At 67.9% G+C, this 54,376-nt stretch carries 60 protein-coding genes (1 of these 60 cut by a window edge); 22 read left to right on the top strand and 38 right to left on the bottom strand.

Annotated features, from left to right (window positions below):
• Positions 1-571: the 5' portion of an Hsp33 family molecular chaperone HslO gene (locus tag KEG38_RS42805; protein ID WP_272426523.1), read on the bottom strand. Its footprint begins 317 nt before the window's first position; only the first 571 of its 888 coding nucleotides appear in the window; the start codon lies at positions 569-571; its stop codon lies off the left edge, out of view.
• Complete coding sequence (locus tag KEG38_RS42800; RefSeq protein ID WP_272426521.1) at positions 571-2,637, bottom strand: M3 family metallopeptidase; 2,067 nt, start codon at positions 2,635-2,637, stop codon at positions 571-573. Before KEG38_RS42800 ends, KEG38_RS42805 begins: the two co-directional genes overlap by 1 nt.
• 265 nt (positions 2,638-2,902) lie before the next feature.
• Between KEG38_RS42800 and KEG38_RS55825 the strand changes: the two genes are divergently transcribed.
• Positions 2,903-3,448, top strand: coding sequence for a DUF350 domain-containing protein (locus tag KEG38_RS55825; RefSeq protein WP_272426520.1), 546 nt, complete (start codon positions 2,903-2,905; stop codon positions 3,446-3,448).
• Complete coding sequence (locus tag KEG38_RS42790; protein WP_272426518.1) at positions 3,445-4,365, top strand: transglutaminase-like domain-containing protein; 921 nt, start codon at positions 3,445-3,447, stop codon at positions 4,363-4,365. Before KEG38_RS55825 ends, KEG38_RS42790 begins: the two co-directional genes overlap by 4 nt.
• 6 nt (positions 4,366-4,371) lie before the next feature.
• Here the strand turns inward: KEG38_RS42790 and KEG38_RS42785 are convergent, their stop codons facing one another.
• Positions 4,372-5,625, bottom strand: coding sequence for a hypothetical protein (locus tag KEG38_RS42785; protein WP_272426516.1), 1,254 nt, complete (start codon positions 5,623-5,625; stop codon positions 4,372-4,374).
• Between the two features lie 396 nt (positions 5,626-6,021).
• Between KEG38_RS42785 and KEG38_RS42780 the strand changes: the two genes are divergently transcribed.
• The 4 genes from KEG38_RS42780 to KEG38_RS42765 all read left to right on the top strand — a co-directional run bounded on the left by KEG38_RS42780 (position 6,022) and on the right by KEG38_RS42765 (position 11,001).
• Positions 6,022-7,899 (top strand): MATE family efflux transporter, encoded by a 1,878-nt coding sequence (locus KEG38_RS42780; RefSeq protein WP_272426514.1) that lies wholly within the window; start codon positions 6,022-6,024, stop codon positions 7,897-7,899.
• A 120-nt stretch (positions 7,900-8,019) separates the two neighbouring features.
• Positions 8,020-9,330, top strand: a complete 1,311-nt coding sequence (locus tag KEG38_RS42775) for a serpin family protein (protein ID WP_272426512.1) — start codon at positions 8,020-8,022, stop codon at positions 9,328-9,330.
• A gap of 61 nt (positions 9,331-9,391) precedes the next feature.
• On the top strand, positions 9,392-10,051 hold the full coding sequence (gene msrA, locus KEG38_RS42770) for a peptide-methionine (S)-S-oxide reductase MsrA (protein ID WP_272426510.1): 660 nt from the start codon (positions 9,392-9,394) through the stop codon (positions 10,049-10,051).
• Between the two features lie 62 nt (positions 10,052-10,113).
• Positions 10,114-11,001, top strand: a complete 888-nt coding sequence (locus KEG38_RS42765; RefSeq protein ID WP_272426509.1) for a fibro-slime domain-containing protein — start codon at positions 10,114-10,116, stop codon at positions 10,999-11,001.
• Here the strand turns inward: KEG38_RS42765 and thiD are convergent, their stop codons facing one another.
• From thiD to KEG38_RS42705, 12 genes are all read right to left on the bottom strand, one after another.
• Positions 11,002-11,802, bottom strand: a complete 801-nt coding sequence (gene thiD, locus KEG38_RS42760) for a bifunctional hydroxymethylpyrimidine kinase/phosphomethylpyrimidine kinase (RefSeq protein WP_272426508.1) — start codon at positions 11,800-11,802, stop codon at positions 11,002-11,004.
• A gap of 48 nt (positions 11,803-11,850) precedes the next feature.
• Positions 11,851-12,888, bottom strand: coding sequence for a lipase secretion chaperone (locus KEG38_RS42755; RefSeq protein WP_272426507.1), 1,038 nt, complete (start codon positions 12,886-12,888; stop codon positions 11,851-11,853).
• Positions 12,889-12,913: 25 nt separating this feature from the next.
• The gene (locus tag KEG38_RS42750; RefSeq protein WP_272426506.1) at positions 12,914-13,927 is read right to left on the bottom strand and encodes an esterase/lipase family protein; all 1,014 of its coding nucleotides are present in this window, start codon (positions 13,925-13,927) and stop codon (positions 12,914-12,916) included.
• Between the two features lie 176 nt (positions 13,928-14,103).
• Entirely contained in the window at positions 14,104-14,871 is a 768-nt protein-coding gene (locus KEG38_RS55820) for an energy transducer TonB (RefSeq protein ID WP_272426504.1), read from the bottom strand.
• Between the two features lie 60 nt (positions 14,872-14,931).
• Entirely contained in the window at positions 14,932-15,945 is a 1,014-nt protein-coding gene (locus KEG38_RS42740; protein ID WP_272426561.1) for an energy transducer TonB, read from the bottom strand.
• Positions 15,946-15,950: 5 nt separating this feature from the next.
• Entirely contained in the window at positions 15,951-16,586 is a 636-nt protein-coding gene (locus tag KEG38_RS42735; RefSeq protein WP_272426502.1) for an RNA polymerase sigma factor, read from the bottom strand.
• A gap of 222 nt (positions 16,587-16,808) precedes the next feature.
• Positions 16,809-17,756, bottom strand: coding sequence for a hypothetical protein (locus tag KEG38_RS42730; RefSeq protein ID WP_272426500.1), 948 nt, complete (start codon positions 17,754-17,756; stop codon positions 16,809-16,811).
• A complete protein-coding gene (locus KEG38_RS42725) occupies positions 17,753-18,700 on the bottom strand; it encodes a hypothetical protein (RefSeq protein WP_272426498.1) in 948 nt (315 codons plus the stop codon). The genes KEG38_RS42730 and KEG38_RS42725 overlap by 4 nt, the downstream gene beginning before the upstream one ends.
• A gap of 39 nt (positions 18,701-18,739) precedes the next feature.
• On the bottom strand, positions 18,740-19,492 hold the full coding sequence (locus tag KEG38_RS42720; protein WP_272426496.1) for a 2OG-Fe(II) oxygenase family protein: 753 nt from the start codon (positions 19,490-19,492) through the stop codon (positions 18,740-18,742).
• Positions 19,493-19,532: 40 nt separating this feature from the next.
• Positions 19,533-19,886 carry a hypothetical protein gene (locus KEG38_RS42715; RefSeq protein ID WP_272426495.1) on the bottom strand — a complete coding sequence of 118 codons (354 nt, stop codon included), beginning with the start codon at positions 19,884-19,886 and terminating at the stop codon, positions 19,533-19,535.
• A 161-nt stretch (positions 19,887-20,047) separates the two neighbouring features.
• Positions 20,048-20,395 (bottom strand): helix-turn-helix domain-containing protein, encoded by a 348-nt coding sequence (locus tag KEG38_RS42710; protein WP_272426494.1) that lies wholly within the window; start codon positions 20,393-20,395, stop codon positions 20,048-20,050.
• Positions 20,396-20,612: 217 nt separating this feature from the next.
• Complete coding sequence (locus KEG38_RS42705; protein ID WP_272426492.1) at positions 20,613-20,837, bottom strand: hypothetical protein; 225 nt, start codon at positions 20,835-20,837, stop codon at positions 20,613-20,615.
• Positions 20,838-20,876: 39 nt separating this feature from the next.
• Here KEG38_RS42705 and KEG38_RS42700 point away from each other — a divergent pair, with 39 nt between their 5' ends.
• On the top strand, positions 20,877-22,127 hold the full coding sequence (locus KEG38_RS42700; protein WP_272426491.1) for a hypothetical protein: 1,251 nt from the start codon (positions 20,877-20,879) through the stop codon (positions 22,125-22,127).
• Between the two features lie 62 nt (positions 22,128-22,189).
• Complete coding sequence (locus KEG38_RS42695) at positions 22,190-23,731, top strand: aldehyde dehydrogenase family protein (protein WP_272426490.1); 1,542 nt, start codon at positions 22,190-22,192, stop codon at positions 23,729-23,731.
• A gap of 12 nt (positions 23,732-23,743) precedes the next feature.
• Here the strand turns inward: KEG38_RS42695 and KEG38_RS42690 are convergent, their stop codons facing one another.
• The gene (locus tag KEG38_RS42690; protein ID WP_272426489.1) at positions 23,744-24,052 is read right to left on the bottom strand and encodes a hypothetical protein; all 309 of its coding nucleotides are present in this window, start codon (positions 24,050-24,052) and stop codon (positions 23,744-23,746) included.
• A gap of 222 nt (positions 24,053-24,274) precedes the next feature.
• Positions 24,275-24,667 (bottom strand): DNA-binding transcriptional response regulator, encoded by a 393-nt coding sequence (locus tag KEG38_RS42685; RefSeq protein WP_272426487.1) that lies wholly within the window; start codon positions 24,665-24,667, stop codon positions 24,275-24,277.
• Here KEG38_RS42685 and KEG38_RS42680 point away from each other — a divergent pair.
• On the top strand, positions 24,666-25,391 hold the full coding sequence (locus tag KEG38_RS42680) for a M10 family metallopeptidase domain-containing protein (RefSeq protein ID WP_272426486.1): 726 nt from the start codon (positions 24,666-24,668) through the stop codon (positions 25,389-25,391). The genes KEG38_RS42685 and KEG38_RS42680 overlap by 2 nt on opposite strands.
• A gap of 56 nt (positions 25,392-25,447) precedes the next feature.
• Here KEG38_RS42680 and KEG38_RS42675 read toward each other — a convergent pair whose 3' ends face one another.
• Complete coding sequence (locus tag KEG38_RS42675; RefSeq protein WP_272426485.1) at positions 25,448-25,645, bottom strand: hypothetical protein; 198 nt, start codon at positions 25,643-25,645, stop codon at positions 25,448-25,450.
• A gap of 151 nt (positions 25,646-25,796) precedes the next feature.
• Here KEG38_RS42675 and KEG38_RS42670 point away from each other — a divergent pair, with 151 nt between their 5' ends.
• The 4 genes from KEG38_RS42670 to galE all read left to right on the top strand — a co-directional run bounded on the left by KEG38_RS42670 (position 25,797) and on the right by galE (position 30,097).
• Entirely contained in the window at positions 25,797-26,342 is a 546-nt protein-coding gene (locus KEG38_RS42670) for a hypothetical protein (RefSeq protein ID WP_272426484.1), read from the top strand.
• A gap of 61 nt (positions 26,343-26,403) precedes the next feature.
• Positions 26,404-27,867, top strand: coding sequence for a hypothetical protein (locus KEG38_RS42665; RefSeq protein WP_272426483.1), 1,464 nt, complete (start codon positions 26,404-26,406; stop codon positions 27,865-27,867).
• A gap of 18 nt (positions 27,868-27,885) precedes the next feature.
• Entirely contained in the window at positions 27,886-29,082 is a 1,197-nt protein-coding gene (locus KEG38_RS42660; RefSeq protein ID WP_272426482.1) for a sodium/glutamate symporter, read from the top strand.
• A gap of 16 nt (positions 29,083-29,098) precedes the next feature.
• Positions 29,099-30,097, top strand: coding sequence for a UDP-glucose 4-epimerase GalE (gene galE / locus KEG38_RS42655; RefSeq protein ID WP_272426481.1), 999 nt, complete (start codon positions 29,099-29,101; stop codon positions 30,095-30,097).
• Between the two features lie 14 nt (positions 30,098-30,111).
• On the opposite strand, the gene KEG38_RS42650 is transcribed toward galE, so the two are convergent.
• The 5 genes from KEG38_RS42650 to KEG38_RS42630 form a co-directional block, all read right to left on the bottom strand.
• A complete protein-coding gene (locus KEG38_RS42650) occupies positions 30,112-31,521 on the bottom strand; it encodes a glycoside hydrolase family 1 protein (RefSeq protein WP_272426479.1) in 1,410 nt (469 codons plus the stop codon).
• 66 nt (positions 31,522-31,587) lie between these two features.
• Positions 31,588-31,752: a hypothetical protein gene (locus tag KEG38_RS42645; protein ID WP_272426478.1), complete on the bottom strand. Its 165-nt coding sequence runs from the start codon at positions 31,750-31,752 to the stop codon at positions 31,588-31,590.
• A 77-nt stretch (positions 31,753-31,829) separates the two neighbouring features.
• Positions 31,830-32,999 carry a galactokinase gene (gene galK, locus KEG38_RS42640; RefSeq protein ID WP_272426476.1) on the bottom strand — a complete coding sequence of 390 codons (1,170 nt, stop codon included), beginning with the start codon at positions 32,997-32,999 and terminating at the stop codon, positions 31,830-31,832.
• Positions 33,000-33,024: 25 nt separating this feature from the next.
• On the bottom strand, positions 33,025-34,101 hold the full coding sequence (locus KEG38_RS42635; RefSeq protein ID WP_272426475.1) for a hypothetical protein: 1,077 nt from the start codon (positions 34,099-34,101) through the stop codon (positions 33,025-33,027).
• A gap of 118 nt (positions 34,102-34,219) precedes the next feature.
• A complete protein-coding gene (locus tag KEG38_RS42630; RefSeq protein ID WP_272426474.1) occupies positions 34,220-34,555 on the bottom strand; it encodes a hypothetical protein in 336 nt (111 codons plus the stop codon).
• Between the two features lie 272 nt (positions 34,556-34,827).
• Here KEG38_RS42630 and KEG38_RS55815 point away from each other — a divergent pair, with 272 nt between their 5' ends.
• Positions 34,828-36,651, top strand: coding sequence for a c-type cytochrome (locus KEG38_RS55815; RefSeq protein ID WP_272426473.1), 1,824 nt, complete (start codon positions 34,828-34,830; stop codon positions 36,649-36,651).
• Between the two features lie 11 nt (positions 36,652-36,662).
• Entirely contained in the window at positions 36,663-37,697 is a 1,035-nt protein-coding gene (locus KEG38_RS42620) for a hypothetical protein (RefSeq protein ID WP_272426472.1), read from the top strand.
• A 2-nt stretch (positions 37,698-37,699) separates the two neighbouring features.
• On the opposite strand, the gene KEG38_RS42615 is transcribed toward KEG38_RS42620, so the two are convergent.
• Positions 37,700-38,188, bottom strand: a complete 489-nt coding sequence (locus tag KEG38_RS42615; protein WP_272426471.1) for an SRPBCC family protein — start codon at positions 38,186-38,188, stop codon at positions 37,700-37,702.
• Positions 38,188-38,523: an ArsR/SmtB family transcription factor gene (locus KEG38_RS42610; RefSeq protein WP_272426469.1), complete on the bottom strand. Its 336-nt coding sequence runs from the start codon at positions 38,521-38,523 to the stop codon at positions 38,188-38,190. The genes KEG38_RS42615 and KEG38_RS42610 overlap by 1 nt, the downstream gene beginning before the upstream one ends.
• 278 nt (positions 38,524-38,801) lie before the next feature.
• Between KEG38_RS42610 and KEG38_RS42605 the strand changes: the two genes are divergently transcribed.
• Positions 38,802-41,315, top strand: a complete 2,514-nt coding sequence (locus KEG38_RS42605; RefSeq protein WP_272426467.1) for a M1 family metallopeptidase — start codon at positions 38,802-38,804, stop codon at positions 41,313-41,315.
• A gap of 27 nt (positions 41,316-41,342) precedes the next feature.
• Here the strand turns inward: KEG38_RS42605 and KEG38_RS42600 are convergent, their stop codons facing one another.
• The 3 genes from KEG38_RS42600 to KEG38_RS42590 all read right to left on the bottom strand — a co-directional run bounded on the left by KEG38_RS42600 (position 41,343) and on the right by KEG38_RS42590 (position 43,563).
• A complete protein-coding gene (locus tag KEG38_RS42600) occupies positions 41,343-42,449 on the bottom strand; it encodes a M35 family metalloendopeptidase (RefSeq protein ID WP_272426466.1) in 1,107 nt (368 codons plus the stop codon).
• Positions 42,450-42,643: 194 nt separating this feature from the next.
• Positions 42,644-43,048: a SpoIIAA family protein gene (locus KEG38_RS42595; protein WP_272426464.1), complete on the bottom strand. Its 405-nt coding sequence runs from the start codon at positions 43,046-43,048 to the stop codon at positions 42,644-42,646.
• Positions 43,049-43,272: 224 nt separating this feature from the next.
• The gene (locus tag KEG38_RS42590; RefSeq protein WP_272426463.1) at positions 43,273-43,563 is read right to left on the bottom strand and encodes a hypothetical protein; all 291 of its coding nucleotides are present in this window, start codon (positions 43,561-43,563) and stop codon (positions 43,273-43,275) included.
• 58 nt (positions 43,564-43,621) lie between these two features.
• Here KEG38_RS42590 and KEG38_RS42585 point away from each other — a divergent pair, with 58 nt between their 5' ends.
• Positions 43,622-45,325: a DNA polymerase/3'-5' exonuclease PolX gene (locus tag KEG38_RS42585; RefSeq protein WP_272426461.1), complete on the top strand. Its 1,704-nt coding sequence runs from the start codon at positions 43,622-43,624 to the stop codon at positions 45,323-45,325.
• 57 nt (positions 45,326-45,382) lie between these two features.
• The gene (locus KEG38_RS42580) at positions 45,383-45,745 is read left to right on the top strand and encodes a hypothetical protein (protein ID WP_272426459.1); all 363 of its coding nucleotides are present in this window, start codon (positions 45,383-45,385) and stop codon (positions 45,743-45,745) included.
• A gap of 3 nt (positions 45,746-45,748) precedes the next feature.
• Here KEG38_RS42580 and KEG38_RS42575 read toward each other — a convergent pair whose 3' ends face one another.
• Both KEG38_RS42575 and KEG38_RS42570 read right to left on the bottom strand, forming a co-directional pair.
• Positions 45,749-46,264 (bottom strand): hypothetical protein, encoded by a 516-nt coding sequence (locus KEG38_RS42575; protein WP_272426457.1) that lies wholly within the window; start codon positions 46,262-46,264, stop codon positions 45,749-45,751.
• Positions 46,265-46,317: 53 nt separating this feature from the next.
• Positions 46,318-46,935 (bottom strand): rhomboid family intramembrane serine protease, encoded by a 618-nt coding sequence (locus KEG38_RS42570; protein WP_272426456.1) that lies wholly within the window; start codon positions 46,933-46,935, stop codon positions 46,318-46,320.
• A 145-nt stretch (positions 46,936-47,080) separates the two neighbouring features.
• Between KEG38_RS42570 and KEG38_RS42565 the strand changes: the two genes are divergently transcribed.
• Positions 47,081-47,422, top strand: coding sequence for a hypothetical protein (locus tag KEG38_RS42565; protein ID WP_272426454.1), 342 nt, complete (start codon positions 47,081-47,083; stop codon positions 47,420-47,422).
• On the top strand, positions 47,422-48,636 hold the full coding sequence (locus tag KEG38_RS42560) for a DUF3570 domain-containing protein (RefSeq protein WP_272426452.1): 1,215 nt from the start codon (positions 47,422-47,424) through the stop codon (positions 48,634-48,636). Before KEG38_RS42565 ends, KEG38_RS42560 begins: the two co-directional genes overlap by 1 nt.
• 11 nt (positions 48,637-48,647) lie before the next feature.
• On the opposite strand, the gene KEG38_RS42555 is transcribed toward KEG38_RS42560, so the two are convergent.
• Genes KEG38_RS42555 through KEG38_RS42545 form a run of 3 tightly spaced genes read right to left on the bottom strand, consistent with a single transcriptional unit; the run spans position 48,648 to position 50,260 of the window.
• Positions 48,648-49,370: a hypothetical protein gene (locus KEG38_RS42555; protein WP_272426451.1), complete on the bottom strand. Its 723-nt coding sequence runs from the start codon at positions 49,368-49,370 to the stop codon at positions 48,648-48,650.
• A 31-nt stretch (positions 49,371-49,401) separates the two neighbouring features.
• Positions 49,402-49,617: a DUF4266 domain-containing protein gene (locus KEG38_RS42550; protein WP_272426450.1), complete on the bottom strand. Its 216-nt coding sequence runs from the start codon at positions 49,615-49,617 to the stop codon at positions 49,402-49,404.
• Between the two features lie 46 nt (positions 49,618-49,663).
• A complete protein-coding gene (locus tag KEG38_RS42545) occupies positions 49,664-50,260 on the bottom strand; it encodes a DUF2271 domain-containing protein (RefSeq protein ID WP_272426447.1) in 597 nt (198 codons plus the stop codon).
• A 288-nt stretch (positions 50,261-50,548) separates the two neighbouring features.
• Between KEG38_RS42545 and KEG38_RS42540 the strand changes: the two genes are divergently transcribed.
• Positions 50,549-50,971, top strand: a complete 423-nt coding sequence (locus tag KEG38_RS42540) for a hypothetical protein (protein WP_272426445.1) — start codon at positions 50,549-50,551, stop codon at positions 50,969-50,971.
• Positions 50,968-51,474: a hypothetical protein gene (locus KEG38_RS42535; protein ID WP_272426443.1), complete on the top strand. Its 507-nt coding sequence runs from the start codon at positions 50,968-50,970 to the stop codon at positions 51,472-51,474. Before KEG38_RS42540 ends, KEG38_RS42535 begins: the two co-directional genes overlap by 4 nt.
• Here the strand turns inward: KEG38_RS42535 and KEG38_RS42530 are convergent.
• From KEG38_RS42530 to KEG38_RS42510, 5 genes are all read right to left on the bottom strand, one after another.
• Complete coding sequence (locus KEG38_RS42530) at positions 51,459-51,887, bottom strand: hypothetical protein (protein ID WP_272426442.1); 429 nt, start codon at positions 51,885-51,887, stop codon at positions 51,459-51,461. The two genes, KEG38_RS42535 and KEG38_RS42530, sit on opposite strands and share 16 nt — an antisense overlap.
• A 63-nt stretch (positions 51,888-51,950) precedes the next feature.
• Positions 51,951-52,541 (bottom strand): hypothetical protein, encoded by a 591-nt coding sequence (locus KEG38_RS42525; protein WP_272426440.1) that lies wholly within the window; start codon positions 52,539-52,541, stop codon positions 51,951-51,953.
• Between the two features lie 7 nt (positions 52,542-52,548).
• The gene (locus tag KEG38_RS42520; protein ID WP_272426439.1) at positions 52,549-52,929 is read right to left on the bottom strand and encodes an MmcQ/YjbR family DNA-binding protein; all 381 of its coding nucleotides are present in this window, start codon (positions 52,927-52,929) and stop codon (positions 52,549-52,551) included.
• Between the two features lie 53 nt (positions 52,930-52,982).
• Entirely contained in the window at positions 52,983-53,807 is an 825-nt protein-coding gene (locus KEG38_RS42515; RefSeq protein ID WP_272426437.1) for a class I SAM-dependent methyltransferase, read from the bottom strand.
• A 104-nt stretch (positions 53,808-53,911) separates the two neighbouring features.
• Entirely contained in the window at positions 53,912-54,235 is a 324-nt protein-coding gene (locus KEG38_RS42510) for a hypothetical protein (protein ID WP_272426435.1), read from the bottom strand.
• Positions 54,236-54,376: the final 141 nt, after the last annotated feature.

Here is a 54,376-nt window from a genome sequence, read left to right as displayed (position 1 = left end):
GCCCGCGCTCGACCTCCGGCAAGAGCTCGACGATGTAGCCGCCCGCCGCGACGACCTCGTCCCCTTGGAGCAGCGTGGTCACCGCGATCGTGGAGACGATCTGCTCGGAGTGCTGCATGTACGCCATGAGCGCCCCCGAGATCCCGCCGTCCTGCCCCTCGAACGAGACCTCCACGATGCCCTGATGCAGCGCGCCGTTCGGCAACGTCCGCATCATCTTGAGCAGCGCGCCCTTGCCGCCCGTCATGTCCTCGCCCGTCTCCCCGCTGAAGCCGACGAGGCCGCGGCTCGTGCCGTCCGGGTGCGCGTCGGCCACGATGCTGCCCTTGCCGCCCGCGCCCTTCAGGATGCTCTGCACGCGCAGGTTCGGGCTCATCGCCTCGCGGATCAGGATCGCGCCCGTGACGAGCTCGCCGAAGCGGCTCGCCACCGCGCCCTTCGCTCCTTGCGAGGCGATCGCGCCGCGCACCGTCTCGGTCGTGAGCGCTGTGATGACCCGGAACGCGCCATCGTTCGTCATGGCGCGGATGACCTTGTCGCTTCGCTTGTTCGTGACGTTCTGTTCGCTCATCAAACGGCCACCGCCGTCCCGGACGCGATGAGGCCGTCGCGTTCGAGCAGCGCCTCCAGGGTTGGTTCGCGCCCCATGAAGCGCCGGTAAAGGACCATCGGATCCTCGCTGTCGCCTCGGGCGAGGATCTCGGATCGGAAGGCCTCGCCGACCTCCCGGCTGAACAGCCCCTCGCGCTTGAACCGCGAGAACGCGTCGGCGTCGAGCACCTCCGCCCACTTGTACGAGTAATACCCCGCGGCATACCCGACCGGGCTCGAGAAGAGGTGCGAGAACGAGGCGAGCATCGCGTGATCGGAGGGCAGCTTCGCGGGCGAGTGGCGGGAGATGATCTCGCGACCGTACGCGGTGGGATCACCGTCACGCGCTGGATCCCAGTCCACGTGCAGCGCGAGATCGACCTCGGCGAAGCCGAGCTGCCGCATCATCGCGTTCGCCGCGCGGAACGTGCGCGCCGACCGCATGCGCTCGAGCAGCGGCGCCGGGATCGGCTCGTTCGTCTCGTGGTGCCGCGCGAAGAGGTCGAGCGCCTCCTTCTCCCAGCACCAGTTCTCCATGATCTGCGAGGGCAGCTCGACGAAGTCCCACGCCACGTTCGTCCCGGCCAGCGTGCGCACCTCCACGCAGCTCGACGCGTGATGCATGAGGTGGCCGAACTCGTGGAAGAGCGTCTCGACCTCGCGGTGGTTGAGCAGCGCGGGACGATCGCCGATCGGCGGCGTCAGGTTGCCCGCGAGCACCTCCACGTGCGAGGCCGGCGCCTGGGCCTCGGCGACGCCCGTCACGAGGCCCTGCATCCATGCGCCGTCGCGCTTCGACTCGCGTGGCCAGAGGTCCACGTAGAACACCGCGCTCGTGTGCCCCTTCGGCTCCACGATGCGGTACGTCGAGACCGTCTCGTGCCACGCTTTCGTCTCGGGCGAAGGCTCGATGCGCACGCCGTAGAGCGCCGAGGCGATCGCGAAGACGCCTTCGAGCGCCCTCTCCGCGGAGAAATAGGGGCGGAGCGACTCCTCGTCGAAATCGTACCGCGCGCGGCGGAGCTTCTCGGCGTAATACGCGACGTCCCACGGCTCGATCGGCGGCGCGTCCGGGCCCTCGATCTCCTTGCGGAACGCTTCGAGCTCGGCGTTCTCGCGATCAAAGTGCGCCTGCGTCTTTTCACGCAACGTCTGCACGAACGTACGCGCGGCGTGCCCCGACTTCGCCATGCGATCTTCGAGCACGAGGTCGGCAAAACTGTCGAAGCCGAGCAGGCGCGCCTTCTCGCGCCGCAGCACGAGGATCCGCTGCAGGAGCAGCCGGTTGTCCCAGGGCGGCTCGGTGGCGCGCGTGGCGTAGGCGCGGTACATGCGCTCGCGGATCGAGCGATCGTCGAGGTACGTCATCACGGGCAGGTAGCTCGGCGCCTGCATCGTGAAGCGATGGCCCGAGAGGCCTTTCGCCTCCGCGCTCGCCTTCGCCGCGAGCACCGCGCCCTCGGGCAGACCCGCGAGCTTCTCGGGCTCGCCGATCACGAGCTCGAACGCGTTCGTCGAGTCGAGCACGTTCTGCCCGTAACGAAGCGTGAGCTGCGCGAGCTCCACGTCGATCTCCGCGAGCCGCTTCTTCCCCTCGGGATCGAGGTCCGCGCCGCTGCGCTTGAAATCGGCGATCGTCTTGTCGAGGAGGCGCTTGCGTGTCCCCGTGAGCGCCTTCGCCTCGTCCGTCGCGGCGTACGCCTTGAGCGCGTTCCACACGGGCTCCGAGAGCGCGATGCCGCTGAAGAACTCGCTCACCTCAGGTTGCACCGCGGAGTACGCAGCGCGGAGCTCCGGCGTCGTCGCGACGGACTCCAGGTGTCCGACCACGCCCATCACGAAATCGAGCGGCTCCGTCACCCGTTCGAGCGCGGTGATCGTGCTGTCGTACGTGCGGGGGGCCGGGTCCGCCGCGAGGGCGTCGAGTCGCGCCTTCGCGTCGGCGAGGAGCGCTTTCACGGCTGGCTGCACGTGCTCGCCGCGTATGCGATCGAAGGGAATTTCGTAGCCGAGGCCGAGCAGCGGATTTTCGTGAGATTCGGGCATGTTCGGTGCTCTCGCGACGCGCGCGCCTCCTCTTGGGACTTCTTCGTCCTTGCTACGTACGATCCCCGCTCGGCTCGCGCAACGCTTGGTGCGTCACATCCGCACGAGCTCGCCATGAAACACCTCGTGAGCCGGGGGACGCGAAAGAGCGAGCCCTCGGAGGACACAAGAAGCGAAACTCCAGCGTTTTCCGCGGTGTCCGGCCCAGGGGCCCCGCGCTCGTTCGCCGGTTTCGAGGGCCTTTTGATTCCGCTACGCTCGCGCCGTGAACGTCGCCCTCTTCCTGATCGGGATCGGCAAGGTCCTCTTTGGCATCCTCGTCGGCGCCCTGGGTGTGTGGCTCGGAGCGCGCGTGCTCGGGCGGCTCTTGCGCCTCGGCGAGATCGACGAGGAGCTCGCGAAGGGCAACGCGGCCGTCGCCGTCATCTCGGCCGCGGGCCTGCTCTCGCTCGGGCTCCTCGCGCAGCACGCGGTGTCGGCGACGTTCGCCGCGATGGACCTCATGTACCGCGGCCAGAAGCTCGCGCCGGTGATGCTGAGCAAGTTCGCGTTTTACGGCCTCGCGCACGTCGCGCTCTCGCTCGCCGTGGGCGCTTTGGCGCTCGCCGTGGGCACGTTCCTCTTCGTCCGGCTCACGCGCGGCGTGGACGAGCTCGCCGAGATCCGGAAGGGCAACCTCGCGCCCGCGCTCGTGCTCGGCGCGGTGATGGTGGTGATCGCGCTCGTGGCCGCGCCGGGCCTCGAGACCGCCCTCGACGGCCTCTTGCCGCTGCCCGAGCTCGCGCGTGACGAGGTGATGGCGCCGTCATGAACGGTCGAACCGTCCTCACGTTTGCCGCGGCCGCGTGCGTGTTCGTCGCGGGCTGCTGTTGCAACCTCGGAGACCTCGGCGAGCTGCTTTCGCAAAGCGGCGATGAAGAGCCGTCCGAGGACACGCCGGGCGTCGATCTCGGCGTCGCGGTGTATCCCGAAAAGACGCAGGCATCCGGCGCGACGAAGTATGCGTGGCGGGATCGTCGTCTCGAACCGCCCGTCTATCGCGCCGGCTACGCGCTCGGCGCGGACGAGCAGCGCGACGTCGACGCGGCGCACCGCGAGCTCGCGCAGCGCCTCAAATACCAGGACGCGGGCGACGGCGCGTTCCGATGGGTCCCGCCGCCGGGCTGCGACGCGAGCATGCAGTGCATCTTCGAGTCGCTCGTGGAGCGCAGCAAACCCGACGTCGATCCGCTCGCCGCGCGCTTCAAGGCGCGCATCCAGGAGGCGAAGCTCGGCCCGCTCGATGCCGTCGAGCTCTTGGCCTCGTTCGTCCAGACGATCCCTTACGAGATCCCCAAAGATCGTCCCTTCGGCCTCATGCCGCCGGCGCTCGTGGCCTCGGCGAAAAAAGGCGACTGCGATTCGAAGGCGCTCCTTTTGCACATGCTGCTCGACGCGATCGGCATCGACAGCGTGCTCCTGAACTCGAATGCGCACCGGCACGCGATGCTCGGCGTCGCCGTGCCGGCGCAGGGCGAGAAGATCCGCTACCAGGGCCGCGCGTACGCGTTCGTCGAGACGACCGCGAAGAACGCGCCCGTCGGATGGATCTCGAAGGAGCTCTTGAAACCGAACGACTGGGTCGTCGTGCCCGTGCGAATCCGTTCGCCGGAGAAGGCGCCGAAGAACGAAGCCGCCACGGGCAAAGCCGGGGACGGGCCGAAGCCGAAGTCCACGAAGAAGCGTTGAGCGGGCTTACGAGCCCGAGCCGAGCACGTCCGAGAGCGTGTGCACGGCCGCGATCATCCCTTCCGTCGGGTTTTCGCTGCGCGTGTGCGCATGCTGCACCACGAGGTCGACGAGCGTCACGAGATACGCCGAGGCGTTCGCCTCGTGGAGAGCTTGTTTCAACGCGCCGAACCTCTTGCGTGTCTCGTCCGTCGCGCCCTGCGCCGACAGCGCGGCGAGCATCGCGGCCGCGCGCGCCTCGTCCTTTTCTTTGATCGCGTCGCCCGCGACGTCGATGAGCACGTGGCCGAACGCCGCGAGCCGCGCTTCCGCGAGCTCCGGGGAATCCCCGGCGCCTTGCGCGACGAGCTCCTGCAGCTCCGGGAAAGCGCGCCGCTGGACGAGCGCCAGAAAGAGGCCGTGTCCGTTCGTCTCCCAGTCCGCTTTCGAGGCGAGCCGCTTTCCGATCCACGCGACCACGGGCGAGGTCACGGGCCCCTGATGCAGCGAGGCGAGCGCGGCGCTCATGAGCCGCTCGGCGGAGGCGCCCTGCGCGGCGAGCCAATCGAGCAGCATCGCGCGCTCGTCGCCGTTCGTCCCGGTTTTCACCTTCTCGAACGCGTCCTCGACGGTGAGCCCCGCGAACGGATCTGCGAAGAGCGGGTCGCCTTCGTCACCACCGAGATCAAGGCCGAGCTCATCGCCGAGCGAGTCGCCGCCGAAGAACGATCCGTCCCCTTCTTTCGAGCCCGAAGCATCCGGCGCGCTCGCGTCGTCGAGGTCGAACATCGACGCGAGATCGACGGGTTCGTCCGCGGGGGGTGTGGGGGGCAGAGGAAGGCCCACTTCGTGGGCCGACCGGAGCCCCTCACCGTGGGGAGAGGGCGCGAAGACCGCGGCGGGCGCAGGCGCTCGGGTTTCTCGGCGCTCGATACGCGCCTCGAGCGCGGGCGGGACCTTTCCGCGGACGAGGTTGGCGAGCGTCTCCCATTCCCGATCCTCGAAGGAGAGCCCGGGCGCGTTCAGCACCTCGTGCTCGAACTCGGCGGGTTTGTCCTCGCAGAGCTTCGCGAGCGCGACGAGGATGGGCGTGCGATCCGCGGACACCGTGCGCGCGCGCCAGCGAAGAAGATCTGCGGACGTGAGCTCGTGCGCGTGCTCGGCGAGGAAGCTGTGATCGTCCGGCGTGAGCGAAGCTTGCCGGAGGACGTGCAAGAAGGCCACGGCGCGGGCGCTTCCCCGATGAGCGAGCACGAGGGCATCGATTTCGGCCTTTTTCATGGGAGCCCCCACCTTACCAGGGACGGGCCTTCCCACGCGACGCTCGTATCGTGCTCCGTCGGGTAGGACCTGCGCTCCGGAATGACCACCCTCGGCGCCATGTCGACACGCAGCCGGCAAGAACTATTACATGCATACGAATGCATGCCGCGCTGCGCGAAGGACCAAGGGCGTCCGGGCGCGCTCCGCCCGGGGCGATAAACCGAACGCGCATGATGGGCCAAAAGAATTGCATTCGTCGAAATCGAGTTGACGGGACGCGCGGGGCGGGCTTCCATGAGGTCGATCGCGATTTTTCCCGCTCGGCGATCCGGCCCCGAGGCTCATGGGGAGCCCGGGGCTGTATGTTTTTCAGGGCCGATCATTTCCGCCTCTCGTGACGGCGGCGCGGCGCGCATGGTAGCGTGGTTCCGAGACACGGGGCCCGCATTGGTATCTCCCAAACCTCCGCCGACGAACCTTCTCACGGACCCGATCCCGAAAGCGCTCGTGCGCCTCGCCGTGCCGATGACCCTCAGCATCGTGCTCATGATGCTGGCCGGCATCGCCGATACTTTCTTCGTGGGCCGCCTCGGGCCACGCGAGCTCGCCGTGATGAGCTTCGCGTTCCCCGTGATCGCGCTCGTCATGAGCGTCGCTTTCGGGCTCAACGTCGGTTCCGCGGCGGCGATCTCGCGGGCCGTGGGCGGCGGCGACACGGGCGCCGCGCGCAGGCTTTGCACGCACGCGATGCTGCTCGCGCTGCTCGTCGTCGCCGTGCTCTCGGCGCTCGGGATGCTCTTCGGCGCCGATCTTTTTCGCGCGCTCGGCGCAGACGAGCCAGTCGTCGCGTTGCTCTCGTCGTACATGAACATCTGGTTCGGCGGCGTCGTTTTCCTCGTGGTGCCGATGGTCGGCAACGGCGCAATGCAAGCGACCGGGGATTCGAAGACGCCGGCGAAGATCATGGCCGTCTTCGCGGTCATGAACGTCGCGCTCGATCCGTTGCTCATCTTTGGCGCGGGCCCCATCCCCGCGCTTGGTCTCCGCGGCGCCGCGCTCGCCTCCGTGCTCGCGCGCGGGGTGACGATGTGCATCTCGTTATGGGTGCTCGGCGCGCGGCTCGAGCTCCTCGATCTGCACGTGCCAACCGCGCGTGAGCTCTTCGTTTCGTTCCGGCAGATCCTCTCGGTGGGCCTGCCGGCCGCCGTCTCCAATGCGCTCACGCCGATCTCGACGGCGCTCGTCACCGGATTCATCGCGCGGTACGGCAGCGACGCCGTGGCCGCGTACGGGCTCGGCAGCCGCCTCGACGGCCTGCTCGTGATCCCCTCGATGGCGCTCTCGATGGCGCTCACGCCGTTCATTGGCCAGAACTGGGGCGCGCATCGCGAGGACCGCGTGGCCCAGGCGCTCAGCCTCGCGCAACGTATCGTCGTCGCGTGGGGCGCCGTCGTATGGACCGCGATGCTGATCCTGCGCCGCCCGCTCGCGTCCGTGTTCTCGTCGGATGACGAGGTCCTCGGCATGGCCGACGATTACCTCCTGATCCTACCGCTCGCGTATGGCGCGACGGGGATCGTCGCCGTCACGAGCTCGACGTTCAACGCGATCGACAGGGCCGTGCGCTCCACCGTGATCTCCGCGATGCGCGGCCTCTTTCTCGCTTTGCCGCTCGCCGTGCTCGGAGCGCGGATCGCCGGCGTGCGTGGCCTCTTCGTCGGGCTCGCCACGGCCACCGTGACGTCCGCCGCCGTCGCGGTGCTCTGGGCGCGCGCGGCGCTCGGTCCCAAAGACAACCCCGCCGTCTCCCGCACGTCCGAGGGCATCGTCGGCCTAGAGGGCGCGCGCGAGGCTGCGATCGACGAGTTGCTCGCCGCGCTCGACGGCATCGACGGCGTGGTCGCGTGCGCTCGGCCCATCAATACGATCGGCTTCTACTTGAAGGGCCGCGAGCTCGGCCACGTACACCGCAATGGCCACATCGATCTGCACGTGCCCGGCCCGGTGCACGATCAGCTCCTCACCGAGGGCCGCGCCGTCCATCATCGTTCGCAGCACGGCACATCTTGGATCAGCCACGATCTTTTCGGCGCCGCCGACGCGCGCGAGGCGGTGTGGCTCCTCGAGCTCACCACGATCCTCGCGCGCATCGGCCAGCGCGGTGGCGAGGTCTCGGCCGCGGATCGCGAGGCGCTCGCCACCCTCTCGCCGTCTCCGTCCTTGATGCGGGCGGTCGAACAGAGTTTCGGCGCAGGCGGCGGGGACGTCCCGCGCGCCGCCATTGCAGCGTGAGCCATCGCCACTCCGTGCCAGCCTGAGCCGTTCTCCGACACGGCTGCCGCGCTTTCGGCGCGTGCGTCATGGAAGCGCGGAAAAAGCCCTGCGGCATGCCGATTGCTTTGGGCTCCCAACATGCGAACGCTCCCTCTTTTCTCCCTGCTTCTTTCCCTCTCCGCCCTCGCTTGCAGCTCGTCCGCGCCGCCCGAGCCGCCGGGGGCAAACAACACCGGTGATTGCCACGATCCGGGCACTCCCGGCTGCGTCGTGACCTCCGGCGCGCAGCGGATCACGAACCCGAACGTCCCCAGCGCCGATCTCGGCACGCTCGTCGACGGCAACACGGCGTTCGCGGTCGACATGTACAAGACCCTCCGCAGCGAGCCCGGAAACTTCTTCTATTCTCCGCACTCGATCTCCAGCGCCCTCGCGATGACCTGGGCCGGCGCGCGCGGACAAACCGAAACGGACATGGCGAAGGCGCTGCACTTCAACCTGCCGCAGGCGCAGCTCCATCCGGCGTACAACGCGCTCGACCTCGCGCTCGCGAGCCGCGGCAAGGACGCGAAGGGCTCGGACGGCCAGGGCTTCCGGCTCAACATCGCGAACGCGGTCTGGGGCCAGGTGAATTATCCCTTCGAGACGGCGTTCCTCGATGTGCTCGGCACGAACTACGGCGCCGGCATGAACATCGTCGATTTCGTCGAGGGTACGGATCAGGCCCTCGCGCTGATCAACGGCTGGGTCGAGAAGAAGACCGAGGGCAAGATCAAGGACATCCTCTCGCCCGATTCCATCGACTCGAGCACGCGGCTCGTGCTGACGAACGCCGTGTACTTCAATGCGGCCTGGCGAACGCCGTTCGAGGAGGAGAACACGCAGAACGCCTCGTTCACGACGAGCGACGGCGCGTCGGTCACCGTGCCCATGATGCAGGGCTACGTCGAGGCGCCGTACGTGAAGGGCGCGGGTTACGCGGCCGTCGAGCTGCCGTACGACGGCGACGAGCTCTCGATGGTGCTCGTCCTGCCGGACGATCTCGACGCGTTCGAGGGCGGCCTCGACGCGGCCAAGCTGAGCGAGGTCGTCGGCGGGCTCTCGGAGCACAGCGTCGACACGCGTTTGCCGAAGTTCAAGTTCGAGTCGAAGTTCAGCCTGGTCGACCCGCTGAAGGCGCTCGGCATGGGCATCGCATTCACGGACGGCGCTGATCTCTCGGGCATCAATGGGACGGGCGGGCTCTTCATCTCGGACGTGATTCACCAGTCGTTCGTCTCGGTGAACGAGGCGGGGACCGAGGCCGCGGCGGCGACCGCGGTCATCGTGGGCGAGACGAGCGCGCCCCAGCCTGCGGCGATCACGTTCGACAAGCCCTTCATGTTCTTCATCCGCGACATCGCGACGAAGTCCGTGCTCTTCGTCGGCCGCGTGGCCGATCCGAGCTGATCGAATCCCTGACGGACGGGCGTATCTTGCCGCGCGGAGCCTTCCGCACCAAGATACGCCCATGTTCTTCAAGGTCGACCCGAACAAGCTGCAGATGCCCACGAAGGAGCAGGCGCTCCCCGGGCGGAGCGATCGGATGCACGTGCCCGAGCGGCACTTCGTGAACGGCGCGCGGATCGTGCCCCCGTTCCCCGAGGGCACCGAGCAGGCGATGTTCGGGCTCGGCTGCTTCTGGGGCGCGGAGCGCAAGTTCTGGCAAACGAAGGGCGTGTACTCGACAGCCGTCGGATACGCCGCCGGGTTCACGCCGAACCCCACCTACGAAGAGGTTTGCACCGGCCGCACCGGCCACAACGAGGTCGTGCTCGTCGTCTTCGAGCCCGCGAAGGTTTCGTACGAGGAGCTGCTCGCGGTTTTCTGGGAGAACCACGACCCGACGCAGGGCATGCGCCAGGGCAACGACGTCGGCACGCAGTATCGCTCGGGCATTTATTGCTTCGGCCTCCTGCAAAAGATGGCCGCCGAGCGCTCGCGTGTCGCCTACCAGAAGGCGCTCAAGGCCGCGGGGCACGGGGACATCACGACGGAGATCCTCGAAGCGCCCACGTTCTATTACGCTGAAGATTATCACCAGCAGTACCTCGCGAAGAACCCGGGCGGTTACTGCGGCATCGGCGGCACCGGCGTGAGCTGCCCGGTGGGGCTCGTTTCGGCAGGTTGAGCACGGCGTCCGCGCGTCCTCCGGCGTGACACCGCCTGCGCAGCGCGGTTACCATCCCCTCCATGACGAAGACACGACACGCGGACCGGATCGGGCGCTTTGCGCTCGTTCTTTCGATCATGGGCCTCTTCGGCGCGACGACCGCGTGCGGGGAGAGCGGCACCGGCGCCACGGGCGGCCTCGGAGGGTCGGGCGCCGGCGGGAGCGGCAGCGGCGCTTCAGGTCCAGGCGGCGCGGGCGGCATGGGCCAGGGCGGGGAAGGCGGCGAGCTTTTTCCCTCGGGTGTCGGCGGCGCGGGCGGAGGCACGGGCGGCGGCGGGCCGACCTGCAATCCCATCCTCAAGGCCACCGTGCGCGATTTCCAGGTCGCGCACCCGGATTTCGAGGATTTCCTCGGCGACGATCCGGGCATCGTCACGGACGAGCTGGGGGCGGACGGAAAACCCGTCTACGCGGGCAACCCCACGACGCCGACGACGACGGGCAAGGAGAATTTCGACCAGTGGTTCAACGACGTCGCGGGCGTGAACATTGCGATCCCGGTCGAGATCCCGCTCACGGCCATGGGCGGCGGGACCTACACGTACAACAATTCGGCGTTTTTCCCCATTGACGGCCAGGGTTTCGGCGACGAGTTCAACACCCACAATTACCATTTCACGCTCGAGCTGCGGACGCAGTTCATCTACGAGGGCGGCGAGATCTTCACGTTCACGGGCGACGACGACCTCTTCACGTTCATCAACGGCAAGAAGGTCATCGACCTCGGCGGCGTGCACGGCGCGCAAACCTCGACGGTGAACCTCGACGAGCGCGCGGCCGAGCTCGGGATCCAGAAGGGCAAGACCTATCCGCTCGATTTCTTCTTCGCCGAGCGGCACACGAGCGAATCGAACTTCCGGATCGACACGACCATCGGCTGCTTCTCGGAGCCGCCGATCCCCGAATAGTCAGTCGAACGGACGGACGGTCACCGCGTGATTCAGGGGCCCGTGCCCGTGTCCGAGCCCCGGTGCCTGCGCGATCGCGAGCCGGATGTATCGCCGCGCCCGCGCGATGGCCGCTTCCACGCCGAGCCCCTGCGCGATCCCCGCGGCGATCGCCGACGCCAGCGTGCATCCTGTCCCGTGCGTCGAGGTGGTCTCGATGCGATCGTCCTCGAAGATCCGCTCCCCCGCGGCCGTGACGAGCACGTCCGTGACCTTCGGCCCTTCGAGGTGCCCGCCCTTCACGAGCACCGCCTTCGGCCCGAGCGCGAGCAGCGCCTCGGCCACGCGCCGCATCCCCGCGACGCCGTCGATCGTTTGACCTGAAAGAACCTCCGCCTCCGGCAGGTTCGGCGTGATCAGCGCCGCGCGCGGCAGGAGCCGGCCGATGAGCGCTTCGCGCGCCTCCGGGAGCAGAAGCGGCGCGCCGCCTTTCGCCACCATCACCGGATCGACGACGAGCGGCACGTCCTTCGCGAGGCGCTCGTGCACGTCGGCGACGACGTCGATCACCTCGGCCGAATGGAGCATGCCCGTCTTGATCGCGTCCGCGCCGATGTCCTCCAGCACGAGGCTCATCTGCTGCGCGAGGAACGCGGGCGGGACCGGAAAAACCCCGAAGACGCCGCGCGTGTTCTGCGCGGTGAGCGCCGTGATCGCGGTCGCCCCGAACGCGCCGAGCGCCGTCACGGCCTTCAGATCCGCCTGGATTCCCGCACCGCCGCCCGAGTCCGAGCCGGCCACGATGAGCACACGCCCTTGCATCGAAGGCCCCGCGTACCAGCACGGAACCCGACGCGCAAGGCGCGCCGTTCACTTGTTCGACATGGCGAGCGTCGCCCGCACCCGGCGCTGTTCGAGCGGCGCGAACGAACGATCGAGCAGCGCTTGCTCGGCCGCCTTGAATGCGGCCTCATCCTGCGTCTTCGCGGCGAGCGCGTCGCGCTCCTTCCGGAACGCCTCGATCCGCGCCTTCCACGCCGCGCGCTCGGCGTCGAGCTCGGCCAGCCTGTCGGCCGCCTCCACGCCGAGCGTCTCGACGCGCTTCGTGTACACGTCCTCGTCCGTCGCGCCTTCCGCGCGCATCGCGTCCACCTCGGCGCGCGCGCGGAGCGGCAACGTCGCGGCTTCCCGCGCCTCGCGTGCTCCCTTCGGCAAGCCCGCTTCGAGCGCGGCGATCTTTTGCTCCCGCTCCTCGGCCGTCAGCGTCTCGTCCTGACGAACCCGGCTCGCCTCTGCGGCGACCTCGCCCTCGCGCTCCTCGTCGCCGAAGAGCGCGTCCGCCGTTTCCTCGCCGAAATGCTTGCGCCGGAGCTTTTTCAGCGCTTCGAGCCGCGCCGTCGGATCGGCCTCCTCGGCCTTCGGCAGCTCGAGCCCGCCCTTGTCCTTTCGATACGCGAGGTATTGATCGAGCAGCGCCGCGGCCTGGAGGGCGGCCGGGCCGTCGACGCGCTCGCGAATGGCGGCGAGGATCCGCGCGCGGATCGTCTCGTCGCTCTCCTCGCCCTCGGTGGTGAAGTAGTAATCGAAGAGGCGCAGGATGTCCGGCCCGAGAAGGAGGGAGCCATCGGGCCCGACGCGCAAGGCGCCGTCCTCGTCCGTGCCACGCAGTGAGCGGGCCTTCTCCTGGAATGGGCTCTTCTCGCGGGTATCGACGTTTGCCGCGGCACGTCGATCCGGCGCCGCCGAGGTCTTTCGGTGGGCCGCGCTCTTCGGGCTGCCGCTGCGCGTTTCCGCCGTCGTCTCGACCGCGCGCGTGGGTTCGTCCCCGGCGCGTCTCCACAGGCCGATTCCGGCTGCAAGGGCGAGCGTGACGAGGGCGAACCCCGTGGTGATGCGGCGGCGGTTCACGCGCATCCTCGCTTTCGGATGTTCGTCAGAGGCCGAGGAGCTTCAGGCGGTTCGCGTGGGTGCGGAAGACCGACTTCGGGCTCGTCTGGAACGGCGCCGTGATGCCGAAGAGCTGGTTCACCTCGTCGAGGTGGTTCATCTTGTAATCGTCGCGGATGACGTCGCCGAGGTGCGAGCTGCAGCGGCCGACGAGCCCGTCGTTCGCGTCGTCGTAGATGATGCCCGTGAGGCCCATCGGGTAATCGGAGACGTCGAGCACGTTCGTCACCTTCGAGGTGCCAGACCACGAGAAATACCGGATCCCGTTCACCTCGTGCGCGCCCTCGCCGCACCACGCGGAAGGCAGGCCCGCGCCGTAGGTCGCGTTGTACGTCGCGGCGCCGTCGGACGAGAGCGACTCCAGCGCGGCCACCGAATCCTGCGGGCTCGTCTGGCCCGAGAGCAGGCCGAGGATCGTCCCGAGCGAGTTCGCGAAGAGCGAGAGCACGGCCTCGGAGAAGCCGCCTTCGGTCATGTTGTCGCGGAGGAAATCGGCAAGGTCGGCGCCGTGGTGCGGCGAGCCCACGCTCGTCACGCTCGCGACGAGGTCGGGCCGCACCGTGGCGACGTACCGGATGTCGAGGCCGCCGTGGCTATGGCCGATGAGGTTCACCTTCTTCGCGCCCGTGGCCGCGACGATCTCCTCGACCTGCTGCAGCAGCTCCTCGCCGCGCGCCTCGGTGGACGAGAACGCGGGCACCTGCGTCACGAAGACGCGCGCGCCGCCCGACGCGAGCGACGACTCGATGCCGTGGAAATAGTCCACGACGCCGAACAGCTCGTCGAAGCCCGCCATGCCGTGGCAAAGCACGATGGGGTATTTCGTCTGCGTGTACGTGTCGGTGTAGCCATTGGCCGACGACGTCGACGTCTCCTCGGCCGCCGCGAGCTGGTTCGGCGATTCGCCGCCACATCCGCTCATGAACGCCGACGCGAACATCGCCGCGCCGAACGCCGCCGCCCGACCGAACCGAACCCCCAAGCCATTGTTCCAGCGCATGTTGAGGCCCTCCATCCTATCCGAATGGCACCGTTCATGCCAGAGGATCGAATGACGCGCCGCGCCTGGAACAAGCCATTGAGGCTGCAACAACCCCGCGCGATGGTGATCTGGATTGGGTCACGTGCGATCCAGGGTGGATCCGCCGTGCATCAGTTTCATCGATCCAAGGTGCGTCACCGCAGCTTGAATTTGAACGTGAGGACGTAACGCACGCTGACGGGCCGGCCGCCGTACGTCACCGGGCTGTAGCGCTGCTGCGCGAGCGTCGCGTTCACCGCGGGATCGAGGAACGGGTGTCCTTTGAGGATGCGACAATCCCGCAGCCGGCCCTCCGTGGTGATGACGCATTGCGCAATGACGGTCCCTTCGATCCGCTGGCGCATCGCGTCGCTCGGGTAGGGCGGTTGGGCCGGGCCGGCGACGAGGACCGGGCGGCCCATCTCGGAGGTCCAGCTCAGCGTGGTGCTCGTCGGCGGCGGCTCCGGCGGGGGCGGCGCGATGCCCTTGCCGTTCGGATCCCCGCCGAGCACGCCGTCGGGCTTGCCATTCGGATCACCTCCATTGCCCGTGCCGTCGGGCGCCGTCGCCCCGTCCCCCGCTGCGGCGGCGGGCGGCTCGTTCGTCGGTTCGGGCTCGGTCGGCTCGGTCTTTGGCGGCTCGTTCGTCAGGATCGGCACCTGCGGGCGCTTCGGCCGGGGCGTCTTCGGCGGCGCCGCCTGCGGGGGTTTGGGCGCCGCGGGACCCGGCGAGCCCAGTAAGGCCGCGGGCTTCGGCGGGACCTGAAACACCACGACCGGCTCGTCCTCGTTCGAGGCGGCCTTTTTGGCGGGAATGGCGAACACGATGACCGCCGCCAGCGCGTGCGCGCCAATGGAGAGAATCGCTCCGGTGCCGAGGTGCGGACGAGCGCCCTCGTACCGGCCCATGGCCGATTCGAACACGAATGCCTCCTTTCCAGGACGAACGGGGTGCGTCCCGGAGAAACCTATTTCACGACCGATTCACTTCGGCAGAACGAGATTGACCTTCGAGACGTACCGCACGGAGACGGGCCGCCCGTCCTGCGTCGCCGGCGAGAATCGCCACGTGCGCGCAGCCGCGAGCAGCTCGCCGTCCATGTGCGGCAAAGACCTGAGGAGCCGACAATCCTTCGTCGCGCCCTCCGCCGTGATCTCGCATTGCAAGAGGGCCGTGCCCTCCACACGCGCTTCGAGCGCTTCGCGGGTGTACACGGGATCCCGCCCGCCGATCCGCTTCGGCTGGGACATGGTCCCTTGCTCGAAGGGTCGCACGAGTGCAGCCGTGGCCTCGGGTTTGGCCGGAGGTACCTCGGGCGAGCTCACGCTTTCCACCATGGCGACCGCGGGGGGCGCGGCCTCGGGCGCGCGGGGCTCCTCGGAGGCCGGCGGTTCGGCTTCCGCGGCTACCTTTGGCGGCGACGGCACGGCATTCGGCCCGGGACGCGGCGCGGCCACGGGCGTCGCGGCACGAACGGGCTCCTCGTCGTGGCCTTTCGCCTCCGCGCGAGGCGCGGGCGCGGCGATGCCTGCGCCGAGCTGGAGCTCGGGGTATTGCTGTGGCTCGTCCGCGGGCCCCTTCGATACCCTGGGCCGCTGCATGGGCTGCGCGAGCACGATTCCGAGCACGACCACCTGCGCCGCCGCCACGAGCGCGGCGCCGAGCCGGCCTTTTTGGAAAAACCCGACCGGTCGTCCTGTGGGCCCGAGGACGCTCTGGAAGAGCATATGCGGCGTCGCCTGCGCCGATCGTTTCGCGCCGCCCATTCCCGTCCGCGCCGGCCGAGGCTCGGACCTCTGGGGCCTGTGCGCCGTCGCCATTCGAGGCGCGACGATCTCCCGCGCCGAAATCTCCTGCGCCTTCGCCGTTCGCGACGGCTCGATTCCGAGCGCGGCGAGAGCCCGCGCCTTCGACGCCGCCGGCGCCCGATCGGCCCGCGCCGCGCGCAGGAGCGAAGTCGCCGCGTCGTCCCCATTCTCCTCGAGCAGCCTGCGCATCTCGCTCACGGCCGCCCCCTTCCTTGCGTACCGAGGGCCCGTGCCGAGATCCTCGCAAAGAGCTCCCGCGCGCGCCGGAGCCTCGACGCCACCGTACCCATCGGCAGATCGAGCGCCCCGCTGATCTCCTGCATCGTGAGCTCTTCGAGCTCGAACAAAACGAGAACGGTCCTGAGATCCTCCGGCATGGCCGCGAGCACCTCGTCGAGCAGGGCCCGCAGGCGCCTTTGCTCGACGATCTCGTCTGGCCGAGGCCCGGCGTCGGCGCGCGCCTCCGCCGCCTCGTCCCCCTCGGGGACCTCGCGCCGTCTCCGCTGCGAGCGCTTGGCGTGCGAGGCGACGTGCACGGCCGTACCCATCAAAAACGCCTTCTCGCGTCCCGGCTCAATCACCCCGAGCTTGCCCGAGGCCACGACGAACACCTGCTGCGCGCAATCATCGAGCTCCGCCGCGGGCACCCCGAGCCGCCGGAGCGCCACGTACACGGCGTCGAAATGCGCGTCGACCATCTCCCGGAGCCGCGCCTTCTCCGCGCCGGCCTCGCCGCCCCTGGCCCACGACGCCTCGACTGCGCGAGGCTCGTCCGCCTCGCAGACCTCGGCGCCCGCGAAGAGGATGTCCAGGTCGGAGACGAGGGTCACGGGCGCACCCTCCGCTTCGAACGGAGCCCTCGGGCCGCGCGAGACGCGGCGAACGCAGGCAGGACGTGGGCAAGAGCGGGGGCCACGTCTCTACCATGCCCGGTCCGGGGCAGGTTGATCACGAAAAATGAACGGGGCGGGTGGATGCCAGAAAATGTGCGGGAGACGACGGCTACCTCGAAGCGGACACCTGCTCCCGCAGCCAGGCGCGCCCGCTCACCGTTACTTCTTCGATTCCGGCTCCCCCGGCTTGGGCAAACTCGCGGGGTCGTAGATCCCATCACGTTCGATCTTCCCCCACCGCTCCTCGAGTGATTTCACCCAGCCCGGGTCGTGGATCTCTCCGAGCTTCTTCTTCCACGCGCCTTCGAGGAAGCTCGTGCTGAAGGGATCTCCTCGGTCCTCGGGAATGCCCACCTCCGTCTTGCAGACCTGCATCTCGTAGCCCCCGGGGGAGGGCTCCGCCTGCTTCAGGCAGAGGTCGTATTTGTTCTTCCAGTTGCTGACCTCCAGCCTCTGGACGAGCAAAGCCTCGGCCTGCTTGAGCAGCGGGTGGACGCGTTTGTATTCGGCGTCGACGAGCGCCTTCGCCTCGCCGGCCTCGGGACTCGCGGGGAAGTGCTTGGCGATTTTCTTGCCGAGATCGACACAGGAGCCCGTCCCGTCCGGCTTGCACGCAGCCTTCACCTCGGCGAGCAGGAGCGCCGGGCCATTCTTCGTCAGCCACTCCTTCGCCTTGTCCGCGACCGGCGAGCTTTGCCCGGCGAGCTCCTCCATCTTGGCCCGCGCTGCGGCCTGGTCCGTCGAGGCATTCGCCTCCTCGAACGCGGCGGCGCTGCTCATCGCCCGCGTCTTCGAAAGCGCCTCGAACGCGCGTTTCGCCGGCGCATCCGAGACCGTCGCGGAGAGCTCCTTGGCTTTCGCGGTTTGCCCCTCGGTGACCAGCGTGATCGCCTCCCGGACCGTGAGGGCCTCGATGCGTTGCTTCGCCACGGGGCAAAACGGCGAGCTCTCGGCGGCTTTGCAAACCTCCGCATACAGCGCCTTGGCCTCCGGGATCTTGCCGGCCGCCTCGGCCTCTCTCGCCTTCGACATCGGCTCCTTGGCCGCGTCGCAGCCCGCGAGCGCGAGGGCGAGCGCGGCGATGCGAAAAGCAATGGAGCGGCTCATTTTGCACCTCCCGCCGACTTCTTCGGATCCTCGCCCGTCGCGAGCGCCCCCTTCTGGCGCGCCTCGTACTTCGCAATGACGACGGGATCGCCGAGCGTCGCGAGCCGCCTGCGAAAGAGCGAGTCCTCGGTCTGCCGCGCGTCGAACCGCTCGTAGGCGGATTTCCCGTCGGCGTAGATGTCCTCCTCGCAGGCGCGGATGCGCTGGAACTCGGCCTCGATCTCGCTCGCCTTCTCCGCCAGACAAAGGTTGACGGCCAGCTCCTTCTTGCCCCGCTGCGCGAAGACCGCGATGAACCGGTCGAGCTCGGCGCGGGCTTTCTCCGTGCGCTTCTGCTCGGCGTCGTGGGCGGCTTTTGCCTCGTCGAAGCCGGCAGGCTGCTGGGGCAGCGCGGAGAGCTTCTCGAACGTCTCCGCGCACGACCCCTGATGCTCCGGGCCACACGCGGCTTTCACCTGCGCCACGAGCAGTCCCGGTCGCTCCTTCTCGATCCATGCCTTTGCCAGCGCCGCCACAGGCGTGCTTCCCGCGGCGAGCGCATTCATCGCCTCGAACGCGCGGGCCTTGTCCGTATCCGCGGCGGCCTGCTCGAAGCGAATGCCTTCCGTCAGGTCCTCCTTGCCGAGGCGCGCCTCGATGTCCTTGGCGGTGGGTTCGTCCGCGAGGGCGAGAGCGCGGACGAGCAGGCGCTCGGCCTTGCCGAATTCGTTCTTTTCGACGGCCTTCGTCGCGGCCGTCACGAGCGCGCCCGCGGCCCGGGCGCTGCTCTGCTGGCATTCCGGGCTCGTCGGCCCCTCGGCGCAGACGAGCTCGAACGTTTGCGCGGCGTCTTCGAAGTTCGCTTGGGCTTCGAGGTTTTCCGCCTCCTTGAAGGACGGCGGCGGGCCCGAGCATCCGCCGAGGGCGAGCAGCGGAACGACCAGGAGACATGTACGTACGAGCACGGTGCGAGTAGAGCCGCGCCCGCTTTGCCTGTCAATCTCTCAGGCCGCCTCGCACCGCGGGCACCACGTCGTGGGGCCTTCGTGGGGCGCGCGGTGAACGCGACGGTGTCTCACGCTGCGCGCCCAGACGATGAGATTCACGCGCCTGCCGGAGCGTAACGGATTCACGCCGTGCCGGTGCGCGCCCGCGTGCAGGATCGCCCGGCCAGCCGTGGGCTCCCATTGCCAGACCTCGGTGTCGTTCGCCGGGTCCTCTCGATGGGCGTCGCAACGAACGCCGCGGAAGTACACCTCGGCCCCTTCGAACGAGAGCCCCAGACACGCGTTGAGCGTCACCTCGCTATCGTCCACGTGAAACCCGAGGTCGGTATCGCCGTTCTCCGCGTACTCCACGACGAACGAATGCTGGTGATCCAGGCTCGAACCGCCATGCTCCGGAAACGCCCACTTCGTGAGCGGCGAAAGCCACGTGTAGAGCAGCTCGTCCATCGGCCCTTCGAGCCCGAGCTCCGCGAGCACGACGCCCTGGTTGTTCATGCTGTTCGGCCGAACCGGGCCCACGCGACGGTGGCGGCACCAGTGCTCGAATGCGTGGATTTCGCGGAGAAGGGCCTCTCTGTATTCGGCCGACAGAAGCGGGAATTCGATCACGCCGGGATGAGGCCGCGTGGCGAGCGCTTCGAAGGCCTCATGCGTCCCGGTCTGCACGGCGCGAACGAAGGCAGGATCGAGGCACCGCTCGGTCATGTCGGAAAGCCATGTCTGCCGTAGCGAATAGGAGGGGCGCGTCATCGGAAACGCGATCGTACCACGATGCGCTCCCGCGTGCGGCTCAGTCGCGCAGCAGCGAAGGCACGGCGGCGAGGAGGTAGGCCGCGGACGTGCCCGCCATGATGGATTGCGCGATCACCGCCGCAGGCCGCTCGATCGGCTCTCCGCGGAGCAGCGCCGGCAGCTTGCCGAGCCCGCGCGCCGAGCCGGCGAGGCCGAGGCCCGCCACGGCCGTCGCGCCCACGAGCGCGGCCTTCCGGGACGAACCACGACGGGCGAGCAGGCCGAGCCCCAGCGCCGCCGCGCCCACGCCCGCGGGGATCAGCGCCGTCTTGTGCTCCCTGCCTGTCGCGACGAACCCCCCGATGCCGAGCGCGGTCAAGAGACCGCCGTACCCGATCGTCCAGCCTGTCATGACGTCGAATCCTCCTTCGGCCGGGACGCGCGGCTGCCGCGCATCCCGCGCGAACCATTCATGACACGCCGCGCGGCGTCGCGCTCGATACGTCGGGGGCAGGGAGGGAGAAGGAAGGGGGAGACCCCGGTGAGCCGCTCGGTCCCGGGGGGGCTGAATCGTCAGGCGCGCTTCTTCGGCGCGGCGGGGGCGCGGCCCTCGATCTCCTTGCGCAGCTTCTTCCACTCGGCCTTCGGCAACTTGCGGACGGCGTCGGCGATGCGGGCCCGCTCGTCCTCCGTCGGGAAGGCGAGGATGTACAGGGGCGGGATATCGAGCGCGCGGGCGATGCGATCGACCGTCTCGATCGTGATTGCCGCGAAGCCGTGCTCGATGTTCGAGAGGTGGCCCTTCGAGATCGAGCTCGCCTCGCCAAGCGCGGGCAGGGACATGTTGCGCTCGAGGCGCAGCTCGCGGATGCGCGCGCCGACCTTGGAGGAGAAGGGGCTGGGTTCGGTTCGTCGGGGCATGGGATCACCTCTCGGCAGCGAGGATTCCCCCTTACCACAACATGCGCGGAAGACAAACCACCCAGTTCGTCCGACCCGTAGATTTTGGAGAGGACGTCCGAGAACCAGCCTACACCCAGGGTGACGCGGGAACGTTTGGCCCCCCCGCACATAGGTGTTGATTGTTCCCGGGAAAACTGGCAGAGTCCCGCCCGGGCAAGATCCGGACCACATGGGTTCAGAGCCCGACGTGCATCACGGGCAAGAACGGCAGCCCGTCCTGCTTCGAGAGGTTCGCGGCGCCGGTGACGTGGTTGACCGCGCCGAACTGGAGCCCGCCGACGAAATGCTCGACGTCGTTCCAGGCGCCGAGCTGCCCGAGGCCGTACGCGCCCGGGAGGGGCAGGACGTTCTCTGACCGACCCTCCGTGCCTCGCTCTTGCGGCCCCGACGAATCCGGCATACGCCGTGGATATCCGAACGCTTTGCCGGAGGTGCACGCTTGATTTCGTCTCGATCCTTCGTCGCCATTTCATTCGCGGTCGTCCCGTTCGTCTTCTTCGCCTGCGCCAAGGGAAGCTCCCTTCCCGGCGGCGGCGGCGGTGCAGGAGGCGAGGGGGGCGACGAGTGGAGCGGTCCCGCGCAATCCTCGAGCAGCAGCGGAGGGATGGGCGGCAGCGGCGGCATGGGGGCGTCCTCGTCGAGCGCGAGCAGCGGAGCGAGCTCGTCCTCGGGCGGCAGCGGCGGCGGCGGGAGCGGGCCTTTGCCCATCGTGCTCCTGCGTATCGGCGACGGCGTGACCACGCTCTCTTCCGCGGCGGCGCCGGTCTCCCTCGAATGGAGGCTCACGGACGGCTCGGCCACGCCGGGCGCGCCGGGGACGACCAGCATGCCGCAGGTGATCTCGGGCTCGAATTACCAGCTCACGTTGTCGGGGACGGCGTCCTCCGAAGGACACCTGTCGCTCTCGGCGAATGGCAAATACGTCTTCCTCGCCGGGTATGCCGCCGACGTGGGCACGCTGAACGTGAGCACACAGATCGTGTCGCGCGTCGTCGGCCGGGTCGACGCGTCCGGCAACGTGAACACCTCGACCTTGCTCACGGGCGCGTTCAACGGCAGCAACGTGCGCGGCGCGACGTCCTCGGACGGCACGTCGATCTGGGTCTCGGGCAACAGCACCACGACCGGCGGCATTCATTACACGACGCTCGGCTCGAGCTCGCCCACGCAGATCCTCTCGAATCCGCTCAATACGCGCTGCGTGCACGCCTCTGGCGGCCAGCTCTACGCGACGTCCGGCGCGGGCACGTTCGTCAACGTCTTCACGGTCGGCGCGGGCCTGCCCACGTCGACCGGACAAACCGCGACGTCGCTCCCGGGCCTGCCCACCCTCGGCGCGAGCCCGTACGGGTTTGTCGTGCTGGATCTTTCGGCCGCCATTGCCGGTCCGGACACGCTGTACGTCGCGGACGATCGCAGCCCGGCGAACGGCGGCGGAATTCAGAAATGGACGTTCGACGGCGCCTCGTGGTCGCTCGCGGCGACGTGGAACGACGGCACGGCGGGCGTGCGCGGCCTCGCGGCGACGCCCTGGGGGGGCGGCGTGCGGATCGTCGCGACGACTGCGGAGAACAACGAAAACCGGGTCCTCACGCTTTTCGACGACGGCTCGGCGTTCCCCGAGATCGTCATCGCCACGATCGCGCCGCTGAATACCGTCTTCCGCGGCGTCGCGTTCGCCCCGCAATAAAAGAGACGCGCCGGGGCGCCGGGCCTTGACAAGGGCCCGGACGCCCGGGACCCTTCTGCGCGATGTCTACCCTCCTCGCGCACGGGCCGTCGAATCTCCTCGAAGGCCGCTGGGTCCCGCTCCCCGGCGACGCCATCGCCTCGCGAAACCCCACGCGTCCGGCCGAGATCGTCTGGCAAGGCAGCCCCGACCCCGCGCATGCCGACGAGGCCGTCGCGGCGGCGCGGCGCGCCTTGCCCGCCTGGGCCGCGCTCCCCGCCGAGCGGCGTTTCGCGGCCCTCCGCCGCTTCCGTGACCTCTGCAAGGCGCGCGCGGCCGATATGGCTCGCCTCATCACCGACGAGACGGGCAAAGCGCTCTGGGACGCGCGCGCCGAGGCCGATCTGCTCGCCGCCAAGGTCGACATCACGCTCGACGCCTCCGAGCACGGCGGTCTCCGGCGCGTCTCGGGCTTCGAGATTCCGCTCTCGGCCTCGCGCACGGGGCGCGCCTGGTTCCGGCCGCACGGCGTCATGGTCGTGCTCGGCCCCTTCAATTTCCCGGCGCACCTGCCGAACGGGCACATCATCCCCGCGCTCGCGCTCGGCAACACCGTCGTGTTCAAGCCGAGCGACAAGGCCCCGGCGGTCGGACAAACCCTCGCGGCGTGGCTCGCCGAGGCGCTCGACGCCGAGGGCGCGCCACCCGGCGTCGTGAACCTCGTGCACGGCGGCGCGAGCGTCGCGTCGCGCCTCGTCGCGAACCCCGACATCGACGGCGTGCTTTTCACGGGCTCGTGGCCCGTTGGCCGGCGCATCCTCGAAGCGAGCCTCGATTGGCCGGGCCGCGTCCTCGCGCTGGAGATGGGTGGCAATGCCCCTTCCGTCGTCCTGCCCGACGCGGATTTGCGGCAGGCGGCGATCGAGGTCGCGCGCTCGGCGTTCGTCTCGACGGGGCAACGCTGCACGTGCACGCGGCGACTCGTCGTGCACGGCGCCGTGGCCGAGCGGTTCGTCCGGACGATCGTGGAGATGGCGTCGCGGCTCCGCGTCGGGGATCCGCTTGGGGATCCGCAGCCGTTCATGGGGCCGATCATCTCGGCGGAGGCGCGCGCGGCCGTGCTCGCGGCGCAGGAGCGATTCGCGGACGGCGGCGCCGAGGTCCGTCTCCCGGCGCGCGCCCTCGAATCCCCGACGGGCGGCCATTTCCTCTCGCCGGGGCTCGTCCGTGTCGATCGGTTCACGCTCTCCGAGGACGGGCCCGGCGCGGACGTCGAGGTCTTCGGGCCGCTGCTCCGCTACGTCGTCGTCGATTCGGTGGACGAGGCGATCGCGCAGGCGAATGCCACGCGCTTCGGACTCGCGGCCTCGATCTTCACGAAGGACCCGGACGTCATCGACCGATTCCTCGCCGAGGCGCGCGCCGGCTGCGTGAACGTCAACACCGGCACCGCGGGCGCGAGCAGCAAGCTCCCGTTCGGCGGGATTGGTTTGTCCGGGAACCATCGGCCCGCGGGGGCCTTCAGCCTGGACTATTGCGCGTATCCGGTGGCGGGGATGATCGAGAGCGGCGCTGCTGCGCCGCTGCCGATCGGGATGACGTTCGAGGAGAGCTGGCTCGGATAGGGAGCGCGCGGCTCAGTTCACGTTCGGATCCGGCGTGGCGTTCGCCTCGGCCTCGGCCGCCTGCGCCTCGGCGGGCGCATCGGGCGCCTTCTTGGGCAGCTTCTCCTCGAGCGTCGCGAGCCGCTCGGCCGCGCGCTCGAGGGCGCGCGCGCTCGTCGTGAGCGCCGTGCGCCCGTACCCGAGGCCGAAGCCCGCCCATTTCACGGAAGCATCGACCAGCACGTCGTACACCTCGCGCGCCTTCTGCTCGACGCGGGCCGACGCGGCCTTCACGTCCTTCAGGCTCGGGATCTTCGTCTCGCTCTGGGTTTGCGTCGTCATAAGGGATGCCTCCTGTTTGTCTGGAAAGCCCTCGTCCGGCAGGGCCATGGCAGTGCGTACGGCCCTCGAAGGGCCGTGCGAATCGCGCCGCAATGCATTGCCCTCCGAGCTCGGAAGCCCGCCCCGGACATCGTTCGGATGTGTCCGCTTTTTATGACGCGTCGTGTTACCTGTCAAGACGCGCTGCGTTGATTTTCCAGGTTGGGCCTGGATCGGGGTGGGTCAGGCGGCTCGGCGGGCGGAGGCGGCGCGCGTCACGGCGGAGACGAGGGCATCGACCGCGTGCGGGCAGCTCCGGAAGTCGATCGCCTCGCGGAGCAGCGGCTCGTGGTCGTGCGCCGCCGTGGTCGTGAGGACGAACGCGGGGCGCGAGCCGACCTTGGTTTTGCGCAGGAACGTGAGGAACGGGACGCTCTCGTCATGCGGAGACACGTCGTACACGACGACGCGTGGATCGTGCCGGGCGAAGAGCGCGAGCGCCTCCTCGGGCGCCGCGACGAGCGAGCCCAGCGCGGCCGTGACCACGCGGAGGCCCGTCGCCTCGATCTCCTCGGCGAGCGACCTCGCCACTGCTTCGTCTTCGTGAATGATGGCCACGACGTCAGGTTGTTGCATGAACGCGATCCGAGGCAGGGCGCGTGCCTGCTCGGGCCGCGTCGCGCTCGCACGCTCGCAGCGTCCGCCCGGATCGATTATGCTGATCGAGCTCGCCATGCTTTCCCGTCGCGCCATCCTCGGTTCGGGTCTTGGTTTCGCCGGTTCGTTCCTGCTTTCGCGGACCTCGCTCGCGAAGAAGACCGAAAAAGAGCCGATCCCCGCGCTCCCGCTCTCGTTCGCCGTCGCCGAGGAGGACAGCGTCGCGGTCCAAAACGAGACGTGGATCGCAGAGCAGATCGCCGAGGCCACGCGGCTTTTCACGCCGATCGGCGTCACGCTGCGCAAGGTTTCCGCGCGTGCTCTCCCGCAGGCGCTCGCCAGGCTCGAGACGCGCGCCGACAGGGACGCGCTCGCCGCGCACCTCGAGGCAAAGCGGATCAACGTGATGATCGTGGCATCCCTGCGAGACGTGGACGATCCGAAGCTCTTCCGGATGGGCGTGCACTGGCGGCACAGAAAGACGCCGGCGAAGCATTGGGTGATCGTCGCGGCGAGCGCACGACCGAGCACGCTGGCACACGAGCTGGGCCATTTCTTCGGGCTCGGCCACAGCGACGTGACCGACAACGTGATGAGTTATTCGCGTACCGGCGTTCCCCCCTTCTTCGACGCCAAGCAGACCGAGCGGATCGAGAGCATGGCGCGGATGTACCTGGGGTCGAAGCTCCTCGAACCCGCGTGAGCCGCGCGCGCGGGCGCGCTTCGATTCTCTCGCCACGGCGGTCGGGATCGTTTACCCTACGGATCGTCCGGCCGATCGCGCCGGGGTTCTGGCATGCAAACGCCCCCACGTCGCACGACCCCACCGCCGCCGTCCGTCGCGCCCGAGCGTCCGAGTGAGCGCGCGCCCGCCGGTCCCCCGATCAGCAGCGGCTTCGGGCGGCCGAGCTGGCCGCCGCCGCCGTCGAGCGAAGGCGCGCCTCGCTTGACGGACACCTGGGGGCCGAATTCTTCGGAGCGCCCCTCCTCGCGCCCCTCGACGCGCCCGCCGACCGGGACCGGAGATCTGCGCACCTGGTACCTGGATCTCCCATCTCCGCCCGGGGAAGGAACCTTTCGGGCCAAAGGGATCGCGTATCGCGGCCTCATGCACCTCGTGACGTGCCGCGTCGAAGGAGGCCTCCCGGCGTTCGCTGCGGCATTGCCGACGCCCGCGTTGCAAAGCTTCTTTGGCCAGCCGTTTCTCGCGAGCAGCTTTTACGACATGTTCCCGCTCGTGGCGGGCAGCGGCGTCCTCGCCTCGCTCGCGCGCTCCCCGCTCGACGCGTTCGCGCACCAGCAGGGGCGCGCGCAGGCCTCGTACGACGTGGAGCACCAGTACCGGGCCTTGCTCCAGGGCAGGTCGACCGACGACGTGCACTCGCGCCTCCGCCCGCTCGCCGGCCGATATTATGATTTCGGCGAATGGGACGTCGAGCGGGCGGGACTGAACCGGCTCCGCGTCGTCGAGCGGGCGCTGCCCATCTGGATCATGCCGTGGTTCGTCCCGATGCAGATCGGCTACTTCTCGGGCCTCATGGCGGCGATGGGCAAGCCGGGCACGACCGTGACGATGCAATCGTTCCGCCGCGAGGGGCTCGCGGGGTCGATGCAGCTCGTCGTCCTGGAGCTCGAGGTCGTAATGCGCGACTGATCGGGCGTTTCGCCCGGCGATCGGGGCTTCTCGCGGCGACCGCGCCGTGGTACGCCGGGCCATGCGGTCCTTCCTCGGTGCTTCCTCGATATGCCTCCTCGGCGCGCTCGGCTGCGGCGGCGGCGGCGAAACCCCCAAACCGACGATTTTCGACGTCACCGGCACGATCGTCGATCTCCACCTGACCGACGGTGGGGACGTGACGAACGTCCGTGATCCCGGGCAATTCGAGATTGCCGCGATCGTCCCCGGGGACGACGGCGCGCCGCGGGAGCTCATCGCCGAGGTGGCGGAGGACGGCACGTTCCGCATTCGTGACCTGCCCGAGGGGCCGTACGATCTGCGCTTCATCGAGCTCTTCGGCACGGGGACGCGGCCGCCGCGGTTCATCATGAACGCCCCGCGTACGATCGATCTCGGCCGCGTCTACGTGGGCCGTCCCGACGCCGAGCCGATCGGGGCGACGGACACGACGGCGCTCGAGCTCACGTTCGATGGATTGAATCCGTGGGGGGAAGGGTCGAGCATCGAGGTATTCTCCCTCGGCGCGGGCACGATCGGGACGCTCCCCCCGGTCGACGGCATGCAGCCCGCCATGGACACCACGCAGATCACCGATTTCCGCGTGGCCACCTCGGAGCTCGTCGTGCCGAACCTCGTCGCGGCCGAGGCGGGGGATCAGGCTTATTTCACGCAAATGGTCGGCATTGCCGGCGCCGGCGCGCCTTATCGCTCGGTGCGCAGGGCCTTCGGGCCGACCTCGTTCACGCTCGCCGACGGCACGGCCACGCCCGTCGAGGGCACGTTCGTGGCTGCACCTCCGAAAAAGCTCGCCGTCTCTTTTGACGATGCGGCCTTCCAGGCCCTCGCCGCGAGTGTGCATCCGGAAGCGACGATTGCAGGCAAGGACGTGCGCGTCGGCGTGGAGCCGGGCGGCGCGGGTCGAACGTCCGTCTCCCCCACGCCCGATTTGCTCTTGCTCTCCGCGCTCCCTGCGGCGCAGCCTCCTTCCGAGCTCGTGTACGGCAATCCCTTCCCCGCGGGCTGGTCCGAGATCGCCGCCGTCGAGGTCTCGTATGCCGTGACGCACGTCATGCCCACGGGAATCCCGAAGACCACGGCCGTCGCCATGGGCCGCACGGGTCCCGTCTCCTCGTTCTCCGGCGCGATTGCGCCGACGCTCGGCCCTCCGCTCGACATTCGCGTGAACGATCAGCCTGCGTATGGCGAGCTCCTCGGCATTGGCAAGACGCCCACGGTGACCTGGAGCGCGCCTTCGCTCGGCAAAGCCGCGGCGTACGTCATCACGCTGAGGCGGCTCGACCCCGGAGGACAACTCACGCGGACCATGGCTTCCTTCTCGACGACGGAGCCCGTGCTGCGGATTCCGGACGGCTTGCTCGACGTCGGATATTATTATTACCTCCGCATCGGCGTGCGGGAGGAGTTCGACAGCGCGGCGCCGCTCCGGGTCCAGGAGAGCCGCGTGTATGCCGAGGCGCTCACGGGCGTCCTCTCGCCCTGAGGCGCGCGCAGGTCCGCCATGGATGTCCCTACCTTTCAAGTTTCGTCCATTCAGGTCCTCGGCCTCGCCTGCTTCGGGCTCGTCCTCGGCCGCGGCATCCGGCGGGCCGTGCCCATCCTCGAACGGCTCAGCATTCCCGCGTCGATCCTCGGCGGCCTCGTCTATGCGATTGTCGGGCTTGCCTTGCGGGATCGCGTCTGCAATTTCAAGTTCGACCTCGCCTTGCGCGACATCCTCATGATCGCGTTTTTCACGACCGTGGGGATGACGGCGAGCCTCCGGCTGCTCGCGCTCGGCGGCAAGCGCGTCGCCATTTTCCTCGGCGCTGCGGTCCTCGGCTTGCTCGCGCAGATGGGCTGGGGCGCCGGGGCGGCGAAGGTGATGGGTTTGCCGCCGCTGCTCGGCGTCATTCCGGGCGCCGTATCGCTCACGGGCGGGCCCGCGACGGCGCTCGCGTTCGGCCCCGTTTTCGAGCAGGCGGGCGTCCCGGGCGCGACCGCGATTGGCCTCGCGTCGGCCGTCTTCGGGATCATCGTGAGTGGCCTGCTCGGCGGGTTCGTCGGCAGCTTCTTGATTCGACGCCACAGCTTGCGCTCGGGTGAGAGCGACGCCATGCCGGCGCCCGAGATCGACATCGACGCGGGGCCGTCCGAGAAACACGGCGATTACCTCGTGCACATCATCGTGCTCGGCGTGGCGATGGCGCTCGGTTCGCTGCTCTCCGCGCAGTTCGCGGCCTGGAAGCTCACGCTTCCGGCGTACATCGGCGCGATGATCGTGGCCGGCGTGGTGCGCAACCTCGACGATCGTCTGCAATTCGCGGGCATCGATCAAAAGAAGATGGAGGACATCGGCGCCGTCGCGCTCGAGCTCTTCATTGTGATGGCGCTGCTCACGCTGGAGCTCTGGCAGCTCCGGACGCTCGCGTTGCCGGTGCTGCTCATCCTGGTCGGCCAGGTGGTGCTCACGATCGGGCTCTGCTGGACGGCCATTTACTGGATGATGGGCCGGAGCTACACCTCGGCGGTCATGGCGGGCGGGTATTGCGGGTTCATGCTCGGCACGACGGCGAACTCGCTCGCCTGCATGAACGAGATCGTACGCAAATCGGGCCCGGCGCCGCAGGCGTTTTTCGCGGTGAGCATCGTGGGGGCCTTCCTCATCGATTTCATCAATGCGCTCCTCGTCACGCAGGCCTTGAACGTGCTCCGCTGAGCGCGCGCCGAATCCCATGACCACCGAACAGAGGACCATTCTCGTCACCGGCGGCGCCGGGTACATCGGCTCGCACGCGGCCCTCGCCCTCGCGGAGCGCGGCCACCGGCCCCTCGTGCTCGACAACCTGAGCAAAGGCCACCGCGAGCCGATCGAGCGAGCGCTCGGTGCGCCCGTCATCCAGGCCGATACGCGGGACCGCGCCGCGCTCGACGCGATCTTTTCGCGCGAACGGATCGACGCCGTCATGCATTTCGCGGCGTTCATCGAGGTCGGCGAGTCCGTCGCGAATCCGCTCGCGTATTACGAGAACAACGTTCACGGCACGGTCACCTTGCTCCAGGCCATGCAGGCGGCCGGCGTCTCGAAGTTCGTCTTCTCCTCGACGTGCGCGACGTACGGCGTGCCAGAGGTCATTCCGATTCCCGAGGATCACCCGCAGAACCCGCTGAACCCGTATGGCCGGTCCAAGCTCGTCGTGGAGAAAATCCTCGCGGAGTGCGAGACTGCGTGGGGCCTCAGGTCCGTGAGCTTTCGTTATTTCAATGCTGCCGGCGCGCATCCGAGCGGCCTCCTCGGCGAGGATCACGACCCCGAGACGCACCTGATTCCGCTCGTCCTTTCCGTGGCCCTCGGCAAACGTCCGTCGATCCGGATCTTCGGCGAAGATTACGACACGCCGGATGGAACGTGCCTCCGTGATTACATCCACGTATCGGATCTGGCGGACGCGCACGTCCTCGGGGTCGATTATCTTCTCGGCGGCGGGGCGAGCACGGTCGTGAATCTGGGCAATGGGCGTGGTTTTTCCGTGAAGGAGGTCATCGCGGCGGCGACACGCGTCACGGGCCGCGCGATCGCCGTGGAGAAGGCCGAGCGCAGGCCTGGGGATTCACCGGCGCTCGTCGGATCGAGCGAGCGCGCGCGCAAGCTGCTCGGCTGGTCCCCGCGGTTCCCGGATCTCGAAACGATCATCGCCCATGCATGGGCGTGGCATCAGAAGAAACACGGCTGACGTTTCGGCGTTTCCTAACCGGCTTCGGGCCGGAGCCCGAGCCCGCGCGCGATGTCCTGGAACGTCTCGACCGCGGGCGTGGGCGTGCGGCGTTTGTCGGGGCTATCGAAGTCGACACGGAAGAGGCCGAAGCGGGGCTCGTAGCCCTCGGCCCATTCGAAGTTGTCGAGGAGCGACCAGTGGAAATACCCCCGCACATCGACGCCCTCGCGCGCGGCGCGCACGAGCGCCTCGAAATGGGAGCGCAGGAACGAGGGGCGGACCTTGCCGCCCTTGTCCGCGATGCCGTTCTCCGTGACGTACACCGGCAAGCCGAGCGCGCCATACCGCTTGAGCACCTGGTAGAGGCCCTCCGGGTAGATGTCCCAGCCGAGGTCGCTGACGGGCCGATCGGCGGGGACGTATTGCTTGGAGAGCGAAGGATCCCTGAGGTCGGCCCGCACGTGGTCGCGGCCGTAGTAATTGATGCCCATGTAATCGAAGGAGCCGAGCAGGCCCGGGACCGCTTCGTCGATGTCGACGACGCCCGGGATACCGAGCTCGATGCGGCCCGTGAACGGCGCGGACGCGATGGCCGCGTTGAAGAAATGGTCCGTGAAGCCGGCGATCAGCCGATCGAGCGGAGAGCGCGTCGCCGGCTGGAAGATCCGGACGTGGTGCGCGACGCCGATCCGCGTGGCGTGCCCGTCGCCGTCCGCGTCTGTGGTATCCACCTCGCGGATCGCCTCGGTCATGCGCGCGTGGGCCTTGAGCATACGGGCCAGCACCTGCGCGGCGATTCGTGAATCCGTGAGCCCGGGAGGAAAGACCCCCTTCACGTACGACATCGTCGCGAGCACGTTGGGCTCGTTGATCGTGCACCAGAGATCGACCGCCGATCCGAGTTTTTTCGCGACCCTGCGCGAGAATGCCGCGAGGAGCTCGATCGTCCGATCCTTCATCCATCCGCCCTGCGTCGCGACCCAGCGTGGCAAGGTGAAATGGTGGAGCGTGACCATCGGCTCGATTCCGGCCGCGCGGAGGGCGAGCGCCCAGGCGAGGTATCGATCCGCGGCCTCCTCGTTCCAGGCGCCTTCCGTGGGCTCGAGGCGGCTCCATTCGACGCTGAATCGATACGCATTCGCGCCGAGCCGGCGTAGGAGGGTGATGTCCTCTTCGATGCGATTCCACGAATCACACGCGGCGCCCGAGACCGTGCGGTCCTTGACATGGGGCTCGCCGTCACGAAATGCTCCCCGCTCCCAGTCGGTCCAGTCGTTGTCGAGACCGCCCTCGATCTGGTGCGAGGCCGTGGCCGTGCCGAGCAAAAACCGCGCAGGCAAGGCCGAGCGCAGCGAGGAAAGCGCGTCCTCCGCGCCGAGGATGCACGGGGGCGGGTGCGGATCTTTCGTGAGCGCGGCGCGAGCGAGGCGGGCGAGCTTCATGAGGCCGGCGGCTTTATAAGCCGGCGGTCCGCGGACGGGAAGGTCCTTTGCAAGGGGCCCGTCGGCTCAGCCAGCCGAGCCGTTGCCTTTCGTGCTGCCGCCGCCGCCGCCCACGGAGGCTTTTCGGGGGCCCGTCTTGTCCTTGGAAGCCGTGCCCTTCGTAGTCGTCTTGCCAGCCGATTTCCCACCCTTCGCGCCTGCTGCGGTCTTGGTGGTTTTTTTGGTCGCCATGACGTCCCTCCTTCATTCACGAGCGGAGCGGAAATCCGGGAGACTGTCAAGAGCGACGGGGATGGGATTACGATTGATCACCCGTCGAGCTCGCGCGCGCCAGCCCCGCCGCGCGTGACGAGGAAACTGGGCTCGACGCCGAAGCGGCGCTGGTAGGCGTCACGGACCGCGGCCATGACCGCGTCGAGCGCGGATTCGTCGACGAGGGACACGGTCGAACCGCCGAACCCGCCGCCGGTCATGCGAGCGCCGTAAACGCCCGGCTGGGCGACGGCGAGGTCGACGAGCGCGTCGAGCTCCGGACAGCTCACCTCGTAGTCATGCTGCAAGGATCGGTGCGACGCGAGGAACGAGGCGCCGACGGCCGCGATGTCGCCGAGGCGGAGCGCGTCCGCGGCGGATTGCGTGCGGGCATTCTCGGTGACGACGTGACGCACGCGGCGGAGAATGGGCTCGGGGAGGAGCGAGGCGTGTTCCGCGAAGGCCGCTTCCGTGACGTCGCGGAGAGCGCGGATATCGGGCAGGGCGCTCTGGAGGAGCGCGACGCCGCGCTCGCATTCGGCGCGGCGCGTGTTGTACTCAGACGTGGCGAGGGCGTGTTTTTTGCGGGTATCGGTGACGAGGATCGCGACGGGGCCGCTGGGCAAGGGGACGGCCTCGGCCGCGAGCGACCGGCAATCGACGAGCAACGCCGATCCCGCGCGAGCGCACGCGGAGACGCGCTGGTCCATGATGCCGCACCGCGTGCCCACGAAGGTATGCTCGGCGGCTTGACCGGCGAGGGCGAGGGCCACGCGGTCGACCGTCGCGCCCGCAAGCGAGAGCAAGGCAAAACCGGTCCCGATTTCGAGCGCCGCCGACGACGAGAGACCTGCGCCCCACGGTACGTCGCCCGCGACGAGGAGATCCGCGCCGCGGATCCGCTGGATCCTCGCATCGACCATGTGCGCGACGCCTTCGATGTAATCGACCCACTGGCCGGAGTTTCCGGTCCCCGGCCGATCGAGGTCGATCTCGGCGGTCTGGTCGAGATCCTGGCTGTACACACGAATGCGGCGATCGTCGCGGGGCGCGGCGATGAGGGTGATGCCGAGCTCGAGGGCGACCGGCAGGACGAACCCGTCGTTGTAATCAGTATGCTCGCCGATGAGGTTGACGCGGCCGGGGGCGAAGAATGCCCGGGGCGCGGGAGTTCGGGCGCCAAAGCGGGCGTGGAACCTGGACCGGAGGTTGGCTGTGTCTCTCATGCGCGCGCCAGGCCCGAGTTGCGGCTCAGGTCTTCGATTTGTGCAAGTTGAAATCAGCGCCCACGACGAGGATCCAGGAGAAGGCGTATTGCCACATCGGGTCGATGAGATTCGTGCCGAGCTGCGCGATGGCAAAAGGCGACATGCGATCCGAGAGAAACTTCTTCGGCCATCGACCGAAGGCGACCGCATGCAGCGTGAGCTGCTCGAGGCCCGTGCCGAGCACGCGCTGATACCGACCACCCAAGCCGAGCATGAGCTCGCCGGGCTTGGGGACGGGGGCCGTGTACGCCACGAGAACCTCGTGCGCGTGGCTGAAATCCTGGAGCTTGCGCAGGGTGAACGTAAAATTGTCGTGATAAACGTCATCCGCACTCGCGCCCGGGGCGGTGTAGTAATTCCAGTCGCCGGTGAAATTGTATTGAAAGGCGATCGGCCCGACCTTACCTTGCAGGGTAGGGAGGACGCGGAGACGGAAGCCTCCGTGGTTGATGGCGGGGCGGAAATGGGCCGGGTTATCCATTCCCTCGCCGTCCTCCTGGTTGACCCAGTCGACGGCCGTCAGGCGGCCGCGCCGGATCTGCTCCGCGGCGAGGCGCTCGCGGCCGAGCGGGGTCATGACGCGCATGCCGCCGTTGAACGGCTCCTTGATGAAATAATCGAAGGCGCCCTGGACCTGGAGCCGGAAGAAGGCAATCGGCGTGATGTCGATGAAAGGCCCGACGGTGTTGTTGACGAAGCCGTACACGTCACGCACGCCGACCGTGACGTTCGTCGAATCCCACAGGACCCCTTTCTTTTGCACGAGCGGAATTTTGTATCCCAGCGTCGCGCCGATGGCCGAGCGGGTGTAGTGCATACCCCACGGGACGTAGAAGACCCCGAGGTCCAGCGATCGTGGGCGGCGCTCGTCGGGCGGTACGGGCGCTTCCGCGGGCTTCGCCTCCGCAGGTTTGTCCGGGGCAGGTTTGTCCAGGGCAGGTTTGTCCGAGGCCTCCGGCGCGTCGTCCTTTCGACGCGGCTCGTCGGCGTCGCCGGCGCGCACGGGCAGGGAGAGCGAGAGCAGGAGGAGCGCCGTGAGGCCGCGGAGGAGGGTTCGCATGACGTCGCGCCGTGCGGCCCCGCGCGAGGTGTTTTCGACTGCGCCGGGCTTGCTCGGAGGAGCATATCGGGAGTCGCACGGGGTGTATACATCCCGCGCGTCGCCCGGCGCGGGAGGTTCAGGGGTCGGCGCGGCGACAGGTGACGTCGACGATTTCGCGCGACCAGCCCACGGACGAGCTCGCCTGGATCCGGCGGAACTCGGCGACGGCGCGGACACGCGCGTCGTCTTCGTCGGCGGCCTCGATACGGAACGTGCCGCGGAAGGTGCGGGCCTCCTGGCCCGCGTGCTCGGCGAAGGTCGGCTCCTTGTACGATATGACGATCTCGTAGAGAGCGCCGCGTGGGGCGGGCGCGCTCTGGGAAGTGCGCTCGGCCCGCTCGCGCTCCAGCGTATCGGGGAGGACCCGCCGCGTGCTCGGGGCGTCGTCCATCACGTCGTTCGGCGTCGTCACGAGGAGCATCCTAGCAGAGGGGATGCGCTCGCCCCAAGAGGGTTTCGCGCGTGGTCCTTGACGCACAAGGGAGGCAGCGCGAAAAAATCTCGCTGGTCACGCGGACACGAAAGGCCGCGATCGAGATGAACCGTCACTTTCCCTGGAACCCCGCGGTGCTTGCCGCGTTTCTCGCCTCGCTCGGGATCGTTGGAAGTAGTTGCAGCTCCAAAGATCGTAGTGGGGAGAACGTCGGCGTCGCGCCGAGCGCATCCGCGACGTTGGCTGCGTCCGTGGCCCCGGTTGCGTCGAGCGGACCGCCGCGTTGCGCGGCGCGTTCCCCGCGGCGCTTCGAGCGTGCGGCGGCCGGCGGCGCGAGCTCGGCGGTGACGCTCGTGCGCGCAGGAGACAAGACGCTCGCGCTCGTCGCGGATCACGACGAGCGGGCGCTCCACGTGGTGGACACGGGCTCGATGCGACAGGTGTCCGTGACGCCGCTCGAAGGCCGGCCGGGGCACGTGGTCGCGCTCGAAGGAGGCCTCGTCGCCGTGGGCCTGCGCGATACGTCGCGCGTGCTTTTGCTCGAACCCGCCGACGAGGCGCTCGCAAAACCCTTCGAGGAGCGGTGCGCGGTGGACGTGGCGGCCGAGCCGTGGGCGTTCGCGGAGGAGGGCGGATCGCTGCTCGTGACGAGCGGGTTCGGCGGGACGCTCACGGTGCTCGCGACGGCCGATCTCGCGGTTTCGCGTGTGGTGCCGCTGCCCCGCGAGCCACGCGCGGTGATCGTGGCGAACGCAGGCGGGACGGCGTTCGTCACGCACGCCGTGGGGGGCGTCGTGTCGGTGGTGGACCTCAAAGACGCGGCGAAGGCGCCCGAGTCGATCTCGCTGCACGCGGGGCGGCGCGTGGGCGCGGATGGAACGTTCGACGACAAAACACCTCGCGCGGCCTCGCAAGGATATGCGCTCGCGCGCGTGGTCGGGATGCGCAGCGACGGGACGCGTGACGCGCTCCGGATCTTCGTGCCGCACACGAGCGTGGATCCAGGCGCGCCAGCCGTCGGGATGACGATCGGATACGGCGGGTCCGGCCAGGGGCCGCGGACGATGGCGCAGCTCGTGAGCGTGGTCGATCCGGGCACGAAGCGATCGATCACGAACCACGTGGCGGGCGTGTTCAACGCGGCGTTCGGGCAGGATTGCATCTTGCCGCGGAGCGCGGCAGCGGACGAGAATGGCCTGTTCGTCGCGTGCCTCGACATCGACGCAGTGATCGAGATGGATCCGTGGGTCGGGGATCCGAGCGTCGCGGAGCGGCGGCGGATCGCGCTGCCCGCGGGGCCGAGCTCGCTCGTGCTCTCCGACGAGGGAAAACGAGTCTTCGTCTGGTCGGAGATGGATCGGGCGCTCTCGCGTATCGAGCGCGAATCGTTCGGCGTGACGAGCGTGCCGCTCTGGCGTCGATCGAGCGTGACGCGGGACCCGAAGATCGAGCGAGGTCGGCGGCTGTTTCATACGACGCGGGACGCGCGGCTCGGCATGGGCCGCGGCTGCGCGAGCTGTCATCCGGAGGGGCGCGAGGACGGGTTCGCGTGGACGAGCCCCAACGGGCTCCGGCAAACACCGATGCTCGCGGGGCGCATCGCGGGCACGGGGCCTTATGGATGGTTCGGGGAGCACAGGGCGGTGCGCGACCACTTGAACGAGACGTTCACGCGGCTCGGCGGGACCGGACTCTCCCCGCATTCGGAGGAGGATTACGAGGCGCTGCTCGCGTACGTGTCGTCGCTGCCGCCGCCGCCGCAAACGAAGCCGAAGGAACCGGACCTCGCGGAGCGCGGGAAGCAGGTCTACGTGGCCTATGGCTGCAATGGCTGCCACAAGGACGGGGGCACGGACGGGAAGTCACACGACGTGGGCAGCGGGCAAAAAGGCGAGCGCCGCGCCGATTTCGATACGCCGTCGCTGCTCGGCGTGCGCGCGACCGCGCCGTATTACCACGATGGGCGATACTCGACGCTCGACGAGATGCTTTCGGCGAAGGATCAACGCATGTTCCCCGGCACGCTGAGCGGCGCGGACAAGAAGGCGCTGCTCGCCTACCTGGAGACGTTGTGATGGGGTTCGGAATGCGAAACGTGGCTTCGTTCGTGCTCGGGGCGGTGCTGCTTTCCACCCAGGGAAGGCCCGCGCGCGCGGCCGACGAGCCCGCGCCGCCGCCGGGCTGGGAGGCGCCTCCGCCACTCGCCACGAAGCCGGCGAAGGCCCCGAAGGCGGCCGCGTGTTGCCAGTACGATCCGATCTGTTGCTCCCGACAAACTTCGATCGATCAGGCGAGGATCCGCCGCGTCGTGCGGGTGCTCGAGGCGCGTGTCGCCGACCTGCCGAAGGAGGAGGTGCAGGAAGCGCCGAAGGACGGTCCAGGGATCGCGGGCGTGCGGCAGCTCCACATCGTGGACGGGAATGGCAGGGCCTTTCCGTGGCTCGACGGGCCCGTGGGCGAAATTCGCTTGATGCCACCGGGGCAATGCGGCGAGTTCAAGATCGGCAAGGAAGACTGGCCCTCGCCTTTCTATGCCGAGCCTGAGTTCCAGGGCATGGGCAGCGGGCGGGTGCTCGCGCGCTTCAAGGACAAACCGGCCGACAAGGGGCGCAGTCTGCTCACGGGGCTGCTTTCGTATCTGTCCTTCGATCGCGCAGACGGCGACGGGATCGTCGTGGAGCGCGTGGAAGGAATCCTCGAAGGGACGCCCGACCTCCACGTGACGCGCAGGGCGCGTGTCGTGGCCGCGCCGATCCTGCCGGGGCGCGTGAATGCATACCAGGACAAACAGGGGGACGAGACGCGGGTCGTGTTCGTCTTGCCGGAGGTGCTCCTCGGGTTCGAGGCGAAGGAGACGAAGGTCGCGGGCGGATTTTTGCTCCTGCGCGGCGAGACGACGGAGACGTTCACCACGTACACGATTCCGGTGGGGCCTGGGCGCAGCGGGGTCGGGACGTTCGTGATCATGAGCCGCTGGCTGCGGCGGTGGTTTCCCCCGAAAAACCAGGAAAAACTGCCGCCGGCGCAGCCGGGAGCCGTCGCGGTGAGCCAGACGTCGGTCGAGCCGGAGCCCCGCGCAAGGGTCTTTTTGTACGAGCCGGAGCCCGATATCTTCGAGTAGGTTCAGGCCCCGGATGCGAGCAGCGCGTCCAGCGCGCGATAACTTTCCTCGAGGCCCGTCGTCATGCCGGAGGAGAGCATTCCGTCACGCTCCTCGGTCGTGTGGAACAGCGACGTCGTCACGAGCCTGGTTCGGCCGTCGCCGAGATCCTCGAGCGTCATGGTTTCGATCACCACGTAGCCCGGCATCCCGTCCCATTCGAAGGTCTGCACGAGTCGCTCCGGCGGGGATACTTCGCGAAATCGCCCTTCGAACCCGTGGACGCCGTCGGGCGTATGCTCGACGAAGCGCCAATGCCCTCCACGCTCGACCTCCAAGCGCTCGATGACGAGCCGATTGCCGCGTCCCCACCATTGCGCGACGAGCTTCGGATCGGTCATCGCCTGCCAAACCCGCTCCCTCGGGGCGTTGAAGACGCGCTCCGTGCGGACCTCGCGGTCGCTCGGGGTCGTGACGGAAAGCGGATGGGGCCGTACTTGCGAGGTGCTCATCATTTCGTCTCCTTCGTGCGCTCCAAAAACTCTCCGAGCCGATCGAGCCGCGCTTCCAGCATCTGGCGGTAGGAGGCAATCCAGGCAGCCTCGTCCTCCAATCGGCGCGGGCCGAGCCGACAGGTCCTCACGCGCCCGCGCTTCTCCGTCGTCACCAGCTTGGCGTCTTCGAGCACGTGCACGTGCTTTTTCATGCCGGTCAGGGTCATGTCGAAGACACCGGCCAGCTCGCTGATGGACGCATCGCCACGCCCGAGCCGCTCGAGGATCCCCCGGCGGGTCGCGTCCGACAGGGCTCCGAACGTCGCGTCGAGTTGCGCCGAACACTGAACCATGTGGTTCACTGTACCCGTTCTGGCGGAGAGTGCAAGCAGATCGTGCGCACCTCTTCAGGGACCCCCTGCCTTGCGCAGATCGCGCAAGCAGGGTTCTCAGTTCGGGCAAGCTTGCACGAACCGGCCGCGCGCAGCCCCGCTTCGCTCCTGCGCGATAGCTCCAAACCAGGTCCTGGCACGCTCTCTGCAATCGGGCGCGCGCGTGACGAGCAGCGCCCCGACCGGTCGTACATCGGCGCCCGGGGTGGCGTCGTTCCTTGCCCCTTCGAGGAGAATCAATGAGCTTCACAAGATGGCCCTCGCATTCCGGCTTGCGCTGGACGTCGTGTTTCCTCCTTTCGTCGTCGCTCGCAGCCGGATGCTCGACAGCGCCAGAACCGCCCGGCCCCGAGACTGCCGAGGTCGATGTCCAGCGTTACGAGTTGAAGGGTGATTACGACTGGGTTCGCGGCCGCCTCGCCGCGACGGTCGATATCACCCTCTCACCCTTGCCCGAGGGGACGAGGACGATTTCGCTCGACAGCGCCGTGGCCGAGGTGAAAGCCGTGCGGCTCGCGGGCGGTGGAGCCCTGCCTTTCTCGGCGAATGCGAGCGCGGAGCAGCTCCAGGTGGATGTGTCCGCGGTACCCGGTCTCGGAACGGGTGCGGACATTACTCTCCAAGTCGATTACGAGGCCGCGCCGAGCGACTCCTTGGTCCCCGTGAGCGAGGATCGCAAGGGGGACCCCTTGAACGTGCGCGCGGTCTTCACGATGTCGGAGCCGGCCTTCGCGAGGCGCTGGATGCCTTGTCATGACACACCGTCGGACCGAGCGGTCTTCTCCATCTCCATGCGCATGGACGGCGCGGAGAAGATGATCGCCAACGGCGACCTCGTCTCCGACGAATCGGAAGGAGACGGAACGCACCGAATGAAGTACGAGACCACGTACACGCTGCCCACCTACCTGATGGCCTTCGCGATCAGCGATTTCGAGGTGGAGAGCACGATGAAGGGCGACCTGCCCGTCTCGATCTGGCACCGGCGCGGGCTTCAGGGGCATTACGAGGCGGTGCTCGGGGAGATGGTGGGCATGCTCGACCATTTCGAGGGGTTGCTCGGTCCCTATCCATTCGAGAAGTACGCGGTGGTGCACCTGCCGGCCTTGCCGGCCACCGGCATCGAGAACGCCAGCATTTCGTTCCATTACGAAGGCGCGGGCACGGAGCCGCTCGCCGCCGAGCTCTCGCTGACGGCGCACGAGCTCGCGCACCAGTGGGTCGGGGATCTCGTGACGCTCGAGAGCTGGGACGACCTCTGGATCAAGGAAGGAATGGCGACGCTCCTCGAGCCGGAGGGGCTTCGCGCGCACCTGGACAAGGACGGCCCGTTCACGCTGAACGGCAACGAGTTCTTCGCGACGGAAGGCGAAGCCATCCGCGACACGTCGCTGAAGATCGCGGAAAAATACAACACGGGGCCCTACACCCGCGCGGCGTGGCTCTTGACGCAAATACGAAGCCTCGTGGGCGAGGAGGCCTTCTGGGCGACGTGGCGCAACATCCTCGAAAAGCATCGCTTTGGGGCGATCGGGACGGATGACGTCCTCGAGGTATTCGCGGAGGCGTTCGGTCCGGAGGTCATGGCGCGAGTAAAACACGCGATCGATGCCAAGGGGCTTCCCACGCTGACGATGGCCCCTTTGCCCTCGGGAGGTGCCACCGTGACGCTGCACGACCCCGACGGGGCGCTGCTCGTTCCGTTCGATATCGGCTGGGTTGCGGAAGACGGCTCGATGCGGACGGAGACGCTCCCGATCGGAGAGGCTTTCGAGGTGGCACCGAAGAGCGGCGAGTTCCTCGTGCTGGATCCGAAAGACCACCACCTCACCTGGGATTCGTTCCTGGTGGACGAGGAATCCATGAATGCATACTACTCGACCGTTCTGCCCCTCCTCGTGCCCACGAGTCCGGCAGCGGAGGCCCGCTTTCTTGAAATTGGATCGGCAGCCCAGGATGAAGTGATTTTCACGTCGGCATCGTTGCCCGGTGCCACGCCAGAGGGGCTCGGGGCGTTCATCGCAGGGCTCGATTCGGAGTGGACCCAGGCCAATGCCCTGAGCACCGCTTGTTCGGTGGCCAGCGACCCGAGCCTCGACCCGGCGACCGCGGAGGCCTGGGCGGCCGCGCTGAACCAGACGCTCCCGGTCCCGCCGCCGCCGTTCGTGCTCGATTTGATCCAGGTCCAGGGCTATGGCGCGTGCAGCATGTTCGATCCGGTGACCGCCTTCGCGGACGACTGGACGAGCCTAGAGACAGGGCTCGCATCCGGCGAAGTCGATTATCTCCGGCTGAGCTTCCTGACCGCGTTCGACATCCCGGCGCCGCTCGCGATGTCGACGTGGGGACGCGTCGCAAAACAAGCGAACATGGCCCGGGCGCGCTGGCTCGCGACCATCGAGCTCAGGTCGTATCTGAGCGGGCTCGAGCCTGCGGACATCCCCACGTGGCGGGCATTCTTCGTCGAGATGCTGAGCACGACCGAGGACACCGATGTGCTCCAACAAGCCATCCGCGCGGTCGTCACGACGATGGGACCCACGGCGGCCGAGAATGCAGACGCATTGGCTGGCCTCGACGTGCTGCTTCACTCGCCGTGGACGCGGGTGGCACATTTGCGAGCCGTGTGCGCGGCGGTCAAGCTGACGGCGGGTGATGCGATGGCCTGGGATGCGTTCGCCGAGGGCGTGAAGGACGCCCCGCTCGCTCCGAACGCCGCTGCACGGCTCGCGGACCCCTCCCTCTGCCCCTGATGCGGGAAGGGCGCGAGCGCCGCTCGATCACTGGAGGGCGGGGGTGTTCTCGGCGAAGTATTCGTGGCTATCGGCGTTGTTCAGCGCCTTTGCCGGGTCCGAGATTGCGAGCGACTTCGCGCCGGACTGGCCGTACACCCAGTCGTCCGTGCCGGCGACGGCGTCGAAGTGCGAGAGCTCGTGGATGATCGTGCCGCCCTTCGAGTCCGTGCCGGACAGCGGCGCGCTCCAGAAGACGCTGCAGAGATACACGTTGTACGGCTGGTTCGGATACACGTACGCGTAATATTTCTTCTTGCAGCCGCAATCGAAGTTCAAGGGCTTCGAATCGACCGCGTCCTTGATGGCCACGAACTGGCTCTTCGCGGTGTTCCAGCCGTTCGTCGAGAACGCGCCGAACCACGTGGTGTACCGCGGATTCGCGGCGGGCGTGCCGCCGAGGTAGAGGACCGCGCCGTCGGCCATGGTGCTCGCCGCGCCGAGCGCCTGTGTGACCGTGGTTTGCTGGTCCGCAGAGCACTTGCTGAACCCGACGCTCCCGAAGTTCTGCGGGCCCGGGGCGCTGATGAACTGGGGCGACGGCGCGTTCGCGCGGCCCTCGATCCACAAGCTCACCTCGTTGGAATCGAGCGAGACCGCCTGCTTCGTCACGGACGTCAGCATGTCGGCCGCGTACCGGATCGTGTACGTGGCCGACTGCGTCAGATCGTAGAAGCCCGAGAGCGTGGCCGTGCGCGTCACGCTCTTGCCCGGGCCGAGCACGACATAATCCTCGTCCGACATCGCCGGGCGCTTGTAATGCGGGCCGGTGAACTCCACCGGCTGTCCGCCCCGCATCACGAGGAAGAGATCCTCTTCGAGTTCCTCGCCCGGCGCATACCACGCAGGCAGGTGGATCGAGCGTTTCGTGGTGTTGGTGAGCTTCACCGTGACCGTCACACTCTCGGTCTGGCTCACGGATGCCTTGTCGACGGAAAGCTCGACCGCGATGTCACCCGCGGCAGGATCCATTCCGTCGTCGACCACGACCTCGCTGCCGACCCCATCCTCCTCGTCCTGGACAACGCACGCGCCGAGCAGCATCGCGCTCGCAGCACCCAAAGCCAGCCACTTGAAAGGAAGCTTCTTGCTCATCGTTGGACCCCTGGACAGGAGGAGCGACCGGCGGTGACAGCCCGACAGGGAGACTCCTCACTGACCATCCACCCTATCATTTGCGTTTTCGAAATGAAATTGGAAATCGCCAAAGGCAGGAAAATAAGCCGTGGGGATGCCGACGGGTGGTCACTCGAGTGACCGAAATGGGCGAGCTCCCGCGATTGCGAAGGTCAGCTTTGTTTTTCGGTCGCGATGACGGCGCGTCGCTCCGCGAGCCAGGCGCGGGCCTCGGCTTCGGTCGCGAAATAACGGGTGGGCACCGTGTCGATTCGACGGATGAAGCTGCCGGCGCGCACGACGAGGTCCGCGAGGACGCGGATCGCGAAGTGCGCCCCGAAGACGGCCACGCCGAGCACGGGGACGTCGTGCACCTTCTCCGCCCCCGCCTTGCGTGCGCCCGCGCTGACGGACCCGATGCGCGAGAGATCCACGAGCTTCAGCAGATAAGGACGGCCCGCGATGAAGGACTTCTCCAGCGACGTCAGCTCGCGCATCTCCGCCTCACTGATGTCCCCGGCGAACCTCCACACGGCCGTATCTGGCGGCTCGAAAAATACCGTATGCTTCTCCCTCATCGGGGGTCTCGCGACACGTTCGAGCGGAGATCGTGCCGAAACCGATAGGTGAAACCAAGCAAAAACGGCGCGCTACACGTGCTCGTCCGGGCGAGCCGTATTACCTCGAAGCGGCGCGTCAGCGAGAAGACGGATGTGCCTTGCTTGCGCTCGGCCCGCTGGGCACGAGCGCAGTCAGGTACGTTCGTGAATGTTTTAGAAAGAAAAACTCAGCCCGCGATCATTCAATATCGTCGCCCAGGCGCTGCGGTATCATGCGCGGCCGGACGGCGGGGCGGGGTGGGCATCTCGTCGGAATCGCGCGCGGGTGCCATTTCGAGCGTCGACGGATGCACGAGGACGGGCGAGCGAGAAAGGAGCGCGTACGTGCCGAGCAAACACGTCACAGTCACCACGATGACGGCGAGTGGGTGAGGCTTCGCCTGCAAGAGCGCATGTGGCAAGGGGACCTCCTCGAAGAAAGGATCGCGCTCGGGGGCGCCAGCGTCCACGGAAAAGAACGCGAGGTCGGACATTGATCGTCCCATGCTTGACAGGGCGTCGGTCCTGTGCCCTTTGGTCTTGACTGGAGAGATGAGCACGATGGTGGACAAGCTCGATGTCGCCCGAGCGCTTCGTGAGATCGGGGCCCTGCTCCGATGCAAAGGGGAGAGCTCGTTCAAGGTGCAGGCCTACGAGAATGGCGCCTCCGCGGTCGAGGCGCTTTCCGAGGACCTCGGCCGGCTGGTCGAGGAGGCGCGCCTGACGCAGGTGCCCGGCATTGGCGCGTCGCTCGCTTCCGTCATCACCGAGATCGTCCGTACGGGGCAATCAGAGCTGCTCACGCAGGTCCGCGCGGAGCTGCCGCCCGGCGTGCTCGAGCTTTGCGAGATTCCAGGGCTCAGCCCGAAGAAAATCCAGGTGCTCCACGACGCGCTGGGGATCACGAGCGTGGAGGACCTGCGGCAGGCCTGCCTCGCAGGCCGCGTCCGCTCGGTGAAAGGATTCGGCCCGAAGACGCAGCAGAGCCTGCTCGAGGCCATCGCGCAGCGCGAGACCCGCGTGGAGCAGGTGCTGCTCGTCGACGCGCTCGCCGTGGCGGAGCCGCTGCTCGACCACCTCCGCGCCTTTCCCGCGGTGCAGCGAGCGGATCTCGCGGGCGAGGTGCGTCGTTTTTGCGAGACGGTCTCCGAGGTGCAGCTCGTCGCGGCGAGCGACGAGGCCCATGCGGTGCTCGATCACGCCGAGCGATTTCCGCGGGTGACGAGGGTGCGCAGCCGAGACGCAGAGCGGGTCGAGCTGTTTCTCGCGGGAGACGTCCGCGCGTCGGTGCACGTGGCGCCGCCCGCCCATTACGCCGCCGCGCTCTTGACGCTGACCGGCGCGCCGGCGCACCTCGCCGAGCTCGGCAAAACGGCCACCGAGCACGGCCTCGAAGACGTGCGCGCGCTCGTGAGCATCGAGAGCGAGGACCAGATTTACCGGGCGCTCGGCCTGAATCCCGTGCCGCCCGAGCTACGCGAGGGAGACGGAGAAATCGAGGCGGCACGGCACGACGATTTCGCCGACCTCGTCACGCAGGCCGACATCCAGGGCATGGTGCATTGCCACACCGTCTTTTCGGACGGCAACGATACCATCGAGGACATGGCGCGCGCGGCCGAAGCGATGGGGATGAAATACCTCACGATCACGGATCATTCGCCGACGGCGCATTACGCGAGGGGCGTGGAGCTCGATCGCCTCAAGTCGCAGTGGGACGAGATCGCGCGCGTGCAGGAGCGGGTGAAGATCAAGCTTCTGCGCGGGACGGAGTCGGACATTCTCGCGACGGGCGCGCTCGATTACCCCGACGCCATCCTGGAGCAGCTCGACGTGGTGATCGCCAGCGTCCATTCACGCATGAAGATGGACGAGGCGGCCATGACGCAAAGGCTCGTGGACGCGATGCGGCAGCCGATCTTCAAGATATGGGGCCACCCGCTCGGCCGCCTGCTCTTGCGGCGCGAGCCCTTCGCGTGCCGGGTCGAGGAGGTGCTCGACGTGATCGCCTCGTCGCGAGCCGCGATCGAGGTCAACGGGGACCCGTACCGGCTCGACATGGAGCCGCGCTGGCTGAAGGAGGCGCGGAAGCGGGGGATCCGTTTCGTCATCTCGACGGACGCGCATTCGACGAAAGGCCTTTCGTCCCTGCGTTTTGGTGTGGGTGTGGCGCGGCGAGGCGGGCTCCGCAAGGGCGAGGTGCTCAATGCGCTCGGCCCCGAAGGTTTCGCGACGGCGGTCAGGCCCAGCCATTGAGGGTGGGCGCCGAAGTTGCAGGTGCTCCGGGTACGATCCTCGCACGCGCGTATCGGCATGACCCCGAAAGCGAAGAACGACAGCCGCCCCCCGAGCCCCGCCCGCCCGCGGACGCTTCCGGGACGCGCCCCCGCCTCCAACGCGTGCCCGCTGTTTTTCCGCGTCCTCGTGTACGAGGCGCGCTCGGGCGAGAAGAGCTTCGCCGATTGCGGCCACGAGCTCGGCCGGCAAATCTTCTCCATCGTGGGAAACGAGCTCGGAGAAGACGTGCTCGGTGAGCTCGTCGTGCTCATCATGAAGCGCGACACCCTGGCGATCCTGCAATGGTTGAAGGCCCGCGTGCCCCGCATGATGGACATGATCCCGACGCGCGAATACCGCGCTTTCATGAAGGGATTCATGCAGGCGGTCGTCGAGTAGCCCTCACTTGAGCTCGAGCATGAGCTCGAACTCGCCCGCCTCGTCCATCCATCCGTCGACGACGACGTAATAGGTCGCGCCTGCCTGGACGTCGTCGATCTGATTGACGTCGTTGTCCTCGACCATCGATCCGAGCGAGCAATCGAGCACGTCGCCTGCGCTGCCGGGGCACGCAGTCCACGTGTGCAGCCAGTGGTGCGCGTACTGGGGATGGAGCGTCGCGACGAGCGTGCCCGGCGACGAGGGCCGGACGGGAAAGACGAGCTCCTTGCCGATTCTCTCGCCGGCCATGCACTCGCTGAACATCGGGCTCGCCGTCGTCAGGTCCGTCCCCCGGCTCGTGTCGTCGAAGAGGGACAAGGATTCGCCCTGTGCGATCTCGGTGAGCGACGTGCAAGCGTCCCCCGCGTGCTGGCCCGGCGGGGTCGGGGGCGTGTAATCGTCGATCGCGCAGGCCGAGACCAAAAGGCCGAGCACGAGGCAAGTTCCGAGACGAACGAGGCGGGAAAGGGTCCCCATGGCCCGCGAGCATTCCACCGCGGCGCGGACGATACAAGAGGGAAGTTTGGCACTCAAAAGAAGCTCTTCAGCGTGCGCTCGACGCGCCCCGGCTCGAAGAGGTACGTGAGCAGGGCTCCGTAGACCGCGCCCGAGAAATGGGCGTCGTGGTTGATATCGTCTCCGGCCGTATACGAGTGCCAGGCGCTGTAGGCGAGGTAGGCCACGGCGAACACGATGCCCGGCACCGGAATCGGCAGGAACATGAGCTGGAGCTTGAGCTTGGGGACCAGGAGGACGGCGCTGAACATGACGGCGGCCACCGCGCCGGAGGCCCCGAGCGAGCTGTAATTCGGTTTTCGCATGTAGCGCAGGGTTGTGGGGATGAACCCGACGATCACCGCGGTCACGTACAGCACGAGGTAACGCGTCACGCCGAGCACGCGAATGGTTTGCTCCGTGAAAAAGTAGAGCGAGAACATGTTGAACGCCAGATGCGAGAAATCGGCGTGGACCCATCCCGCGGTGAGCAGGCGATGGATGTGCCCGTTTTTGCGCACCTGGTAGGGAACCAGGATCAGCGCTCGCCGCACCGACTCGGAGACCCACCCGAGCAGGCTCACAATCGCCACGGAAGCAATCAGCAAGACAGGAACGGGCGAGGCGAGGAGACGCGCCGGGAGATCGTTCATGACGGTAGGATATCACGGTCCGAGCGCATCGCGGGCAGGCTCTCGTTGTTGAAAGTCACTTGCATCTTCATGTCCCTTCCGGTAGAAGCTCAGCATGGTGTCAGAGAAACCACGTGATCTAGGCCTTTTCACTGGAGGAGCCCTCGTGATGCTCGGGGCCCTCGCTGTCTCCGTGCCTGCCTGCGCGGGGGTCGATAGCCACGATCAAACGCGAAGAACGGCGGAGGTCGTGGACGAGGGCGCGAACGACGACGACGCGACCACGAATACCGGATCCGGCGCGGGTGGGGCCGGCGGCAGCGGCGCGACCACGTCCAGCAGCTCGACGGGATCGGGCTCATTTCCGCCGCCCGACGACGATGAGGACGACGAGGACGACGAGGACGAGGACGACGAGGACGACGAGGACGAGGACGAGGACGAGGACGACGAGGATGACGAGGACGACGACGACGAGGAAGAAGACGACGAGGACGACGACGATTGATGGTTTTCAAGCATCGTGAGATTGCGCTCCTCAGCGCTCTCCTTGCGTCGATCGTTCTCCTTCCCCTTTCGTATGCGGAGGATCCGAAAGCACCAGCCGCGGCGAAGCGTCGGGCCACGTCGAGCCTCGATGCAAGCGCCAGCGCCGAGACGTCGGTGTACCTCGACGATACCCATGTCGAGGTCGTGACCCCGACGATTGCAGGCACGATCAAAAGCCCAACGGCAGGCTGGTCCTTGAGTGGCCGGTATCTCGTGGATGTCGTGACCGCCGCGTCGGCCGATATCGTGGCCACCGCGTCGCCTCCCTGGACGGAGGTTCGTCACGCCGGATCCCTTGAAGGCGCCTACGAGAAAGGGGATCTCGGGGTGGGCGCGCATGCGTCGATCTCGCGCGAGCCCGATTATCGGTCGCTCTCGGCAGGTCTGCACGGGACGCTCGACCTCGCCCAAAAGAACTATGGGTTATTGCTCGGGTATGCGTTCCGGCACGATACGGCGGGGCGCGCGGGGACTCCGTTCGACGTGTTTGGATGGACTCTCCAGCGGCACGACGTGAACGTCGGGCTCACGATCGTCGTGAACCGCTCGACGATCGGCGCCCTTCAGCTCGACGCGATGTTCGAGCGAGGAAACCAGGCCAAACCCTATCGGTATGTGCCGCTCTTCGCGGCGGAGGACGCAGAGCAGGTCTCCGCGGGCGCGAGCGTCGAGCTCGTGAGCGCGCTTCGCCTGCACGCGCGTCCGCTGGAGGCGCTGCCTCTCGTGCGAGATCGGTTCGCGCTCACCGGGCGCCTCGCGCACCGCCGCGCGGGCGGCACGCTGCGCCTCGAGGAGAGGCTCTACACGGATACGTGGGGAATGGCCGCGAGCACGACGGACGTGCGTTATTCGATCGATATCGGGCGGTTTGTCACGGTATGGCCGCGCCTGCGCTTCCACGCGCAGACCGGCGCCGATTTTTGGCAGCGGGCGACCGTGGTGTCCGTCGCGGAGGACGGAGCGATCACGATCCCCGCGGTCCGGACCGGGGATCGCGAGCTCGGGCCGCTCTGGACGCTGACGGGCGGCGGAGGCGTGTCCGTGAAGCTCGGCGCGAGATTCACCGCGAGCTTCCAGATAGATGGCGTCTTCACGCATTATCTCGACGCGCTGTATCTCACGCGGCGCAATGCATTGTTTTCGGCGCTCGCGTTGCAAGCGGCGTTCGATTGAACGCCGACAGCTCAGAAAGCGTACGAAAACGAGAGCTCGGGCGAGAGAAGCGTGCCGGTCGAGGGAAAGGGCTTTGTGAATTTCAAGGCAGCCGACAGCGCGAGCGAGGGCGAGAATGCGTAGGCCGCCGCGGCCCCGAGGCCAACGAAGCCCGTGCCGGATTTGCGATAGGCGCTGAGCGTCTGCGACGGAGGGTTGTCGAGCTGGCTCGCGGGCGGCGGCTTCGTCGTGTCCTCTTCCACGAAGACCCGGTACTCCGTGTCGAACTGAGCGATACCCCCAAAAACAAAGAGGGAGCCCCGGAACCCCGGCCTGGCAAAGGGCCGGGCGCCGAACGTGTATCCCGCGCGGACCTCGCCGTGAAACGGCAAGAATGCCGGCGCCTCGGCGCCGCTCGGCCGCGGTCCGCCCCCTTGGAGCACCCAGCCGAGGCGCACGCCGAGCGTGACGTTCTCGAAAACCACGCGGTCATAGCCGAGGAGGACCCGCGTCGTCGAGAGCTGGAGGCCGGGGCGTACGTCGCCGCCGCGCATGGCGAGCGGCGTGCCGTGGTATTGCGTGCCCGAGTCCCGGAAGCAGGCGTAATCGCCGTAGAGCTGGTTTTCGGGCGAGCAGACGTCGCTGCCCGCGTGGAGCCCCAGGTCCTGGACGAGCGATAGGGTGAGGCCATTGGCGAGCGAGGGAGCTTTTTTCGAGGGCGTGTCGGCGGCCAGCGCCTCGTTCGGAAAAAACAAGAGCGCTGCGACGAGCAGCCAAGGACGCGCATCAATTGCAGCCGCAGCCGCCCTCGGCGCTCGCCGCCCCGCCGCTCGCGCCTTCATGGACCGCTTGCATGTGGGATTCGCCGGGGCCGGAGATCGGGCCGACGGACATCGTCGGATGCGCGAGGTGCCCGCGCTCGTAAGGCGCGACGTGCGTGCAAGCGGCGAGCCCGTGCAGGAGCCCGAGGAGGCATACGAGCTGCGCGATTCGCAGGACCATGGAGACCTCGTGTCGAAAAGGGATTGGTTCGAGGAATCGACCTTCATCAGGGTGTCCAGGAAAGATGCCTTCCGATGAAGGCCGGTTCGTCCGGCAATGTCATTTCCTGGGCGTCGGGGCCCTTCATGAAATCGACCGCCGTCCAGGGACCGGGATCCTCGCCCGAGTCCGACGAGTTCCATTCCGTGAACTCGACGTGCACGCGATAGGGGCCGTTCGGGACCACGAGGCCCGCCGTGTCCGTGCCATTCCAGGTGGTCACGTGCTCGGCGTGCGATTTTCGCGTGGCTCCGGTCACCGCATCCACCACATTCGTGCCGGAGGCGGCGCCCCAGCGCACGAGGTGCTCCACGCGCTTCGCCGCCCACACTTCGAGCGTCTTCACGAATGTATCCTGCGCATCTGTGATCCACACGGCGCCAATGTTTTTCGGGGCATACTCGCCGTCGAGGGAGACGGTGGTGAATCGATATTCGAGTGTGCTGCTCGCGGGCGCCGCGCCGCCCTTCCCCCCTGCGCCGCCCGTGCCGCCCGTGCCCGTGCTGCTCGCCGCGTCGGCCGCCGCGCCGCCGCTGCCATCTCCGCGATAAGGCACCCAGAATGCGGGGTCGCTCTGGGTCGCGGGGCCACAAGCGAACAACATGGACGGGAGGAGGCGTGCCGCCCACACGAGGGCAAGACGATTCGCATTTCTCGTTGACCTGACCATCGACGCCGGCTACCCTGTTGATGTTGACTTCTACTTTCATCTTCAGCTTAGAGAGATCGCACCCTGGAGACAAGAGGAAAGTTGTTCGTGTTCACGTTGACCCAGAATTCCGCCCCACGTAGGTCGGGCCTTCGCTGGTCCTTCGCAGCGCGATTGGCGGGCGCTTGCTTTTGCGTTGCGGGTCTGGGCTGCACGAACCCGCTCCAGGAGGACGCCATTGCCGTGCTCGGCCCCGAGTCCCCGGCAATCCCTCTCGGCCCATTGCACCGCGCCGGGCAACCCTGCCTCGTATGTCACGACGGCGCCGAGGCGACCGAGCTCACCGTCGCAGGGACGATCTACGAGCGCGCCGATTCGACGAAGCCGGTTCCCGACGTGCTCGTGCACCTCGTCGACGCGCGCGGAACGGCGTACGTGACGGCCACGAATTGCGCCGGGAATTTCTTCGTGCGTCCGGGTGATTTCAGCCCCGAATATCCGATGCGGGTGACCATCGAGCGCGACGGGTTCCGGCAGGAAATGGAGTCGCCGGTGAACGGCGAAGGCTCGTGCGCGGTCTGCCACACGACGAAGCCCGGTCCACGCTCGGCCGGCCGCGTCTTTTTGCTCTCCGTCGCCGCGAATCTGGAGGACCGTTGTCCGTGAGGCGAATGCTCCTGTCTTTGTCTCGACTCGCGCTCCCCGTGCTCGTCGTCGCTTGTGCCCCCGAGGCCGAGCCGGCAGACGTATTGCTCGTCCCGAGCCGCGCCACCTACCCGAGCGTCGGCGGCGCGCTGGAGCACCGCTGCGCGACGCTCGATTGTCATGGAAAATCCGAGCGAAACCTGCGGCTCTACGGGAGCTCCGGGATGCGGCTCGCCGCGGACGACGTGCCGGGGCATGGCGAGACGACCGACGCAGAATACGATGCGAGTTATCGCTCGGTGATTGGCCTCGAGCCCGAGGTGCTCAGCCTGGTCTGCGAGGAGGGAGGCCGCGCGCCGGAGCGGCTCTCGCTGGTTCGGAAAGCGCGCGGCGAGGAGGCGCACAAGGGCGGCGCGCGTATCGTCCCGGGTGATGACGCGGATCGATGCCTGACGAGCTGGTTATCGGCCGCGACGGACAAGGACGCGTGCGCGCGGGCGGCGGAGGATCAGGGATCGGAGTGAGCGCCGAGCAATCGGCGGAGCTCGGGCACGGCAGCGCGGGCCTCGTCGAGGTCACGCACGAAGCGGGTGGGGCTCGCGTGCTTGGGGCGCAGCGCGCGGACCGCGCGAAAAAGGAGATCGGCGATCGTCCGTAACGTCGCATTGGCCCCGATCACCACGATGGCCCGCCGAGGCCCGATGTTGCGGGTCTCAGCGAACGCGCGGCGAGCCTCCATCGACATCCATTCGAGCCGGGAGACGTCGCAGAACACGATGCCATGCGACCATGTTTCGGCGGCCGCGAGTTGCGCCGCGAGGAGGGGCGTCGCCTCCGCCACGTCGATGGTGCCCCGCATGGTGACGTGCAGAATGTCCGGCTGCTCGACCCAAACGTCGGGATGACTCGTCGGGGTGCGCAGGGTAGGAGGCTCCAATTCGTAGGGACTCCGAGGAAACGAGAATCGGCAGAGCAGGATACCGCGAAGAACGGTGTCCCCTCAACCGAATTTTCCCCAGCGTTCGATCGCGGCCTTCAGCCACGCAGGCGCGAAGGCCATCGGCGGCTGCGGCTCGGTGCGCGTCATTTCTTCCGCGCGACGGAGCTGCTCGGCGAGCGGCGGCACATCCCACGCAGCGCGCTCCGCGTCCGTGGTCGTCGGGTCGACGTCCCAGAGTCGATGACGCACGCCATCGGGGACGAACTGCGTCCCGTATTTCTGCGGCCGACCCTCGTACATGCACCAGCGGTCGCAGGAGGCGGCAGCGAGCCAGCGCGCCCGTCTGTATCCGCGCTCGGCCGCTTCACGCGCGAGCTCGTGTGCACGTCGCGCCTCGTCGGGATGATCTCCATGGTTGAATAACCACGCCGCATGAAACAAGTCCTCGGCGGAGGCTGCTCCGCGCGCGCGCAAGAAGGCGAGCGCAGATTCCGCCTGGGCTCGGCGCGCGTGGTCGCGTTCTCGAAGCGCGCGGTAATCGGGTGTATCGACCGGAGGGACTGCGGCGTGCTCGCGGTTGTCATCCGCGTAGAGCGCGGCGAGCGTGCTCGATGGGTCAGGGGCCGGAGAGCTGTGTTCGACTTTGCTCACGGCATCTTTATAGACGAGGACGCCGCTTGCGGAGAGCCGTCTTGCGCGTCGAGCGTGGCGCCGCGAGTCGATGGGCTTCCTCGACGATGGCCGTGATCGCCCCCCAGTCGGGGTCGCGATCGAGCCGCGCGCCGATCCAGCCCTGCCGGCCCACGTAGGGCGGGACGAAGAATCGGGAGGGATCGGAATCGATTACCATGGATTGTGCGTCGGGCGTCGCTTTGCACCAGATCGCGAGGCGCCCGTCGCCGTGGTGGTTGTCCATGAACATGACGAACGTCTTGTCGTGTACGGCAAAGCAGGGGCGTGCGTGCTTCGTGACCTCGGCCGTGCCGGGCAAGGCAAGACAGATCGTGCGGATGCGTTCGAATACGGCTTCGCTCGTCATCGGATGTCCGCCATTATCATGATGGCTCAGAGAAAACAATCGCCAGCCGAGGCCTAAAAGGCATAACGCAGGTGGCGGACGAGGTGCCGATAGAACGGTAGCCGGCCCATGACCCCGTGCATCAAGCTGGAGAACCGGCTTTTCGAGAGCCGTTCGACGAGGTCGGGCATCGTGAGAAACGCGACGCTTTCGACGAGCCGAAGCTTCGGGACGTGCTTTTCGAGGTCGTGTGGATCGTCGATCCCCCAGACGAGCTCGACCTTGGCGCCGCGCACCGTCGCCAGGCGGGAAACCAGGCGTACCATCGCGGCGCTGTAGCCGTCGAATACGACCTGTCCGCTCGGAAACTGCTCGGTGATCCGCTGCAGCACTGCTGCACCGTCTTTTTCATGCAGGTACATGAAAAGGCCCTCGGCGACGACGAGGACGGGCGTGTCTCCCGGAATCGCATCGAGCCAGGCGAGATCCGTCACGGAGGTGCCAATCCGGCGATACCCTTCGCGCTCCGGATAGAGCTTCTCACGCAGGGCGATCACGTCGGGGAAGTCGACGTCGTACCAGCGTACCTCCGGGCCCGGATCGATTCGATACACGCGGGTGTCGAGGCCGCAGCCGAGGTGCAGGACCGTCGAGCTGGGGTATTCTGCCAGGAACGCGCGTGTCCACTGGTCGAAGTGCCGCGCCCGCAGCGGCAAGGTGATTGCGCCACCACTCGGGAGCTTCAGCTCTTCGAAATCGTAGTCGATTCGAGCGACGGCGTCCGCGGCGAATCGATCGCCCAGGATCGTATTCGGGGCCGTGGCGTCGAGCGCCTTGCCGTACAGCGTGGCGAGGTACGTCTCCTTGTCCTTCGTCAGGCGAACCTTTTTCGTGTCCATCCTCGCCTCGGGCTGCGGTGCGCACGATCGCGGTCCGGGGAGTACATCAAGCCCGGTCGCCGCGGTCAAGCGACCGCTCGGCTCGCCGAGTGTCCGCCGCTGTATCAGCGGCCGTCCCCAGCCTCGATGCGCCGCGCCCGTCGCCGCCTCACGAGGGCCACGGCGAGCAGCAAGCCGAGGGCGCCTCCGAGGTACGAACCGATGTGGATGCGCCACACCCGCACGAACGCCGCGGCCCGCGCCGGGCCGGCGGGCATCTCCGCGACCGCGTGTTGATCCCACGGATCGAAGCTCGACGGCGACAATCCCAGGAGCAACGCGGCGAGCGCCGCGGTCACCATCGGAACGGCGACGAAGCCGAGCAATCGGCGAATGGGGAGTCGCTGCGGAAGTCGCTGCGACGGCTCGTTTGCAATACGGAGCGCCATGCCGGCGAGCAAACCTAGTACATCATCCCCAAAGTTCGTAGTGGTTCACGCGATCGGCATGAGCATCCAGCTGAAGGAACCGTGGAGGAGGTCGAGCAGCGGCTCCTGCTCGCGGTGCTGATAGGGCGTGGGCTCCCAGCG

The sequence above is a fragment of the Polyangium jinanense genome, from assembly GCF_028435265.1.
Taxonomy (GTDB): domain Bacteria; phylum Myxococcota_A; class Polyangia; order Polyangiales; family Polyangiaceae; genus Polyangium; species Polyangium jinanense.
Note: the sequence above shows the minus strand (reverse complement) of the source record. Positions and strands in the feature narration are given on the sequence as shown.

Bases quoted from the DNA above. Each gene is read 5' to 3' on its own strand.
- KEG38_RS42660 (WP_272426482.1), top strand. From the start codon at position 27,886: ATGGATGTCCCTACCTTTCAAGTTTCGTCCATTCAGGTCCTCGGCCTC.
- KEG38_RS42590 (WP_272426463.1), bottom strand. From the start codon at position 43,563: ATGTCCGACCTCGCGTTCTTTTCCGTGGACGCTGGCGCCCCCGAGCGC.
- KEG38_RS42715 (WP_272426495.1), bottom strand. From the start codon at position 19,886: ATGACAGGCTGGACGATCGGGTACGGCGGTCTCTTGACCGCGCTCGGC.
- KEG38_RS42610 (WP_272426469.1), bottom strand. From the start codon at position 38,523: ATGGTTCAGTGTTCGGCGCAACTCGACGCGACGTTCGGAGCCCTGTCG.
- KEG38_RS42580 (WP_272426459.1), top strand. From the start codon at position 45,383: ATGACCCCGAAAGCGAAGAACGACAGCCGCCCCCCGAGCCCCGCCCGC.
- KEG38_RS42720 (WP_272426496.1), bottom strand. From the start codon at position 19,492: ATGACGCGCCCCTCCTATTCGCTACGGCAGACATGGCTTTCCGACATG.
- KEG38_RS42790 (WP_272426518.1), top strand. From the start codon at position 3,445: ATGAACGGTCGAACCGTCCTCACGTTTGCCGCGGCCGCGTGCGTGTTC.
- msrA (WP_272426510.1), top strand. From the start codon at position 9,392: ATGTTCTTCAAGGTCGACCCGAACAAGCTGCAGATGCCCACGAAGGAG.
- galK (WP_272426476.1), bottom strand. From the start codon at position 32,999: ATGAGAGACACAGCCAACCTCCGGTCCAGGTTCCACGCCCGCTTTGGC.
- KEG38_RS42665 (WP_272426483.1), top strand. From the start codon at position 26,404: ATGCGGTCCTTCCTCGGTGCTTCCTCGATATGCCTCCTCGGCGCGCTC.
- KEG38_RS42750 (WP_272426506.1), bottom strand. From the start codon at position 13,927: ATGCGCTGGAACAATGGCTTGGGGGTTCGGTTCGGTCGGGCGGCGGCG.
- KEG38_RS42800 (WP_272426521.1), bottom strand. From the start codon at position 2,637: ATGCCCGAATCTCACGAAAATCCGCTGCTCGGCCTCGGCTACGAAATT.
- KEG38_RS42650 (WP_272426479.1), bottom strand. From the start codon at position 31,521: ATGAAGCTCGCCCGCCTCGCTCGCGCCGCGCTCACGAAAGATCCGCAC.
- KEG38_RS42575 (WP_272426457.1), bottom strand. From the start codon at position 46,264: ATGGGGACCCTTTCCCGCCTCGTTCGTCTCGGAACTTGCCTCGTGCTC.
- KEG38_RS42680 (WP_272426486.1), top strand. From the start codon at position 24,666: ATGAACGCGATCCGAGGCAGGGCGCGTGCCTGCTCGGGCCGCGTCGCG.
- KEG38_RS42690 (WP_272426489.1), bottom strand. From the start codon at position 24,052: ATGACGACGCAAACCCAGAGCGAGACGAAGATCCCGAGCCTGAAGGAC.
- galE (WP_272426481.1), top strand. From the start codon at position 29,099: ATGACCACCGAACAGAGGACCATTCTCGTCACCGGCGGCGCCGGGTAC.
- KEG38_RS42620 (WP_272426472.1), top strand. From the start codon at position 36,663: ATGCGAAACGTGGCTTCGTTCGTGCTCGGGGCGGTGCTGCTTTCCACC.
- KEG38_RS42740 (WP_272426561.1), bottom strand. From the start codon at position 15,945: ATGCGCAGGCTGCTCGAGGAGAATGGGGACGACGCGGCGACTTCGCTC.
- KEG38_RS42730 (WP_272426500.1), bottom strand. From the start codon at position 17,756: ATGAGCCGCTCCATTGCTTTTCGCATCGCCGCGCTCGCCCTCGCGCTC.
- KEG38_RS42515 (WP_272426437.1), bottom strand. From the start codon at position 53,807: ATGGACACGAAAAAGGTTCGCCTGACGAAGGACAAGGAGACGTACCTC.
- KEG38_RS42670 (WP_272426484.1), top strand. From the start codon at position 25,797: ATGCACCTCGTGACGTGCCGCGTCGAAGGAGGCCTCCCGGCGTTCGCT.
- KEG38_RS42685 (WP_272426487.1), bottom strand. From the start codon at position 24,667: ATGCAACAACCTGACGTCGTGGCCATCATTCACGAAGACGAAGCAGTG.
- KEG38_RS42710 (WP_272426494.1), bottom strand. From the start codon at position 20,395: ATGCCCCGACGAACCGAACCCAGCCCCTTCTCCTCCAAGGTCGGCGCG.
- KEG38_RS42605 (WP_272426467.1), top strand. From the start codon at position 38,802: ATGAGCTTCACAAGATGGCCCTCGCATTCCGGCTTGCGCTGGACGTCG.
- KEG38_RS42510 (WP_272426435.1), bottom strand. From the start codon at position 54,235: ATGGCGCTCCGTATTGCAAACGAGCCGTCGCAGCGACTTCCGCAGCGA.
- KEG38_RS42560 (WP_272426452.1), top strand. From the start codon at position 47,422: ATGGTTTTCAAGCATCGTGAGATTGCGCTCCTCAGCGCTCTCCTTGCG.
- KEG38_RS42615 (WP_272426471.1), bottom strand. From the start codon at position 38,188: ATGAGCACCTCGCAAGTACGGCCCCATCCGCTTTCCGTCACGACCCCG.
- KEG38_RS42705 (WP_272426492.1), bottom strand. From the start codon at position 20,837: ATGCCGGATTCGTCGGGGCCGCAAGAGCGAGGCACGGAGGGTCGGTCA.
- KEG38_RS42785 (WP_272426516.1), bottom strand. From the start codon at position 5,625: ATGAAAAAGGCCGAAATCGATGCCCTCGTGCTCGCTCATCGGGGAAGC.
- KEG38_RS42775 (WP_272426512.1), top strand. From the start codon at position 8,020: ATGCGAACGCTCCCTCTTTTCTCCCTGCTTCTTTCCCTCTCCGCCCTC.
- KEG38_RS42570 (WP_272426456.1), bottom strand. From the start codon at position 46,935: ATGAACGATCTCCCGGCGCGTCTCCTCGCCTCGCCCGTTCCTGTCTTG.
- KEG38_RS42595 (WP_272426464.1), bottom strand. From the start codon at position 43,048: ATGAGGGAGAAGCATACGGTATTTTTCGAGCCGCCAGATACGGCCGTG.
- KEG38_RS42780 (WP_272426514.1), top strand. From the start codon at position 6,022: ATGGTAGCGTGGTTCCGAGACACGGGGCCCGCATTGGTATCTCCCAAA.
- KEG38_RS42550 (WP_272426450.1), bottom strand. From the start codon at position 49,617: ATGGTCCTGCGAATCGCGCAGCTCGTATGCCTCCTCGGGCTCCTGCAC.
- KEG38_RS42645 (WP_272426478.1), bottom strand. From the start codon at position 31,752: ATGGCGACCAAAAAAACCACCAAGACCGCAGCAGGCGCGAAGGGTGGG.
- KEG38_RS42635 (WP_272426475.1), bottom strand. From the start codon at position 34,101: ATGCGAACCCTCCTCCGCGGCCTCACGGCGCTCCTCCTGCTCTCGCTC.
- KEG38_RS42545 (WP_272426447.1), bottom strand. From the start codon at position 50,260: ATGTTGTTCGCTTGTGGCCCCGCGACCCAGAGCGACCCCGCATTCTGG.
- KEG38_RS42585 (WP_272426461.1), top strand. From the start codon at position 43,622: ATGAGCACGATGGTGGACAAGCTCGATGTCGCCCGAGCGCTTCGTGAG.
- KEG38_RS42600 (WP_272426466.1), bottom strand. From the start codon at position 42,449: ATGAGCAAGAAGCTTCCTTTCAAGTGGCTGGCTTTGGGTGCTGCGAGC.
- KEG38_RS42520 (WP_272426439.1), bottom strand. From the start codon at position 52,929: ATGACGAGCGAAGCCGTATTCGAACGCATCCGCACGATCTGTCTTGCC.
- KEG38_RS42765 (WP_272426509.1), top strand. From the start codon at position 10,114: ATGACGAAGACACGACACGCGGACCGGATCGGGCGCTTTGCGCTCGTT.
- thiD (WP_272426508.1), bottom strand. From the start codon at position 11,802: ATGCAAGGGCGTGTGCTCATCGTGGCCGGCTCGGACTCGGGCGGCGGT.
- KEG38_RS42695 (WP_272426490.1), top strand. From the start codon at position 22,190: ATGTCTACCCTCCTCGCGCACGGGCCGTCGAATCTCCTCGAAGGCCGC.